This window comes from Streptomyces sp. NPDC050732, from assembly GCF_040654255.1.
GTDB lineage: Bacteria > Actinomycetota > Actinomycetes > Streptomycetales > Streptomycetaceae > Streptomyces.
The window spans coordinates 1-56,767 of record NZ_JBFAHP010000011.1 but is presented as its reverse complement, the minus strand read 5'-3'; the positions used below and the strand labels follow the sequence as shown (position 1 = coordinate 56,767).

Annotated in this window: 47 protein-coding genes and 1 pseudogene; 24 read left to right on the top strand and 24 right to left on the bottom strand. The window is 73.5% G+C overall.

The features are described 5' to 3' along the window. Window positions 1–61: 61 nt before the first annotated feature. Genes AB0H82_RS12360 through AB0H82_RS12350 form a run of 3 tightly spaced genes read left to right on the top strand, consistent with a single transcriptional unit; the run spans window position 62 to window position 3,134 of the window. Window positions 62–1,711: an AMP-binding protein gene (locus tag AB0H82_RS12360; RefSeq protein ID WP_362991639.1), complete on the top strand. Its 1,650-nt coding sequence runs from the start codon at window positions 62–64 to the stop codon at window positions 1,709–1,711. Between the two features lie 9 nt (window positions 1,712–1,720). Beyond that, window positions 1,721–2,536, top strand: coding sequence for a PaaX family transcriptional regulator C-terminal domain-containing protein (locus tag AB0H82_RS12355; protein ID WP_362991637.1), 816 nt, complete (start codon window positions 1,721–1,723; stop codon window positions 2,534–2,536). A 22-nt stretch (window positions 2,537–2,558) separates the two neighbouring features. Continuing rightward, window positions 2,559–3,134, top strand: coding sequence for a HutD family protein (locus AB0H82_RS12350; RefSeq protein ID WP_362991635.1), 576 nt, complete (start codon window positions 2,559–2,561; stop codon window positions 3,132–3,134). Window positions 3,135–3,167: 33 nt separating this feature from the next. Here the strand turns inward: AB0H82_RS12350 and AB0H82_RS12345 are convergent, their stop codons facing one another. Then, the gene (locus AB0H82_RS12345; protein ID WP_362991885.1) at window positions 3,168–5,489 is read right to left on the bottom strand and encodes a bifunctional salicylyl-CoA 5-hydroxylase/oxidoreductase; all 2,322 of its coding nucleotides are present in this window, start codon (window positions 5,487–5,489) and stop codon (window positions 3,168–3,170) included. Window positions 5,490–5,869: 380 nt separating this feature from the next. Continuing rightward, entirely contained in the window at window positions 5,870–6,697 is an 828-nt protein-coding gene (locus tag AB0H82_RS12340) for an enoyl-CoA hydratase family protein (RefSeq protein WP_362991633.1), read from the bottom strand. 251 nt (window positions 6,698–6,948) lie between these two features. Between AB0H82_RS12340 and AB0H82_RS12335 the strand changes: the two genes are divergently transcribed. Continuing rightward, window positions 6,949–7,398, top strand: a complete 450-nt coding sequence (locus AB0H82_RS12335; RefSeq protein ID WP_362991883.1) for an ATP-binding protein — start codon at window positions 6,949–6,951, stop codon at window positions 7,396–7,398. Here AB0H82_RS12335 and AB0H82_RS12330 read toward each other — a convergent pair. The 6 genes from AB0H82_RS12330 to AB0H82_RS12305 form a co-directional block, all read right to left on the bottom strand. Then, on the bottom strand, window positions 7,361–8,818 hold the full coding sequence (locus tag AB0H82_RS12330) for an amino acid permease (protein WP_362991631.1): 1,458 nt from the start codon (window positions 8,816–8,818) through the stop codon (window positions 7,361–7,363). The genes AB0H82_RS12335 and AB0H82_RS12330 overlap by 38 nt on opposite strands. Window positions 8,819–8,878: 60 nt before the next feature. Continuing rightward, on the bottom strand, window positions 8,879–9,877 hold the full coding sequence (gene argF, locus AB0H82_RS12325) for an ornithine carbamoyltransferase (RefSeq protein ID WP_362991629.1): 999 nt from the start codon (window positions 9,875–9,877) through the stop codon (window positions 8,879–8,881). A 108-nt stretch (window positions 9,878–9,985) separates the two neighbouring features. Continuing rightward, entirely contained in the window at window positions 9,986–11,218 is a 1,233-nt protein-coding gene (locus AB0H82_RS12320; RefSeq protein ID WP_362991627.1) for an arginine deiminase, read from the bottom strand. 66 nt (window positions 11,219–11,284) lie between these two features. Beyond that, window positions 11,285–13,873 carry a polynucleotide kinase-phosphatase gene (locus AB0H82_RS12315; RefSeq protein WP_362991625.1) on the bottom strand — a complete coding sequence of 863 codons (2,589 nt, stop codon included), beginning with the start codon at window positions 13,871–13,873 and terminating at the stop codon, window positions 11,285–11,287. Then, entirely contained in the window at window positions 13,870–15,357 is a 1,488-nt protein-coding gene (locus tag AB0H82_RS12310) for a 3' terminal RNA ribose 2'-O-methyltransferase Hen1 (RefSeq protein WP_362991623.1), read from the bottom strand. The genes AB0H82_RS12315 and AB0H82_RS12310 overlap by 4 nt, the downstream gene beginning before the upstream one ends. Before the next feature lie 113 nt (window positions 15,358–15,470). Next, entirely contained in the window at window positions 15,471–16,199 is a 729-nt protein-coding gene (locus AB0H82_RS12305; protein WP_362991621.1) for a DNA polymerase ligase N-terminal domain-containing protein, read from the bottom strand. Window positions 16,200–16,584: 385 nt separating this feature from the next. Between AB0H82_RS12305 and AB0H82_RS12300 the strand changes: the two genes are divergently transcribed. Beyond that, window positions 16,585–17,406: a hypothetical protein gene (locus AB0H82_RS12300; RefSeq protein WP_362991619.1), complete on the top strand. Its 822-nt coding sequence runs from the start codon at window positions 16,585–16,587 to the stop codon at window positions 17,404–17,406. 34 nt (window positions 17,407–17,440) lie between these two features. Here AB0H82_RS12300 and AB0H82_RS12295 read toward each other — a convergent pair whose 3' ends face one another. Next, entirely contained in the window at window positions 17,441–17,707 is a 267-nt protein-coding gene (locus AB0H82_RS12295) for a helix-turn-helix transcriptional regulator (RefSeq protein WP_362991617.1), read from the bottom strand. Window positions 17,708–18,157: 450 nt separating this feature from the next. On the opposite strand from AB0H82_RS12295, the gene AB0H82_RS12290 reads away from it, so the two are divergent. Genes AB0H82_RS12290 through AB0H82_RS12280 form a run of 3 tightly spaced genes read left to right on the top strand, consistent with a single transcriptional unit; the run spans window position 18,158 to window position 21,601 of the window. Beyond that, window positions 18,158–18,859, top strand: coding sequence for a response regulator transcription factor (locus AB0H82_RS12290; protein ID WP_362991615.1), 702 nt, complete (start codon window positions 18,158–18,160; stop codon window positions 18,857–18,859). A 52-nt stretch (window positions 18,860–18,911) separates the two neighbouring features. Next, window positions 18,912–19,559, top strand: a complete 648-nt coding sequence (locus AB0H82_RS12285; protein WP_362991613.1) for a DUF4255 domain-containing protein — start codon at window positions 18,912–18,914, stop codon at window positions 19,557–19,559. Then, a complete protein-coding gene (locus tag AB0H82_RS12280; RefSeq protein WP_362991611.1) occupies window positions 19,556–21,601 on the top strand; it encodes an ATP-binding protein in 2,046 nt (681 codons plus the stop codon). Before AB0H82_RS12285 ends, AB0H82_RS12280 begins: the two co-directional genes overlap by 4 nt. A 25-nt stretch (window positions 21,602–21,626) precedes the next feature. Here AB0H82_RS12280 and AB0H82_RS12275 read toward each other — a convergent pair whose 3' ends face one another. The 3 genes from AB0H82_RS12275 to AB0H82_RS12265 all read right to left on the bottom strand — a co-directional run bounded on the left by AB0H82_RS12275 (window position 21,627) and on the right by AB0H82_RS12265 (window position 28,318). Continuing rightward, window positions 21,627–23,006: an RICIN domain-containing protein gene (locus AB0H82_RS12275; protein WP_362991609.1), complete on the bottom strand. Its 1,380-nt coding sequence runs from the start codon at window positions 23,004–23,006 to the stop codon at window positions 21,627–21,629. Between the two features lie 5 nt (window positions 23,007–23,011). Then, complete coding sequence (locus AB0H82_RS12270; RefSeq protein WP_362991607.1) at window positions 23,012–24,637, bottom strand: peptidoglycan-binding domain-containing protein; 1,626 nt, start codon at window positions 24,635–24,637, stop codon at window positions 23,012–23,014. A 96-nt stretch (window positions 24,638–24,733) separates the two neighbouring features. Next, window positions 24,734–28,318, bottom strand: a complete 3,585-nt coding sequence (locus tag AB0H82_RS12265; RefSeq protein ID WP_362991605.1) for a BTAD domain-containing putative transcriptional regulator — start codon at window positions 28,316–28,318, stop codon at window positions 24,734–24,736. Between the two features lie 471 nt (window positions 28,319–28,789). Here AB0H82_RS12265 and AB0H82_RS12260 point away from each other — a divergent pair, with 471 nt between their 5' ends. From AB0H82_RS12260 to AB0H82_RS12245, 4 genes are all read left to right on the top strand, one after another. Continuing rightward, window positions 28,790–30,382 carry a phage tail sheath subtilisin-like domain-containing protein gene (locus tag AB0H82_RS12260; protein ID WP_362991603.1) on the top strand — a complete coding sequence of 531 codons (1,593 nt, stop codon included), beginning with the start codon at window positions 28,790–28,792 and terminating at the stop codon, window positions 30,380–30,382. A 63-nt stretch (window positions 30,383–30,445) separates the two neighbouring features. Then, a complete protein-coding gene (locus AB0H82_RS12255; protein ID WP_125515614.1) occupies window positions 30,446–30,889 on the top strand; it encodes a phage tail protein in 444 nt (147 codons plus the stop codon). Next, a complete protein-coding gene (locus AB0H82_RS12250) occupies window positions 30,889–31,311 on the top strand; it encodes a hypothetical protein (protein WP_362991601.1) in 423 nt (140 codons plus the stop codon). Before AB0H82_RS12255 ends, AB0H82_RS12250 begins: the two co-directional genes overlap by 1 nt. Further along, on the top strand, window positions 31,308–31,469 hold the full coding sequence (locus AB0H82_RS12245) for a DUF6760 family protein (protein ID WP_362991599.1): 162 nt from the start codon (window positions 31,308–31,310) through the stop codon (window positions 31,467–31,469). The genes AB0H82_RS12250 and AB0H82_RS12245 overlap by 4 nt, the downstream gene beginning before the upstream one ends. A 1,925-nt stretch (window positions 31,470–33,394) precedes the next feature. On the opposite strand, the gene AB0H82_RS12240 is transcribed toward AB0H82_RS12245, so the two are convergent. Continuing rightward, window positions 33,395–33,883, bottom strand: a complete 489-nt coding sequence (locus AB0H82_RS12240) for a hypothetical protein (RefSeq protein ID WP_362991598.1) — start codon at window positions 33,881–33,883, stop codon at window positions 33,395–33,397. A gap of 703 nt (window positions 33,884–34,586) precedes the next feature. Here AB0H82_RS12240 and AB0H82_RS12235 point away from each other — a divergent pair. The 8 genes from AB0H82_RS12235 to AB0H82_RS12200 all read left to right on the top strand — a co-directional run bounded on the left by AB0H82_RS12235 (window position 34,587) and on the right by AB0H82_RS12200 (window position 42,433). After that, entirely contained in the window at window positions 34,587–35,051 is a 465-nt protein-coding gene (locus tag AB0H82_RS12235; protein WP_362991596.1) for a hypothetical protein, read from the top strand. An 84-nt stretch (window positions 35,052–35,135) separates the two neighbouring features. After that, window positions 35,136–35,573, top strand: coding sequence for a phage tail protein (locus tag AB0H82_RS12230; protein WP_362991594.1), 438 nt, complete (start codon window positions 35,136–35,138; stop codon window positions 35,571–35,573). Between the two features lies 1 nt (window position 35,574). Beyond that, a complete protein-coding gene (locus tag AB0H82_RS12225; protein ID WP_362991592.1) occupies window positions 35,575–36,339 on the top strand; it encodes a LysM peptidoglycan-binding domain-containing protein in 765 nt (254 codons plus the stop codon). Next, window positions 36,336–38,255 (top strand): VgrG-related protein, encoded by a 1,920-nt coding sequence (locus AB0H82_RS12220; protein WP_362991590.1) that lies wholly within the window; start codon window positions 36,336–36,338, stop codon window positions 38,253–38,255. Before AB0H82_RS12225 ends, AB0H82_RS12220 begins: the two co-directional genes overlap by 4 nt. 13 nt (window positions 38,256–38,268) lie before the next feature. After that, window positions 38,269–38,682: a GPW/gp25 family protein gene (locus tag AB0H82_RS12215; RefSeq protein WP_362991588.1), complete on the top strand. Its 414-nt coding sequence runs from the start codon at window positions 38,269–38,271 to the stop codon at window positions 38,680–38,682. 6 nt (window positions 38,683–38,688) lie between these two features. Continuing rightward, a complete protein-coding gene (locus AB0H82_RS12210; RefSeq protein WP_362991586.1) occupies window positions 38,689–40,650 on the top strand; it encodes a putative baseplate assembly protein in 1,962 nt (653 codons plus the stop codon). After that, window positions 40,647–41,243 (top strand): phage tail protein, encoded by a 597-nt coding sequence (locus tag AB0H82_RS12205; protein ID WP_362991584.1) that lies wholly within the window; start codon window positions 40,647–40,649, stop codon window positions 41,241–41,243. Before AB0H82_RS12210 ends, AB0H82_RS12205 begins: the two co-directional genes overlap by 4 nt. Window positions 41,244–41,245: 2 nt before the next feature. Further along, complete coding sequence (locus AB0H82_RS12200) at window positions 41,246–42,433, top strand: discoidin domain-containing protein (RefSeq protein ID WP_362991582.1); 1,188 nt, start codon at window positions 41,246–41,248, stop codon at window positions 42,431–42,433. Between the two features lie 64 nt (window positions 42,434–42,497). On the opposite strand, the gene AB0H82_RS12195 is transcribed toward AB0H82_RS12200, so the two are convergent. From AB0H82_RS12195 to AB0H82_RS12180, 4 genes and pseudogenes are all read right to left on the bottom strand, one after another. Further along, window positions 42,498–43,376: a geranyl diphosphate 2-C-methyltransferase gene (locus AB0H82_RS12195; RefSeq protein ID WP_362991581.1), complete on the bottom strand. Its 879-nt coding sequence runs from the start codon at window positions 43,374–43,376 to the stop codon at window positions 42,498–42,500. Between the two features lie 15 nt (window positions 43,377–43,391). Continuing rightward, a pseudogene (locus AB0H82_RS12190) lies at window positions 43,392–44,540 on the bottom strand (family 2 encapsulin nanocompartment cargo protein terpene cyclase); the annotation flags it as partial. 54 nt (window positions 44,541–44,594) lie between these two features. Next, window positions 44,595–46,022, bottom strand: a complete 1,428-nt coding sequence (locus AB0H82_RS12185) for a family 2B encapsulin nanocompartment shell protein (RefSeq protein ID WP_362991579.1) — start codon at window positions 46,020–46,022, stop codon at window positions 44,595–44,597. Between the two features lie 239 nt (window positions 46,023–46,261). Further along, window positions 46,262–47,185, bottom strand: coding sequence for an LLM class F420-dependent oxidoreductase (locus tag AB0H82_RS12180; RefSeq protein WP_362991577.1), 924 nt, complete (start codon window positions 47,183–47,185; stop codon window positions 46,262–46,264). A gap of 247 nt (window positions 47,186–47,432) precedes the next feature. Here AB0H82_RS12180 and AB0H82_RS12175 point away from each other — a divergent pair, with 247 nt between their 5' ends. Beyond that, complete coding sequence (locus AB0H82_RS12175) at window positions 47,433–47,666, top strand: hypothetical protein (protein ID WP_362991575.1); 234 nt, start codon at window positions 47,433–47,435, stop codon at window positions 47,664–47,666. A gap of 71 nt (window positions 47,667–47,737) precedes the next feature. Here the strand turns inward: AB0H82_RS12175 and AB0H82_RS12170 are convergent, their stop codons facing one another. From AB0H82_RS12170 to tsaD, 6 genes are all read right to left on the bottom strand, one after another. Then, window positions 47,738–48,238 carry a DUF6099 family protein gene (locus tag AB0H82_RS12170; protein ID WP_362991574.1) on the bottom strand — a complete coding sequence of 167 codons (501 nt, stop codon included), beginning with the start codon at window positions 48,236–48,238 and terminating at the stop codon, window positions 47,738–47,740. 162 nt (window positions 48,239–48,400) lie between these two features. After that, window positions 48,401–48,778, bottom strand: a complete 378-nt coding sequence (locus AB0H82_RS12165) for a nucleotide pyrophosphohydrolase (protein WP_362991572.1) — start codon at window positions 48,776–48,778, stop codon at window positions 48,401–48,403. A gap of 30 nt (window positions 48,779–48,808) precedes the next feature. Beyond that, window positions 48,809–49,975: an ATP-binding protein gene (locus tag AB0H82_RS12160; RefSeq protein ID WP_362991570.1), complete on the bottom strand. Its 1,167-nt coding sequence runs from the start codon at window positions 49,973–49,975 to the stop codon at window positions 48,809–48,811. 131 nt (window positions 49,976–50,106) lie between these two features. Continuing rightward, window positions 50,107–50,499 (bottom strand): cell division protein SepF, encoded by a 393-nt coding sequence (locus AB0H82_RS12155; RefSeq protein WP_362991568.1) that lies wholly within the window; start codon window positions 50,497–50,499, stop codon window positions 50,107–50,109. Between the two features lie 131 nt (window positions 50,500–50,630). Next, a complete protein-coding gene (locus AB0H82_RS12150) occupies window positions 50,631–51,410 on the bottom strand; it encodes a GNAT family N-acetyltransferase (protein ID WP_362991566.1) in 780 nt (259 codons plus the stop codon). Between the two features lie 26 nt (window positions 51,411–51,436). After that, window positions 51,437–52,531 carry a tRNA (adenosine(37)-N6)-threonylcarbamoyltransferase complex transferase subunit TsaD gene (gene tsaD, locus AB0H82_RS12145; RefSeq protein ID WP_362991881.1) on the bottom strand — a complete coding sequence of 365 codons (1,095 nt, stop codon included), beginning with the start codon at window positions 52,529–52,531 and terminating at the stop codon, window positions 51,437–51,439. Between the two features lie 135 nt (window positions 52,532–52,666). Between tsaD and cbiE the strand changes: the two genes are divergently transcribed. Continuing rightward, entirely contained in the window at window positions 52,667–53,923 is a 1,257-nt protein-coding gene (gene cbiE, locus AB0H82_RS12140) for a precorrin-6y C5,15-methyltransferase (decarboxylating) subunit CbiE (RefSeq protein WP_362991564.1), read from the top strand. Further along, on the top strand, window positions 53,920–54,669 hold the full coding sequence (gene cobM / locus AB0H82_RS12135; protein ID WP_362991562.1) for a precorrin-4 C(11)-methyltransferase: 750 nt from the start codon (window positions 53,920–53,922) through the stop codon (window positions 54,667–54,669). The genes cbiE and cobM overlap by 4 nt, the downstream gene beginning before the upstream one ends. Window positions 54,670–54,697: 28 nt before the next feature. Here cobM and AB0H82_RS12130 read toward each other — a convergent pair whose 3' ends face one another. Further along, window positions 54,698–55,831, bottom strand: coding sequence for a cobalt-precorrin-5B (C(1))-methyltransferase (locus AB0H82_RS12130; RefSeq protein ID WP_362991560.1), 1,134 nt, complete (start codon window positions 55,829–55,831; stop codon window positions 54,698–54,700). A gap of 54 nt (window positions 55,832–55,885) precedes the next feature. Here AB0H82_RS12130 and AB0H82_RS12125 point away from each other — a divergent pair, with 54 nt between their 5' ends. After that, window positions 55,886–56,644 (top strand): cobalt-precorrin-6A reductase, encoded by a 759-nt coding sequence (locus AB0H82_RS12125; protein WP_362991558.1) that lies wholly within the window; start codon window positions 55,886–55,888, stop codon window positions 56,642–56,644. Window positions 56,645–56,767: the final 123 nt, after the last annotated feature.

Here is a 56,767-nt window from a genome sequence, read left to right as displayed (position 1 = left end):
ATACGCTCATGGAGCGAGCCCACCACAGCGCCCGACCGGCAGGCAAGGGGGCAGAGCCGCCATGGAACCCACCGGCAATCCGGCCGATCCGGGGCTGACACCGTCCGGCCACGTCGACACGTTCACCCGGGACCACCTCCCGCAGCGCGAGCGGTGGCCCGCGCTGGTCCACGACCGGCCCGAGCTGCACTACCCCGCCCGCCTCAACTGCGGTGCGGAGCTCCTGGACCGGACCGTCGAGCGGTTCGGCGCCGAGCGTCCCGCCTTCCACACCGCGTCCGGCGAGACCTGGACGTACGGCCTGCTGCGGCAGCACGTCGACCGGATCGCGCGCGTGCTGACCGACGAGCTCGACGTACGGCCCGGCCGGCGCGTCCTGCTGCGCGGGCCCACCACGCCGTGGCTCGCGGCCTGCTGGCTCGCCGTGATGAAGGCGGGCGCGGTCGCCGTGACCGTCCTCGCCCAGCAGCGGTCGCAGGAGCTCGCCACCATGTGCGGGATCGCCGAGGTGCGGCACGCGCTCTGCGACGTCCGGTCGGTGGACGACCTGATCAAGGCCGGGGTGCCGGGGCTGAGCGTCACCACGTACGGAGGTGAGGGACCCGACGACCTTCTCGTGCGTGCGGGCAGGCAGCCCGCGGAGTACGAGGCGGTCGACACGGCCGCCGACGACGTCGCGCTCATCGCCTTCACCTCCGGTACGACGGGGCGGCCCAAAGGGTGCATGCACTTCCACCGCGACGTGCTCGCCATCGCCGACACCTTCGCGCGGCACGTCCTCAAGCCGGTGCCCGACGACGTCTTCGCGGGCAGCCCGCCGCTCGGCTTCACCTTCGGGCTCGGCGGTCTCGTCATCTTCCCGCTGCGCTTCGGCGCATCGTCCGTGCTGCTCGAACAGGCCGGTCCCAAGCAGCTGTTGCCCGCCATCGGGCGCCACGGGATCTCGGTGCTCTTCACCGCGCCGACCGCGTACCGCACGATGCTGGACCGGCTCGAAGGGCAGGACGTCTCCTCGCTGCGCCGCTGCGTCTCGGCCGGGGAGAACCTGCCCGCGGCCACCTGGCAGGCCTGGCACCGGCGCACCGGCCACCGCATCATCAACGGCATCGGCGCGACGGAGCTGCTGCACATCTTCATCTCCGCCGCCGACGACGACATCAGGCCCGGCACGACGGGACGCCCCGTGCCGGGGTGGCACGCGCGCGTGGTCGACGATTCCGGTGCCCCGGTGCCGGACGGCGAGCCCGGACTGCTCGCCGTGCGCGGCCCGGTGGGCTGCCGCTACCTCGCCGACGACCGCCAGCTCCAGTACGTACGGCACGGCTGGAACATCACCGGCGACACCTACGTCCGCGACCCCGACGGCTACTTCCGCTACGTCGCCCGCGCCGACGACATGATCATCTCGGCCGGGTACAACATCGCCGGCCCCGAGGTCGAGGAGGCCCTGCTCCGCCACCCCGACGTCGCCGAGACCGCGGTCGTGGGGCGCCCCGACGAGCTGCGCGGCCAGGTCGTCGTGGCCCACGTGGTCCTGCGCGAGGGGGCGACGCCCGACGCCGACCGGCTCCGCGAGTTCGTCAAGGGCGAGCTCGTGCCGTACAAGTGCCCGCGCGAGATCGTCTTCCTGGACGCCCTGCCGAGGACGGCGACGGGGAAGCTGCAGCGGTTCCGGCTGCGCGCCGGGCCCCCGGCGGAACCGGGCCCGTAGAGTGATCACGTGTCCGAGCAGCACACCCCACGGTCCCTGATCGTCACCTTCTACGGCGCCTACGGCCGCGCCGCGCCAGGACCCGTCCCGGTGGCCGAGCTGGTGCGCCTCCTCGCGCCGGTCGGCGTGGACGCGCCGTCGGTGCGGTCCTCCGTGTCCCGGCTCAAGCGGCGCGGCCTGCTCGTGCCCGCGCGCACCGCGGCGGGCGCCGCGGGCTACGCGCTCTCGCCCGACGCGCGCCAGCTCCTGGAGGACGGCGACCGCCGCATCTACGGCACCGAGGTCGCGCGGCGGGGAGGCGGCTGGGTCCTCGCCGTCTTCTCCGTGCCCGAGGCCGAGCGCCAGAAGCGGCACGTGCTGCGCTCCCGCCTCGCGGGCCTCGGCTTCGGCACGGCGGCGCCGGGCGTCTGGATCGCCCCCGCGCACCTCTACGAGGAGACCAGGCACACCCTGGAGCGCCTCCAACTCTCCCCGTACGTCGACCTGTTCCGCGGCGAGCACCTGGGCTTCGCGCCGACGGCGGAGGCGGTCGGGCGCTGGTGGGACCTCTCGTCCCTGGCCAAACAGCACGAGGCGTTCCTGGACCGGCACGAGCCGGTGCTGCGCTCCTGGGAGACCCGCAAGGGCGCTCCCCCGCCGCCCGAGGAGGCGTACCGCGACTATCTCCTCGCCCTCGACTCCTGGCGCCAACTCCCCTACGCCGACCCGGGCCTGCCCGCCGACCTGCTGCCCGCGGACTGGCCGGGGGACCGCTCCGCCGCGGTGTTCGCGGCGCTGGACGGCCGGCTGCGGGAGGCCGGGGCGCTGTTCGTGCGGCCCGCATAGACCGGAAGGCTGGAGGAGACGGGTGGGCGAGGACGTGTTGCGCTGGAGCGAGTACCGCGTCGTGCCGTGGAAGAACGGTGGCGGTACGACCAGAGAGGTCGCGGACGGCACCGGCTGGCGGGTGAGCGTCGCGGACGTGGACGGGGACGGCCCCTTCTCGTCCTTTCCCGGCATCGACCGTGTGATCACCCCGGTCGAGGGCGACGGCATGCTGCTGACCGTGGCCGGGGCCGCACCGCGGCCGGTGGAGCCGCTGCGCCCCTTCGCCTTTCCCGGTGACGCGGCGACGGACTGCCGACTGGTGGCGGGCGCCGTGCGCAATCTGAACGTGATGACCCGCAGGGGCTCCGCGACGGCCGACGTGCGGATCGTCGACGTCACCGCCGGGCGGGAGGCGGGGACGGTGTGCGCGGCGGGCCAGATCCTGCTGGTCATGGCCGTCACGGAAGGGGTCGCCGTCGGTGGGCAGGAAGGGCGGGGGACTCCGCTCGGCCGTCTCGACTGCGTACGCCGGGACGGCCCGGGCGCGCTCACGCTGCGCGGTGACGGCACGGTGGCCGAGGTCAGGATCAAGGCGAGGACCACCGCGCCGCGCTGACGCGGGCGCTCAGCCGCCCAGCCGCTCAGCCGCTCAGCCGCTCAGGGTCAGCCTCGGCTTGGGCGCGTCCGTGCGTCCCGTCTGGGGCCGTCGGCTGCCCGCGCGGTACTGCACGGGCCAGCTCACGCCCGGCCCCGCGTAGCCCTGTTCGGCGGCGGCGTGCAGGGTCCAGTGCGGGTCGTAGAGGTGCGGGCGGGCGAGGGCGCAGAGGTCCGCGCGGCCCGCGAGGAGCAGGGAGTTGACGTCGTCCCAGGAGGAGACGGCGCCGACCGTGATCACCGGGATGCCGGTCCGGTTGCGGATGCGGTCGGCGTACGGCGTCTGGTAGGAGCGGCCGAACGCGGGGCGCTCGTCGGAGACCACCTGGCCCGTCGACACGTCGATCGCGTCGGCCCCGTGCGCCGCGAACGCGCGGGCGATCTCGACGGCGTCGGCCGCCGTGGTGCCGCCGTCGGCCCAGTCGGTGGCGGAGATGCGGACCGTCATGGGCCTGCCGTCCGGCCACACCTCCCGTACCGCGTCGAAGACTTCGAGGGGGAAGCGGAGGCGGGCCCGGAGGGAGCCGCCGTACGCGTCCGTGCGGCGGTTCGTGAGCGGCGAGAGGAAGCCGGAGAGCAAGTAGCCGTGGGCGCAGTGCAGTTCGAGGAGGTCGAATCCTGCGAGGTCGGCGCGCCGGGCCGCCGCGACGAACTGGTCGCGGATCTCGGCCAGTCCGGCGCGGGAGAGTTCGCGGGGGGTCTGACTGCCCGGCTTGTACGGGAGCGGTGAGGCGGCGTCGAGCGGCCAGTTGCCGTCGGGCAGCGGTTCGTCGATGCCCTCCCACATCAGGCGGGTGGAGCCCTTGCGGCCCGAGTGGCCGAGCTGGACGCCGATCGCCGTGCCGGGTGCCTGCGCGTGGACGAAGTCGGTGACACGCCGCCAGGCGTCGGCCTGTTCGGCGGTGTAGAGCCCGGCACAGCCCGGCGTGATGCGGCCGCGCTCGCTGACGCACACCATCTCGGTCATGACCAGGCCCGCGCCGCCGAGTGCCCGCGCGCCCAGGTGCACCAGGTGGAAGTCGCCGGGGACGCCGTCCACGGCGGAGTACATGTCCATCGGGGAGACGACGACGCGGTTGCGCAGGGTCAGGTCGCGCAGCCGGAAGGGCGTGAACATCGGCGGGGTGCCTTCGGGGCAGCCGAAGTCGCGCTCGACGGCGCGGGTGAACCCGGCGTCGCGCAGCCGGAGGTTGTCGTGGGTGACGCGCCGGCTGCGGGTGAGGAGGTTGAACGCGAACTGCCGGGGCGGCTGGCCCAGGTGGTCCGGCAGCCGCTCGAACCACTCCAGGCTGGCGCGGGCCGCACGCTGCGTGGAGGCGACGACGGGGCGGCGCTCGCTCTCGTACGCCGTGAGGGCGCTCGGGATGTCGGGCTGCTCCTGGAGGCAGGCGGCGAGGGCGAGGGCGTCCTCGACGGCGAGCTTGGTGCCGGAGCCGATGGAGAAGTGCGCGGTGTGGGCGGCGTCGCCGAGGAGCACCGTGTTGCCGTGGGACCAGCGGTCGTTGACGACCGTGCGGAAGTTGATCCAGGCGGATTTGTTGCCGCGCAGCGGGCGGCCGCCGAGCGCGTCGGCGAAGATCTTGGCGCAGCGTTCGGTGGACTCGCGCTCGTCGAGCTCGGCGAACCCGGCCTCCCTCCACACCTCCTCACGCATCTCGACGATGACGGTGGAGGCGTCGGGATCGCGGGAGTACGGATAGCCGTGCAGCTGCATCATGCCGTGCTCGGTCTCGGCGATCTCGAACCGGAACGCGTCGAAGGCGAAGTCCGCGGCCAGCCAGATGTAGCGGCAGCGGTGCGTCGTGAGGCTCGGCCGGAAGACGTCGGCGTGCGCCTCGCGGGTGAGGCTGTGCACACCGTCCGCGGCGACGACGAGGTCGTACGCCGTGGACAGCTCGGCGGCGGGCGGCGCCCCGGTGCGGAAGCGGAGCTCGACGCCGAGCCCGCGGCAGCGCTCGTGCAGGATCTCCAGGAGCCTGCGGCGCCCGAGCGCCGCGAAGCCGTGGCCGCCGGAGGTGTGCCGCCGGTCGCGGTGCACGATGTCGATGTCGTCCCAGCGCACGAACTCGGCCTGGAGCGCGGCGTACACGGCGGGGTCGGCGTGCTCGATGCCGCCGAGGGTCTCGTCGGAGAGGACGACACCGAAGCCGAAGGTGTCGTCGGGCGCGTTGCGCTCCCAGACGGTCACCTCGCGGGCGGGGTCGAGCCGCTTGAGCAGCGCGGCGGCGTAGAGCCCGCCGGGTCCGCCGCCGATGACGGCGATGCGGTGCGCCGCGGGCGGCGTGCGCACCCGGGTGAGCTCGGCCGCCTCGTCCACGGCGACCGCCTCGTCCGCCGCGGTCGCCTCGTCCGTCACCGGTGCCTCGTCCACGGCCGCCGCTTCGTCCGTCACGGGCGCCTCGTCCGCCGCGGGCGCCTCGTCCGTCACCGGTGCCTCGTCCGCCGCGGGCGCCTCGGCAGGGCGGAGCGAGGTCGGCCGACGGGGCGCCGGCCGGCCTGCCGCCACGCCTTCCTCGGCGGTCTCGCCCACCGCACCTGCCTCCGCAGGACGGCGCACAGCCGGCCCGAACGAGGACGGACAGGCACCTGTCGCGGGCGCCTCTGTAGGACGGCTCGCGGTCACCCCGGGTGGCCCGGTGGGCGCCGGTGCCGTCTCCGCCTTCGTCGCCCCCGTCCTCGTCCTCGTCGCCCCCGTCCTCATCGGCCCTGCCACTTCGGCGGGCGCTTCTCCGTGAAGGCCGCGTGGAACTCGGCGTAGTCCTCGCCGTTCATGAGGAGGGCCTGCGTGGCCGCGTCCAGTTCGACGGAGGCGGCGAGCGGCATGTCCAGTTCGGCGGTGAGCAGCGCCTTCGTCTGCGCGTACGCGAGGGCGGGGCCGTCGGCGAGGCGCCGCGCCAGGGTCCGCGCGGCCTCGGCGGCCCTGCCTTCCTCCGTCAGCTCGCTGATGAGGCCGATCCGTTCGGCCTCGGGGGCGCGCACCGGTTCGCCCAGCATGAGGAGCCGGGTGGCGTGGCCGAGGCCGACGACGCGCGGCAGCAGATAGGCGGCGCCCATGTCGCCGCCGGAGAGGCCGACCCGGGTGAAGAGGAAGGAGAAGCGGGCCGAGGGGTCCGCGACGCGGAAGTCCGCGGCGAGGGCGAGGACCGCGCCGGCGCCCGCCGCCACGCCGTGCACGGCGGCGACCACCGGGAAGGGGCACTCCCGGATCGCCCGGACGACCTGGCCGGTCATGCGGTTGAAGTCGAGGAGCTGGGCCGTGTCCATGGCAAGCGTGGCGCCGATGATCTCGTCGACGTCGCCGCCGGAGCAGAAGCCGTGGCCCTCGCCGCCGAGCACGAGGGCGCGCACGGACTTGTCGCGGGAGAGCTCGGCGAGCAGGTCGCGCAGGTCGGCGTAGGCGCCGAAGGTGAGGGCGTTGAGCTTGTCGGGGCGGGCGAGGGTGACCGTGGCGACCCCTTCGTCGACGGCGAGTCGCAGGTGCCGCCAGTCGGGGGTGCGGGTCGCGGAGCCGGTGAAGGGACTCATCTGGTGCGGCCTCCTCGGCCTGGGGGGCTGGAGTGCGCGGGTGTGGGGCGTCGTGGAGCACCGGTGGGGCGACGGAGAGTGCCACTCCCGAAGTTATCACCGTCCCGTGACTGTCGTCATGAGTGCGCGATATGACGGCCGTGCGACAGCGGAACGACACAGGGCCGTACGTCCCGGGAACGCCCGACCGTCGGCCCTGCCGCCACAGCGCTTAGGATTCGTACGGTTGAAAGCAGGACCGCTTGCCTGCCCTGAACGGACCCGCCTTGCACGAGCCCTCCTCCCCCGCCTCCTGGCGCATCGCGCTGCCGCACACCGCGGCCGCCGTGCCGGTCGCGCGCGCCCTGGTCCGTACGGCGCTCAACGACATCGAGACGTCCGCCGACACCGACACCGCCGAGCTCCTCACCGCCGAGCTGGTCGCGAACGCCGTCGAGCACACCGCGGGGCAGGACCCCATAGAGCTGGTGATCGAGCTGCTGCCGACCGGCTGCCAGGTCGAGGTGCACGACTCCAACCCGCTGCCGCCCGGTGACCTCACCGCCCCCGACCCGCCCGGCGAGCCGGACCCCTGGCAGGAGCACGGGCGCGGCCTGCTCCTGATCCGCACCCTCAGCTCGTCCTGCGGCCACCGCCCCACCGCGTCCGGCAAGGCGGTCTGGTTCACGCTTCCCGCGACTCCCCCGCGGCCCCGGCGCTGACCGGCGCCTCGCCCCGGCCGAGCCGCGAGTGGCCGCGGCCGTAGAGCGCGTAGACCACGGCGCCCGCCACGAGGAACACGGCGAACTGCAGCCACGTCGTCCAGCCCGTGCCCCAGATCAGATAGAGGCAGAAGCCCACACCGAGGACCGGGCTGACGGGGTACAGCGGCACGCGGAAGGTGCGGCGCAGGTCCGGGGCCGAGCGGCGCAGGGCGAGGACCGCGACGTTCACCACGGCCATGACCGTCAGGGTGCCGATGGTGGTGAGGCTGACGACGACGTCGAGCGACGAGAAGGCGGCGGGCACGGCGACGACCGCCGCGACGATCCAGGTGTTGGCGACCGGGGTCGCGGTCCTCGGCGAGACGCGTGCGAAGACGCGCGGCATAAGGCCGTCGCGGGACATCGACATCAGGATGCGGGTCTGGCCGTACATGACGGCGAGCACCACGGAGGCGATGGCGACGACCGCGCCGAAGGCGATGATGCCGCCGCCGACGGTCGAGTCGGTGACGTGGTCGACGACGAGCGAGAGGGCGGCGGGCTTGTCCGCGACGGCGTCGGAGCCGAGCGCGCCGATGGCCGCGAGCGCCACGGCGACGTAGAGCAGTGTGACGACGCCGATGCAGATCATGATGGCGAGGGGGATGTTGCGCCGCGGGTTCTTCACCTCCTCGCCGGCCGTGGTGACCGCGTCGAAGCCGATGAAGGAGAAGAAGGCGAGCGAGGCGCCCGCGGTGATGCCGGAGACGCCCGCGCCCGCGAAGGGCGTGAGGTTGCCGTCCTCGAACGCGGTGAACGCGACGGCCAGGAAGAGCAGCAGGATGCCGATCTTCAGCACCGCCATGGCCGCCGTGGCGCCGGCGCTCTCGCGGATGCCGCGCACCAGGAGGACGGCGGCGAGCAGGATGACGACGACGGCCGGCAGGTTGAGCACGCCGCCCTCGCCGGGTCCGGCGGAGAGCGCGGCGGGCAGCTCCCATCCGGTGAGGCTGTGCAGCAGTTCGTTCAGGTACTGGCTCCAGCCGACCGCGACCGCGGAGACCGAGACGCCGTACTCCAGGAGCAGACACCAGCCGACGAGGAACGCGGTGCGCTCGCCCAGTGAGGCGTACGCGAACGAGTACGAGCTGCCGGAGACCGGGATCGCGCCGCCCAGCTCCGCGAACGAGAACGCGGTGAAGATGCAGGTCACGGCCGCGAGGACGTAGGAGACCGCGACGGCGGGGCCGGCCTCGGCGACCGAGTCGGAGAGGCCGACGAAGATGCCGGTGCCGACGATGGCGCCGACACCGAAGCACACGAGCTGGAAGAGCCCCATGGTGCGCCGGAGGCCGTGGCCTTCGAGGTCCGCCCCCGATTCGGCGACGAGCTGGTCGGGGGACTTGATGCGAAGCCCATTGGTGCGTGTGGGGCTCATGGGGTGGTTCTCGTTTCCGGTGGTGCGTGGTGCGTGGAGCGTGGAGCGCGGTGCGGGGTGTCAGGTCAGTGTCGCGACCAGGACCGCCTTGATCGTGTGCATACGGTTCTCGGCCTCGTCGAAGACGACGGAGTGTGCCGACTCGAAGACCTCGTCGGTGACCTCCAGGGCCTCCAGGCCGTACGTCTCGTGGACCTCGCGTCCGACCTGGGTGCCCAGGTCGTGGAAGGCGGGCAGGCAGTGCAGGAACTTCACGTCGGCGTTGCCGGTGGCGCGCAGGACGTCCATCGTCACCGTGTAGGGCGCGAGGGCGGCTATGCGCTCGGCCCACACCTCCTTGGGCTCCCCCATCGACACCCAGACGTCGGTGCCGACGAAGTCGGCGCCCCGGACGCCTTCCTCGACGTCCTCGGTGAGCGTGAGGCGGGCGCCGCTGGCCGCGGCGAGCTCCCGGGCCCGCGCGACGATCTCCTCGGCGGGCCAGTAGGCGCGGGGCGCGACGATGCGTACGTCCATGCCGAGCAGGGCGCCGGTGACCAGGTACGAGTTGCCCATGTTGAAGCGGGCGTCCCCGAGGTAGGCGAAGGCGGTACCGGTGAGGGGCTTGGCGCTGTGCTCGGTCATGGTGAGCATGTCGGCGAGCATCTGGGTGGGGTGCCAGGAGTCGGTCAGGCCGTTGTAGACGGGCACGCCCGCGTGCGCGGCGAGCGTCTCGACCGTGTCCTGCGCGTCCCCGCGGAACTCGATGGCGTCGAACATCCGGCCGAGCACCCGGGCGGTGTCCTTCGACGACTCCTTCTTGCCGATGTGCGACCCGGACGGGTCGATGTACGTCGTGGCGGCGCCCTGGTCGGCGGCGGCCACCTCGAAGGCGCAGCGGGTCCTGGTCGAGCTCTTCTCGAAGATCAGCGCGATGTTCTTGCCCCGCAGCCGCCGCGTCTCGGCCCCGGCCTTCTTGGCCGCCTTCAGCTCGGCGGCCAGGTCGATCAGGCCGCGGAACTCGTCGGCGGTGAAGTCCAGCTCCTTGACGAAGTGGCGGCCGGTGAGGTCTGTGGCCATGAGGCGCTCCAGGAATGCGGAAAGGGGTGCGGGACACGGTGACCTTGGAACTATATACGATGCTCCACATTTATATACGGAGCCCCCGGGTTCACCGCCCGGCCGGGGTCACGCCCCCGGCACCGCGTCCCGCTGCACCGGGCAGCTCATGCACCGCGGGCCGCCCCGGCCGCGCCCCAGCTCGCTGCCGAGGATCTCGATCACCTCGATGCCCTGCTTGCGCAGGTGCGTGTTGGTCGTCGAGTTCCGCTCGTACGCGACGACGACGCCGGGCTCCACGGCGAGGACGTTGCAGCCGTCGTCCCACTGCTCGCGCTCGGCCGCGTGCACGTCCTGGGTGGCCGTGAGCACCCGGATGCCGTCGAGGCCGAGCGCCGCGGCGATCGCCCGGTGCATGTGCTCGGGCGGATGGTCGGTGACCTTCAGCTCCCGCTCCCCGACGCCCGGTTCGATGGTGTACGAGCGGAGCATGCCGAGGCCCGCGTACTGCGTGAAGGTGTCGCCGTCGACCATCGTCATGACCGTGTCGAGGTGCATGAAGGCGCGCCGCTTCGGCATGTCCAGGGCCACGATCGTCTGCGCGGAGCCCGCCGCGAACAGCTTGTGCGCGAGCATCTCGACGGCCTGCGGCGTGGTGCGCTCGCTCATGCCGATGAGCACCGCCCCCTTGCCGATCACGAGGACGTCGCCGCCCTCGATGGTCGAGGGGTAGTCGGCCTGCCCCTGCGACCAGATGTTGAAGTTCTCGCTCCGGAACAGCGGGTGGTGCTGGTAGATCGCCTCGAAGTGCACGGTCTCGCGCTGCCTGGCGGGCCAGCGCATCGCGTTGATGGAGACGCCGTCGTAGATCCAGGCGGAGGTGTCGCGGGTGAAGAGGTGGTTGGGCAGCGGACCGAGCAGGAAGTCGTCCAGGTCCATGCAGTGGAAGCGGACGGACGTCGGCTCGGCGTGCCGCTCCAGGAACTCCCGCTTCGTCATCCCGCCGACCAGCGCCTCGGCGAGCTCGGCCGACGGCAGCGTCGCGAAGACGGCCCGCAGGTGGTCGGTGGCCAGCGGTCCGTACTCCTTCTCGTCGAAGACGCGGTCCAGGACCATGAGGCGGGCCGCCGGCACGTCCAGGGTCTCGGTCAGCAGGTCGCCGAAGAGGTGGACGGCCACGCCCCGGTCGCGCAGCACGTCCGCGAAGCCGTCGTGCTCCTGGCGGGCCCTGCGCACCCACAGGACGTCGTCGAAGAGGAGGGTGTCCTTGTTGCTCGGAGTCAGCCGCTTGAGCTCCAGATCGGGGCGGTGCAGTATGACGCGGCGCAGCCGCCCGGCCTCGGAGTCGACATGGAATCCCATGGGGTCCATCTTTCCCCGGCCGGACGGCCGACGCTCATCGTTGGCCGAAGCCGTGCGGCTCAGCGGCTAGAGCCGCGGGTCCACCGGCTCCGACTCCAGGGCGAGGACCGCGAACACCGCCTCGTGCACGCGCCACAGCGGCTCGCCGTCCGCGAGGCGGTCCAGGGCCTCAAGGCCGAGCGCGTACTCGCGGGTGGCGAGTGAGCGCTTGTGGCCGAGTGAGCGCTCGCGCAGCTTCGCCAGGTTCTCCGGGCGCGTGTACTCCGGGCCGTAGACGATCCGCAGGTACTCGCGGCCGCGGCACTTGACGCCGGGCTGGACGAGCCGGCCCTGCCCGTTCCTGACCAGCGCCTCGACCGGCTTGACGACCATGCCCTCGCCGCCGCGGCTGGTCATCTCCAGCCACCAGTCGACGCCCGCGCGGACCGACTCGGGGTCGCCCGTGTCGACGTAGAGGCGGCGGGTGGTCTGCAGCAGGTCGGACTCCTGGCCGCTGTTGTCGTGCTCCACCATGCGGTCGATCAGGGCCAGCTGTTCGTCGTGCGGGAGCCCGGCGAGGCTGCGGCCCTGGACCGCCAGGATCTGGAACGGCGCGAGCCGCACGCCCTCCAGGCCCTCGGTCGGCCAGCAGTAGCGGCGGTAGGCGTCGGTGAACGCGGCGGCGTCCGCGGCGCGCTCCCGCTGCCGGGCGAGGAGCCCGCCCGCGTCGACACCGCGCGCCGTCGCCGCCTCCAGCGCGGCGAGCGCGCCGGGGAAGACGGCACCGGAGGCGGCGCCCACGGCGGCGTACTGGGTGCGGAGCAGGCCGGACGCCTTCAGCGACCACGGCATCAGCTCCGCGTCGAGCAGCAGCCAGTCCGTCCGCAGCTCCTCCCACAGGCCCGCCTCGGTGACGGCGTCGCGGACCCGGCCGAGCACCTCCTCGGTGACGGCCGCGTCGGCGAAGAAGGGGCGGCCGGTGCGGGTGCAGAGGGACCCCGTGGGGCCCTCGACACCGAAGCGCTCGCGGGCCGCGGCGGCGTCCCGGCAGACCAGGACCACCGCCCGGGAACCCATGTGCTTCTCCTCGCACACGACGCGCGCGACACCGTCCTGCGCGTACGAAGCGAAGGCCTCGGCCGGGTGCTCCAGATAGCCCTCGCGCCGCGACGTCGCGGTCGGCGCCATCGTCGGCGGCAGGTACGGCAGCAGGCGCGGGTCGACGGCGAAGCGGCTCATGACCTCCAGGGCCGCCGCCGCGTTCTCCTCGCGCACGGCGACGCGGCCGGCGTGCCGGGTCTCCACCACGCGGCGGCCGTGCACGTCGCCCAGGTCGAGCGGCCGCCCGTCGTGACCGCCGGGCGCCTCGGTGCGCAGCGGCCTGGCCGGCTCGTACCAGACGCGTTCCGCCGGTACGTCGACGAGTTCGCGCTCCGGCCAGCGCAGCGCGGTCAGCCTGCCGCCGAAGACGGCGCCGGTGTCCAGGCAGATGGTGTTGTTGAGCCAGGTCGCGGTGGGCACCGGGGTGTGGCCGTAGACGACGGCGGCGCGGCCCCGGTACTCCTCCGCCCACGGGTAGCGCACCGGCAGCCCGAACTCGTCGGTCTCGCCGGTCGTGTCGCCGTACAGGGCGTGCGAGCGCACCCGGCCGGACGTACGGCCGTGGTACTTCTCGGGCAGGCCCGCGTGGCAGACGACGAGCCGTCCCCCGTCGAGGACGTAGTGGGAGACGAGACCGTCGACGAACTCCCGTACCCGCGCCCGGAATTCCTCGCTCTCGCGCTCCAGCTGCTCGATGGTCTCGGCCAGTCCGTGGGTGTGCTGGACCTTGCGGCCCCTCAGGTGGCGGCCGAGCTTGTTCTCGTGGTTGCCGGGCACGCAGAGCGCGGTGCCGTCCGCGACCATCGCCATCACCCGGCGCAGCACGCCCGGGGTGTCCGGGCCGCGGTCGACGAGGTCGCCGACGAAGACGGCCGTGCGGCCCTCGGGGTGGACGCCGTCCGCATAGCCGAGCTTGTCGAGCAGGGTTTCCAGTTCGGCGGCGCAGCCGTGGATGTCGCCGATGATGTCGAAGGGGCCCGTGAGGTGGGAGAGGTCGTTGTAGCGCTTCTCGGTGACGACGGTGGCGCCCTCGATCTCGTCCACGCCGCGCAGGACGTGGACCTTCCTGAAGCCCTCGCGCTCCAGGTGCTTCAGGGAGCGGCGCAGTTCGCGCTGGTGGCGCTGGATGACGCGGCGCGGCAGCCCCGCACGGTCCTCGCGCGCGGCGTTGCGTGCGGCGCAGACCTCTTCGGGCACGTCGAGCACGATGGCGATGGGCAGCACGTCGTACTGCCTGGCCAGCTCGATCAGCTGCTTGCGGCTGTCGCTCTGCACGCTGGTCGCGTCGACGACCGTGCGGCGGCCCGCGGCGAGGCGCTTGCCCGCGATGTAGTGCAGCACGTCGAAGGCGTCGCGGCTGGCGCTCTGGTCGTTCTCGTCGTCGGCGACGAGCCCTCGGCAGAAGTCGCTGGAGATGACCTCGGTGGCCTTGAAGTGCCGGTGCGCGAAGGTCGACTTGCCGGAGCCGGTGGCGCCGATCAGGACGACGAGGGACAGGTCGGTGACGGGCAGCACGCGGCGCGGTCCCGCGGCTTCGGTGACGGAACCGCTGTCGCTGGTGGTGTCGTTCGTCATGCGGCCCGCACCTCCTCTCTGGCGGCCTGCGTGAACACGGCCATCTGGGTGGGCGGCCCCACCTCGGGGTCGTCGTCGCCCACGGGCACGAACTCCACGTCGTACGCGTGCCGCTCGGCCACCGCGCGGGCCCAGGCGCGGAACTCCTCCCGCGTCCACTCGAAGCGGTGGTCACCGTGGCGCACGTGCCCGGCCGGGAGGGTTTCCCACCGGACGTTGTACTCGACGTTCGGCGTCGTGACGAGGACGGTGCGGGGGCGCGCGGAGCCGAACACCGCGTACTCCAGGGCGGGCAGGCGCTCCACGTCGAGGTGCTCGATGACCTCGCTGAGCACCGCCGCGTCGTACCCCTTGAGCCGCTTGTCGGTGTAGGCGAGCGAGCCCTGGAGGAGCGTGACGCGCTCCGCCAGGCGCTCGCCCATCCGGTCGAGCCGCAGCCGCCGCGCCGCGACGGTCAGCGCGCGCACGGACACGTCGAGCCCGACGATCTCGGTGAACCGCGCGTCCTTGAGCAACGCCTGCACCAACTGCCCCTGCCCGCACCCGAGATCGAGGACGTGGGCCGCCCCGGCCGCGGTGAGCGCCGCGAGGATCGCCTCGCGGCGGCGCAGGGCGAGCGGCACGGGCCTCTCCTCCGTGTCGAAGGTGTCGGACTCGTCTTCAGCGACGGCGTTGTCCAGCTCCTCGACGTCCGTGTCGTCGGCGTCGGCGAGCCGTACCAGTTCGAGCCGCTCCGTCGCCTCACGGGTCAGGGACCGGCGCCGCGCGAGGTAGCGGCTGGTGATGAGCTCCCGCTCCGGGTGGTCCGCGAGCCAGCCGTCACCGGCCCGCAGCAGCTTGTCGACCTCGTCCGGCGAGACCCAGTAGTGCTTGGCGTCGTCGAGGACGGGAAGCAGCACGTACAGGTGGCGGAGCGCCTCGCCCAGGGTCAGCCGGCCGTCGGGCACGTCGAGGACGAGCTGTACGTACCGCGAGTCCCCCCAGGCGGGGAACCGCACGTCCAGCGGGACGGGCGTCGCCGTCACCGTCCAGCCGAGCGGCTCGAACAGCGCCCGCACCAGGCCGGCGCCGCCGCTCGCGGGCAGGGCGGGCACCTCGACGCGCAGCGGCAGCGGCCGCGCGGCCCGCTCGGGGCGGGCGTTGCACACGCCGCGCAGCGCGCTGGAGAAGACCGCGCTCAGCGCCACGGCGAGCAGCGAGGAGGCCGCGTACGGCCGGTCGTTCACGTACTGCGCGAGCGCCGCGTCGGGTGCGCCGCCGCGCCCCTTGCCCTTCCCCTTGCCACGCCGCACGAGCGCGACGGGGTCGACCTCCAGGAGCAGCGCGGCGGTGCAGCGCTCGGGGGTCGCCTCGGGGTAGAAGACGTGGGCGGTGCCGTGGGAAGTGGCGAACGCCTGCGTCCTGTCAGGATGCTTGTGCAGCAGGAATCCCAGGTCGGTCGCCGGGTTCCGCGCGTCGCCGGAGGTCGAGATCGTCAAGAACACATGGTCGAGTATCGTCGCGCCGGGCGGCGAGGGCCACGGAATTTGCACTCGCCGGTCAGGAGTCCGTACGCGGCGGCCGGGACTCCGCACACACGCCGGTCAGGGCAGACCGGTCACCCCTTCTCACCGCCGTCCGGCTCCCATCTGGGGGCGTCCGGCGCCTCGGCGACCTGGCGCAGGGTGCGGCCGCTGCGCACGGAGCGGGCGCGCCGCGGGTCGGGGGTGCCGCCGCCCTTGCCCGCGCCCTTCCCCTCACCTGTGCTCTTCCCCTCCCCTGTGCTCTTCCCCTCCCCTGTGGCCTTCCGCACGAGCAGCCAGGTCGGTTTGGCGGAGCCGCCGCTCCGCTCCTCGCGGCCGTGGAACCGGGTGAGCGCGTACTGTCCGCGCAGCTTCTCGCCGTGCAGCTCGAACGTGGCGTGGCCGTTCTCCAGGGCCTGGCCGAACGGCACGGGCCGCTTCTTCTTGTCGTGGCTCATCGGCCGGTAGGTGCCCCGGTCCCAGACGATGACGGTCCCGCCGCCGTACTCGCCCTCGGGGATCACGCCCTCGAAGTCCCGGTACGCCATGGGGTGGTCCTCGGTGGGGAGGGCGAGCCTCTTGTCGTGCGGGTCGGTGGAGGGCCCCTTGGGGACGGACCAGGACTTGAGCACGCCGTCGACCTCCAGTCGGAAGTCGAAGTGCATGGTGCTCGCGTCGTGGATCTGCACGACGAAGACCGGTTCGTCGCCGGGGGCCGGTGCGGCCGCGTCCTGCCGTCGCGTCGCCTGCTCGCCGCTCGGCTCGCGCGTCCTGTCGAAGTGCCGCTTCCCGCGATAGGTCCGCAGCTTGTCCTCCTCGGTCACAGAGGCCCCTTTCCGTCGGGTCGCTGATCCGTCCGGGCCGCCGGGTACCCCGTGATCGCCACCGGGACGCACTGGCGCACGCCGGGCGCTCGCCCTACCTCCGACGGTACGGGAGAGCACGGCGGTCGGCACGGCACCGGCTGGGGCACCCGCCGCCGATGCGGGGCGCATAGCCCGATCGAATATGGCGGGATGTCGTCCGTGCCTGCCGAATCCGGTTCCGTTTGCGCCTCGACGCGCCTGCCCCGGTGGGACCATCCTGCTGTGACCGCGGCGGGACACTGCGTGACAACTGGGCAGCTCGGGGCGGGAGTTGGCTGGAGTTGGCGGGAGTTTTCCGGAGTCCGTGGTCCGCCGCACAGGGGGACGGGAACGAGGGGGCGTCATGACGGGTGAAGAATGGTGGCTGCCGATCGCCGTGTGCGTGGGGGTCGCGTGGCTGGCACTCCTGGTCCGCTTCTGGAATCAGGGCCGGCTCCTGGGGAGCAGGACGTCCGGGTGGTGCGCCTTGGTCTTCGCCGTGTGGACGGCAGGAGTGGCGGGGCTGGCGAGCTCACTGCTCATGCCGCACGCCTCGCGCGTACCGCCGGTACTGGTCGGCGCGGTCGCCGCCTGGGCGCTGGTCTCCCTGGTCGGCCGGGAGGAGGAGAGGCAGCTGCAGTCCGTTCCCCTGCTGAAGCTGTTCACCTTGTACGGTTCCGTCCTGCTGGAGCGGCTGTCCGAGCAGGTGCGGTACGACGAATCGCAGTGGTGCCGGAACCTGGCCCAGGGCTTCTGCAACGGCCTGGAGCTGCAACGCTTCAACAACGGCGTCCACTACGTCCTGGAGCTCCGGGTGGACGTGCCGGGCCGGCCGGCCGCGCGTCGCACCCAGCTGCAGCAGGACATCACCGAACTCCACCGGGAGGCGCAGGCCGCCGTGGACAAATGGCTGAAGCAGGAACGGGCGCTGGAGAAGCACGTCGGGGACCTGGACGAGCACGCCGTGGCGGCGGCCGAGGGCAGGTACCGCGACGCCCGCGCCCAGGCCGAGCAGCGTTGCTGCTTCTTGCTGGCCATCGCCTACAAGTCGGGGCGGCGCTCGACCGACCGCCAGATCCTCGAAGTCAAGCAGGGCATCGCGCATGACGGCCTGGACCACACAGGCATATCCGACGTCATGCCGGGCCGGGTCCCGGGGCCACGGAGCACGCACCACCAGCCCTGAGAGCCTGTGTCATAACGGGCGCGCCGGCTCGCGGCTACGACTGCGCGGGGGCGTACGGGCGGATCGGCCCGCCCTCCACCCTGGCCTGCGGAATCGCCTGCTCCGCCTGGGGCGGCGCACCGAAGCAGACCTCGACGTCCACCTCCAGGGATGCGGCTATGGTCGCCAGCGAACGCAGTGTGAGGTTCTCGTCGCCCGAGAGGATCTGGCTGACGCGGCCGGCGGATACACCCATGCGGTCGGCCAGCTGCGTGCGGCTGATCTCCCGCTCGGCCAGCAGGCCCGATATGGATGCCGTCACCTGGCGGGCGAGCCGCCTTCCGGCTAACGCCTCCGAGTGCCTCCTGTCGGTGTCCGCACTCCAGCCCATAACTACCCCCAGTGATCGCGGCATCACTCAAACGCCTATGGAGAGCATCCCACGTTTAGCCAGACCTAAAAGGCCTTCGCCGACAAAGATTTGACGGCCCGTCAGCCCCGGGCGATCGAGCCTTGCGTGACCAGCGACAACACCACGACCGTCGATATCCGGCCATTTACGCGAGGGAATTACCCATCGGGACGACGCACATCGGGGGTGCACCCACACCACATACGCCGCTCAGGACACAGTCCTAAGCGCTCGCGACCGAGGGGGGTTCCCCCTCCGTACGCCGTTAAACGTCCGCGTTGATTCGTTGGCAATCGTTTATTGATTGACGTCGATCACCCTGTGTCCGTCGCTATTCGGGGGAAGACAGGAAAACGTCAGTTGTCGGATACACGTATATCGGTGGCCGTGCACGCCACCGACCCCCTCAGCCGCGCCGGAGTCATCAGCCATCTCCGGCACCAGCCCACCGTCGAACTGGTGGACCGTGCCGGGGACGGCACGCAGACGCCCCCGCACGGACCGGCGACCCCGCCCGCCCCGGCGACCGCACCCGCCCCGGAACGCGTCGCCGTCATGCTCGTGGACCGGCTCGACGACCTGGCCGGCAGCGAACTGCGCCGGCTGACCAGGTCCACCGAGCAGCGCGTCGTCCTGATCGCCAGCGAACTGCGCGAGCCGGAACTGCTCGCCGTCGTCGAGTACGGCGTACGGGCCATCCTGTGGCGGCACCAGGCGACCCCGCAGAAGCTGCTGCGCGCCGTGCACAGCGCGGCGCGCGGCGAGGGCGAGCTGCCGCCCGACCTCATCAACCGGCTCATGACGCAGCTGGGCCGCCTCCGGCTCTCGGCGCTCGACGGGTCGCCGTCCGCCGCCACCCTCGTACCGACGCTGGGCATGGCACCCCGCGAGGTGGACGTGGTGCGGCTGATCGCGGAGGGCCTGGACACCAAGCAGATCTCCGAGAAGCTCGCCTACTCCGAACGCACCGTCAAGAACGTCCTGCACGCGCTCATGACGCGCCTGCAGCTGCAGAACCGCGCGCATGCCGTCGCGTACGCGCTGCGGGAGGGATACATCTAATGCGGCGTCCGAGCCCGAACCACTCCCCCGTTGCTGCCCGGGGAGTCCGACCGTGATCCACGAAGTCGACGAGGCGCTGCGCGCGCTGCTGCGCGGCGCGCTTCCCGAGGGGACCGGCGAGGTCGTCTTCGAGGCGCCGACCCGCGACTGGGCCGCGCGGCGCAACGCCCCCACCCTCAACTCGTACCTGTACGACATCCGCGAGGACGTCGCCCGGCGCGAACGCGGCGCGTACGCCGAACGCGGGCCGGACGGCACCGTGCTGCGCAGGCGGCAGCCGCCGCGCTGGTTCCGCCTCTCCTACCTGCTCACCGCCTGGACCAACCGGCCGGAGGACGAGCACCGGCTGCTCTCCGCGGCCCTCGGCACCCTGCTCGCGCACGAGCTGCTGCCGCCCGACGCCCTGCCGGCCGCACTCGCCGCGCTGCGGGCCCCGCTGCCGCTGACCGTCGCGGTGCCGCCCACCGAGTCCCGGTCCATCGCGGACGTGTGGTCGGCGCTCGGCGGTGAACTCAAGCCGTCCCTGGACGTCGTGATCACCGTGCCGTTCCCGGTGTCGCCGACGTACCCCGTGGCGCCGCCGGTCACCGAGGGCGCGGTCGTGGGCGTCCGCGGCATCGACGGCGAGCCCGGCGACTCGCGGCCCCGGATGCTGCGGAAACAGCGGGACACCGCGGACGACGGGGCAGGTGCGCGATGAGCTCCCGCGACGCAACGGACGCGACAGACAGGACTGAGGCGCCGCACGACGCGATACCGGCGCGGCTGGAGGCGCTGCGCGGACGCGTGGCCGAACTCGTCGCGCGGCGCGGCGCGGACGACCCGACGGCGGCCGATCCGCTGCGCGGGCTGTACGTGACACCGGAGACCGCCCACCGGCTGGCCACGGCACCCCCACCGGAGCCCGCCCCCGCCCCGACGGACGACGGTCCCGAACCGGCCGGCTCTCTGGGCGAGTTGGCGCGATCCTTCGGCCTCGGCGCGCTCGACCGGCACATCCTGCTCGCCGCCCTCGCCCCCGACGTGGACCGCCGCTTCGAGCCGCTGTACGGCTACCTCAACGACGACGTCGGACGCCGCAGGGCCACGGTCGCGCTCGCCCTCGACCTCGCGGGCACCGGACCGCACGACCCGCTCGCCCGCGCCCGCTTCCACCCCCTCGCTCCGCTGCGCGCCGGCGGCCTGATCGCCGTGGAGGACGAGGACCGGCCCCTGCCGGGGCGGGCCCTGCGCGTACCGGAGCGCGTGGTGTCGCACCTGCTCGGCGACAACGCGCTCGACCCCGAACTCATCTACCGTGGCGTCGAGTTGCTGCCGGACGGTGCGACGGCTCCGGGTCAGCCCCTCGCCGGCCGGATCGCCGCCCTCGCCGCCGAGCGGCCGCTCGCCGTCCATCTGCGCGAGCGCAGGGAGGGCACCGCCGCCGGGCCCGTGGCCGACGCGCTGCGGGCAGCCGGTCTGCCCGTGCTGCTCCACAGGCCCCCGCACCGGGCGGGGGACGACACCGCCGCGGTGGCCGTCGCGCTCGTCCGCGAGGCACGGCTGCGGCGGGCCGCGCTCGTCGTGGGCCCGCTGCCGCCCGAACCCAGCGCCCTCGTACGGGCGTTGGCGACGGGCGACGTGCCGGTGGTGTTCTTCGGGAGCGAGCCGTACGACCCCGGCTGGGCGCCGGACGCCGGACTGCTCGCGCTCGACGCGCCGCAGGACGGCATCGACACGACCCTCACCTGGCACACCGAACTGGCCCTGCACACCCCCGCGTACGAGCCGGACTTCGACCTCGGCGAGGCCGTCGCGCCGTACCGGCTGAGCGAGCCGCAGATCCGCCGCGCGGCACGGGACGCCACCGGCCTCGCCGCGTTCGACGGCACCCCGCCGACCGCCGCACACCTGCAGCACAGCGCCCGGCTGCAGTCCGCGCCGCTGCTCGACAAGCACGCCAGGCGGATCCGGCCCGAGGTCCGCTTCGACGACCTGGTCCTGCCGGACGAACCCCTGTCCATGCTGCGGGAGCTGACGATGCGCGCCCGGCACCGCGACAAGGTGCTCGGTGAGTGGCGGCTGCGCACCGGCGGCGGGCGCGGGCGCGGCGTGGTCGCGCTGTTCGCCGGGGACTCCGGCACCGGCAAGACGCTGTCGGCCGAGGTGGTGGCCGGCGAACTCGGCCTGGACCTGTATGTGGTGGACCTGTCGGCGGTCGTCGACAAGTACATCGGCGAGACGGAGAAGAACCTGGAGCGGATCTTCGCCGAGGCGGACCGCACGGACGCGGTGCTGCTCTTCGACGAGGCCGACGCCGTCTTCGGCAAGCGCTCGGAGGTCAAGAGCTCGCACGACCGGTACGCGAACCTGGAGAGCGCGTACCTGCTGCAGCGCCTTGAGGCGTTCGACGGGATCGCCGTGCTGACCACGAACCTGCGGGCCAACATCGACGACGCGTTCACGCGCCGCCTCGACCTGGTGGTGGACTTCCCGTTCCCGGACGTCGAGCAGCGCCTCACGCTGTGGCGGAGCTGCCTGGCGGGCACTCCGTGCGCTCCGGACCTCGACGCCGAACTGGCCGTCTGCGCCAAGGAGTTCGAGCTGGCGGGCGGCGGCATCCGGTCGGCCGCCGTGACCGCCGCCTATCTGGCGGCGGGGCACGGCGGCCCGGTGTCGGGCGAGGACGTGCGGGCGGGGGCGCGGCGCGAGTACCGCAAGATGGGCCGCCTTGAGCCGGGGACGACGCTGCCCTGGCAGTAGGCGCGCCCCGGTCGGCCGGGGCGCGCTACTCCGGCCAGTCGGAGATCGTCCAGCCCATGCTCTTGCGGTCGTCGCACTTCCACGTGACCGCGCTCGTGTCGTTCTGCATGTCGACGAGGCACTCGCCGGAGCCGACGGCGACGATCCGCGTCAGCCCGTCGCCGCGCCTCTCCAGCTTCCACTTCTGGTTGTCGGGCAGCCGCCCGGTCTTGATGTTCTCCGGCGGCGCGTGGAAGATCTGCGCGATGTTCGTGTTCACCTTCTGGTCCAGGACGGTGCCGGGGGCGCTGGCCGGCTCCAGGGCGTAGGTGTCGGACTCCGGGTAGTGGTGCAGGATCCAGTTCTGGTTCTCGCCGAACTCGTCCGTGAGGGAGGGGTTCTGGCCGACGTAGGTGCCGTCGGCCTGTTCGCCCTTCTTGACCTCCAGGTACCAGCCGCTGCCCTCGCTGCTGCGGATGGTGTGCGTCTTGGGGCCCTTGGGCTCGTCGTCCTTCTTCTCGCCGCCGCCCGGCTTCGGCTTCGGAGCGTCGCCCTTGTCCTCCGGCGGCGGCGCGGGCTCCTCCTTCTCCTTCTCCTCGGGGTCGCTCGGCTTCGGGCTCGGCGCCTTCTTCATGCCGTCGGTCTGCGGGAGTTCCTGCTGCTTCCCCGGCTTCTCCCTGGCCTGGGTGGCCATGCTCGGCTTGTGCTGGAACCAGAGCACGGCGAAGGCGAGGCCCAGCGCGAACAGCACCGAGAACACCGCCATCGCCCAGCGCGGGATCACCGACGGCTGCACGTACGTGCCGCGCAGCTCCACCGGCTCGGGCACCCCGGCCCGCAGCACGGAGACGGTGAACGGATGCTTGGTGGTGCCGCCCACCCAGCTCACCGCGCCGGGCTTGAGCCGCAGCTCCGCGAAGCCGGCGCGGCCGGGGGCGACCTGCACGGAGCCCGGCTCGGCCTCGACCTCCAGCGCGTCGCCGTTCTCACGGCCGGAGAAGGAGGCCGTCAGCTGCTGGTTGCCGAGGTTGTCGACGGCCACCGACGCCTTGGCGCCCAGCCGGCCGCTCACCACCAACGGCAGGAGTTCCGTGCGCAGTTCGGCGAACGGGGTGACGGTGACCTGCCCCTCGGCCACGTCCGCCGCGTGGGCGGCCTCGCGGGGCTGCACCCGGACACCGAACGGCGTCGGGCCCGCCTGCGCGTCCGGGGTCCTCGGCGGTGCGAGCTCCACCTCTGCGGTGGCCTCCGCTCCCGGGTACAGGCGCAGTACGTCGGGTTGTACGCGGGCCCATCCCGCGGCGGCGCCTACCACCTGGAGGCGGTACTCCTCGACGGTGTCGCCGGTGTTGCGCACGCGCAGCCGTACGCTCGTGGTGGAGCCGGGTTCCACGGTGGTCGCGGAGGGTTCGAGTGCGGTCCACATGTGGCTCAACGCCCCTTCACGCCGGGGTTCTTGACGCTGCCGCCGACCATGGCCTGCAGGGTCCTGCTGTCCGCGACGCCGGTCGCCGGGAGGCCGACGGACGCCTGGTACTCCTTGATGTGGGCGGCCGTGCCGCTGTTGTACCTGGCCGTGACGGGCGCGCGGCGGCCGTTCTCGAAGTAGGCGACGCCGTGCTCGGCGTAGGCCCGGTCGCGGTCCAGGTCCCCGTCGCTGATGCCGGCCTGGGAGGCCCACCAGAACGCCGCCTGGACCTGCACGACCTCCCAGCCGTCCGCTCCGGAGCGGACGTGGTCGGGGCGGACGCCCTGCGCCCACAGCGAGGTGAGGGTGGCCCGGCCGAGCTCGCCCGGCTCGTCCGTCTCGAAGATCTGCGCGGTGTTCTTGCCGGAGGTCTGGCCGGAGCGGACCACCGCTTGCTGGTAACAGATCAACTTGTCCTCGGTCTTGGCGTCGATGACGCCGGGGGTGTAGGAGCCGGTGAGTGTGCACGGGTTCTTCGAGCCGAGGGCCGCGAGGCGGTGCTGGGCGTACTCGACGACCACGTCGGACTTGTAGCCGCGCTGCCACGGTGGGCCGCTGCGGGCGGCTCCGCGGTCCGTCACCGGCTTCTCGCCGCCGCCACGGTCCTTGCTGCCGCCACCTTCGTCACCGCCACCACCGCCGCCGGACGAGCCGCCGCCTCCGGACCCGGCGCCGGAGCCCGGGCCCGAGCCGCCGCTGCCGCCGCTTCCGCCGCCCGCACCGCCCACGTCACCGGCGCGCGCCTTCCCCTTCGGAGGCGGCGGGGCGTCCGCGAGCTTGTCCTTCTCACCGCCCTGCGGGACCGCGTCGGGGGCGGCGGCCGCCTGGTTCTCGCGCGCCGACCCGGCGAACTTGGGGGCGTACGAGAACCAGACCACCATGAAGGCGATGCCGAGGGCCGCGACCACGCCGCCGAGTGCGAGGAGCCAGCGGGGCAGGACCGGGCGCTGGTCGAAGCTGCCCGGCAGCTCGTGGGCCTGCTCGTCGCCGGAGCGGCGCACGGCGACGGTGAGCGGGTGCGCCTGCGCGGACCCCGTCCACAGCACCTGCTGCGGGCGTACGGTGAAGCGGGCGAACGCGGCGCGGCCCGGGGCCACTTGGATCGCCGTGGGCGTGACGTCGAAGGCCAGCCGGCCCGCGTCGTCGCGGACGGTGAGCGACGCGGTCAGCGGGGTGTTGCCGAGGTTGTCCACGGCGACCGAGGCCCGGCCGCGGAAGCGTCCGACGACGGTGGGCGGCAGGAGCTCGGCCCGTATCTCCGAGAAGGGCGTGACGGTGACCTGGCCCTCGACGACGTCGCGTGCCTCGGGGTGCTCGCGGGGCTCGACGCGGATGCCGAAGGGCGTGGGCCCGGCGTTCGTGTCGGATGAGCGGGGCGGCGCGAAGGACACTTCGGCCGTGCCCTCGCTGCCCGGGTAGAGCCGCAGCGCATCGGGTTCGACGCGGGCCCAGCCGGCGGGCGCGCCGACGATCCCCAGCCGGAACTCCTCGACCGTGTCTCCCGTATTGCGTACGCGAAGCCGTACGGTCGATCGGCCACCGGGGTCCACGGTCACCGCGGCCGGGTCAAGGGAGTTCCACCACGTCATACGGGCACGGTAGAGGGCACCCCGCCCGGTCGCCTTGTACGAAAGGGCGACGCCGAGGGCAGTGCCCCCTGCCCGAGCGACCGCCCCGGGAACACGTCAGCAGAAGGCCGAGAGCACGGACTTCGGGATCGCGGGACGCTGCCGGCGGGAGAGCAGGGCGGCGATCTCCGTGGCCTCCGCGGCGCCGCGGCGCTCCATGACGCGGTGGGCGATCCGGAGCGCGGCCCTCGCCCGGTCGGGGTCACCGAGGGCGAGGAGGGCCCGGCCGCGCGCGGCCATCGCGAGGGCGTGGCAGAACGCGTCGCCCAGCTCGCCCTCGACGGCCAGCGCCGCGTCGGCGCAGCGCAGCGCCTCGCCGGGCCGGTTCTCGTCGAGTTCGCAGTAGGCGAGGCGGGCCCAGCAGAGGGCCTCCCAGCGCGGGTCGCGGGTGCGGCCGTGCAGGCGCTGGGCCTCACGCAGCCGTTCCGCCGCCGCGGCCGCCCGGCCGTCCGTGAGCAGCGCACAGCCCGCCTGGTAGAGGACGTGCGCGAGCGTGGACGTACTGCCCGACCGCCGTGCCTGGCGCACCGATTCGACGAGCGCGGTGTCGGCCGCCGCGCGCCGGCCCAGGCTGACGTACGCCCGCGCCATGTGGGACAGGATGCGGACCCGGTCGTCGTGCCCGCCGAGCGCGCCGAACCTCGCGTACGCCAGCCGCAGTTGCTCCAGCGCCTCCTCGTACCGGCCCGTGCCCATCAGAACGATCCCCAGCTCGTGGCCGCCCTCGGCGCCGACCAGCAGATCACCGGTGACCGCGCCGAGGCGCAGCGCTTCCCGCAACGCCCGCTCGGCACGGCCGAAGGTCTCCGTGCCGTAGTGCGGCGCGCCGAGGAGCCGCAGCGCCCGAGCGGCGGACCGGTCGTCACCGTGCCTGCGCGCGATCCGCAGCGCCAACTCGGCGAGCGGCTCCAGATCCCGGTGACGCGCGGTACCGACCACGAGGTGGGACCAGGCGGTGAGCAGGTCGACGGTGGGGCGGAGGCCGGGAGGCCCACCGGGCACCGCGCCTGCCGGATGGCCGTCGGCATTCGGCGCCGGGACGTGCCGGGGGGCAGGTACTTGGCCGGCGTCGGGGTGGTGGCCGGCGTCGGGGTGGTGGCCGACGTGGGGCGCGTGGTCTGCGCCGGGCTGATGGCCCGCGTTGCCCGCGTGCACCGCGTCAGGTCGACGACCCGCATCGACCGCGTAACCCGCGGCAGGCGCGTCGTCCGCGTCCGCGTTCGGGTGGGGCGTCGCGGGCTCCGGGACGTGGCGCAGGGACTCCTCTGCGGCGGCGCACAGGCGGGAGTGGGCGACGACCAGCCAGTCGCGGGCGGCGGCCTCGTCGGGCAGGTTCTTGCCCGGGGAGGCGGGGCTGTGCAGCAGCCGTGGCAGCACGCTGTGCGGTTTCGTGCGGCGGATCGCGGTGATGACGGTGGCCACGACGTAGTCGAGGAAGCGGAGACGGGCGGCGGCGCGCTCCCGCGCGCTCTCGCGCAGCTCGCACTGCTGGCGCGCGAAGAGCCGCACCAGGTCGTGGAAGCGGTACCGGTCCTCGCCGTGCAGCTCCATGAGTCCGGCGTCGACGAGGCGCTCCACCGCCGCCTCCGCCTCCTCGTCGCTCACGTCGAGGAGCGCCCCCGCGGCACCGCGGCAGAAGGACGGCATGTAGCAGAGGGAGACCATGCGGAAGGCGCGGGCGAGCTCCGGTTCCAGGGCTTCGTAGCCGAGCCGGAAGGTGGCCTCCACACCCATGTCGTCCACCCGCAGCTCGTCCAGCCTGCGGCGTTCGTCACGCAGTCGCGCCGTGAGGTCGGCCACGGGACGGCCCGGCCTCGCGGCGAGCCGGGCGGCGGCGATGCGGACGGCGAGCGGCAGACCGCCGCAGATCGCGACGAGTTCGCGCGCGGCCTCCGGTTCGGCGGCCACCCGCCGGCCGCCGGCCGTCGCGGAGAGCAGGCCGAGCGCCTGCGGCTCGTCCATCGTCTCGACGTCGACGAGGCGCGCGCCGGGCAGGGTGATGGTCCGCCAGCGGCTGGTCACAAGGACCGCGCAGCCCGGCGTGCCGGGCAGCAGCGGCCGCACCTGGGCGGTGTCGCGCGCGTTGTCGAGGAGTACGAGAACGCGGCGCCCGGCGAGGAGCGAGCGGTAGAGGGCGGTCTGCTGGTCGAGTCCGTCGGGCACGGCGCTCTCGGGGATGCCGAGCGCGCGCAGGAATCCGGTGAGCGCGCTGCCGCTGTCGACGCCGGGCGCCGGGTCGGCGCCGCGCAGGTCCACGTACAGCTGCCCGTCGGGGAACTCCTCGCGTAAGGCGTGCGCGACGTGCACCGCGAGCGCGGTCTTGCCGACGCCGCCGAGGCCGGTGAGCGTGGCCACGGCCATCGTGCTGCCGGAGCTGGCGGTGCGCAGCGTCTCGGTGAGCAGCCGCGCCTCGGCCTCACGCCCCGCGAAGTCGGTGACGTCGGGGAGGAGTTGGGCGGGGATGAGGGGGGTGGGGGTGGGGGCGAGGGCGCGGGCCGGGGTCGGGGAGGCCCCGTTCAGGGGGAGGGGGCGGGTCGTGCGGTGGGCGCGGTCCGTGCGGGCTGCCGGGGGTGGTGGCGGGGGCGGGGCCGTGCTTCCGTAACCCTGCGCGTGCGCGTGCCCGTGCGGCCCCCACGCTTCGGTCTGCCCCTGCCCCTGTCCCCGCCTCTGCGTCAGCCCCCGTGCCCGTGCCTCTCCCCCACGACCATCCGGCCGTACGGACATGCCCTGCCGCTGCTCCCCGACGCGCGGCGCCTGCGCGTACGGCGAGGACAGAGGCGACGGCGGGACCGGCCACGGGACGGCGGCCGTGGGCAGCGGTGTGCCCCTCAGCAGGCCCTCGTGCAGCGAGGTGAGCTCCTTGCCGGGGTCGACGCCGAGCTCGGTGGCGAGCGTGCGGCGCGTCGTCTCGTACACGGCGAGGGCGTCCGCGCGCCGCCCGCCGCGATGCAGGGCGAGCATCAGCAGGGCCTGGGCGCGCTCGCGCAGCGGGTGTTCGGCGGCGAAGACACTGAGGGGGGCGGTCGTCTCGCTGTGGCAGCCCAGTTCGAGCGCGCAGGCGAAGAACTCCTCCTGCGCGGTGACGGACAGTTCGGTGAGCCGGTCCCGCTGGCGGCGGGCGTACGGGCCGGGCAGCCCGGCCAGCGGGGCACCGTCGGAGAGCGCGAGCGCCGCGGTCAACTCCGCGTAGGCCTCGGCGTGTTCCCCGGCGGCGCGCATCGCGCGCGCCGCGGCCACCCGGTCCTCAAGCTCGGACGCGTCGACGGCGCCGGGCGGCAGCCGCAGGGCGTACCCGTCGCCGGCCGACACCAGGATCCTGGCCGGTTCGCGGGCGCGCCGGTCGGGTTCGAGGAGGGAGCGGAGCCGCGAGACGTACGTGCGCAGCGTGCCGACCGCACGCGGCGGAGGCTCCTCGTCCCACAACGCGTCCACCAGCTCGGACGCGGACGCCGGATGCCCGCCGCGCAGCAGCAGGGCCGCCAGGGTCGCGCGCTGCTGCGGCGGGCCGAGCACGAGGGACTGCCCGGCACGCCAGGCCCGCACCGGCCCGAGGACCTGGAACCACAGCGCCCCGCCCGGATCGTCCGGGCCGGCTCTCCGTTCGCCGTCCCGGCCCGGCCGGCCGCCCGCGTCGCCCCGCATCGTCAGCCCCGCACCCCTTGCCCCGTGACGCACCCGGAAGTGCCCGTTCGCACCGGCCACGCATGACCGCACGCACCAAACGTTACGTCAGCCGCGTGGGCCGCCCGACACGCGCGAGGCACTCGCGCCACCTTGTTGACCTGGTATTGACGCTGTGGACGCCTGGAGCGGGGCATATGCGCCAACGACCACCGACATTCGGCCGGGGGCGGCGGGAGCCCCGGTCCGCGCGCCCCGCGGGGTGACCGGACGGGCAACCCGGCCCGTCCCGCCGCCCCCGCACCGCAGGCCGGCGCGAACGCGCAGGTCCGTGGCTGCCGTCCGACGGCTGAACGGGCAGCGGCATCTGCCCTCACTGACGTCCGTCCGTCTCTACGCACCGGCCCGCGCGTGGGACATCGTCGACACGGTACGAATCCGTGCCGGCTGTGCGCCGGTCCCGCACCTTCCCGAACCTTGGAGCACAGCAGCATGCCCAACTACCTGTCCCCCGGCGTCTACATCGAGGAAGTCGCCAGCGGTTCACGCCCCATCGAAGGGGTCGGCACGTCCGTTGCGGCCTTCGTCGGCCTGGCACCGCGGGGACCGCTCAACGAGCCCACGCTGGTGACCAACTGGTCGCAGTACGTGGCCGCGTTCGGCGAGTTCACGGACGGGTACTACCTGGCGCACTCCGTGTACGGGTTCTTCAACAACGGCGGTTCCGCCGCGTACGTCGTGCGGGTCGGCGGGTCCGACGCCGCCGACCCGCAGCAGCGGTCCGCGGCGTCCGCGCAGGCCCAGGCGCCCAAGGCGATCACCGCGGGCGAGCCCGTGGCGCTCGGCAACTTCTCGGTCTCCGCGATCGCCGCGGGCACCGCGAACGGCGGGGCCCTGACCGTCGAGGTGCAGGACGGCGAGGGCGAGGGCGCCGCCGACCGCTTCAAGCTGATCGTCAAGGACGGCGACAAGGTCGTCGAGAGCTTCGACGTCAGCGCGAAGAAGACCGCGCGGAACTACGTCGTCACCCAGGTCAAGCAGCGCTCCAAGACCATCGCCCTGGAGGAGGCCGCGGCGGGCGGCCAGCTCGCCAAGCCCGACGCGCAGACCGTGACCCTCGCGCCGCCCGCCCCCGCCACGCCCGCCGTGCCCGCGTCCAACGGTGCCGTCGACCGCGTCGAGACCGCCCAGTTCATCGGCGACTCCGCGGACCGCACCGGCTTCGGCGGCCTGGAGGCCCTGGACGAGGTCAACATGGTGGCGGTGCCCGACCTGATGGCCGCCTACCAGCAGGGCCTGATCGACGAGGAGCAGGTCAAGGCGGTCCAGCTCGGCCTCATCGCGCACTGCGAGCTGATGGGCGACCGGATGGCGATCATCGACCCGCCGCCGTCGCTCAACGCCCGCCAGGTCCGCCAGTGGCGGCAGGAGCTGGCCGGTTACGACTCGCGCTACGCCGCGCTCTACTACCCCTGGATCAAGTCCTTCGACCCGGCGTCCGGCCAGTCGGTGGTCGTGCCGCCGTCCGGCCACATGGCCGGCATCTGGGCGCGCAACGACGCCGAGCGCGGTGTGCACAAGGCGCCCGCCAACGAGATCGTGCGCGGCGCCGTGGACCTGGAGCTGCAGATCACCCGCGGCGAGCAGGACCTGCTCAACCCGGTCGGCGTGAACTGCATCCGCGCGTTCCCCGGCCGCGGCATCCGCGTGTGGGGCGCGCGCACGATGGCGTCGGACCCGGCCTGGCGCTACCTGAACGTGCGCCGCTACTTCAACTACCTCGAAGAGTCGATCCTCATCGGCACCCAGTGGGTCGTCTTCGAGCCGAACGACCACGCCCTGTGGGCGCGCATCCGCCGCAACGTCTCGGCGTTCCTCGTCAACGAGTGGCGCTCCGGCGCGCTGTTCGGCTCGCGCCCCGAGGACGCGTTCTACGTCAAGTGTGACGAGGAGACCAACCCCGCCGAGTCGGTCGACCTCGGCCGGGTCGTCTGCGAGATCGGCATCGCGCCGGTCAAGCCCGCCGAGTTCGTGGTGTTCCGGCTCGCGCAGTTCTCCGGCGGGGGCGGCGAACTGGAGGAGTAGTCCGCGTGCGCGTACGCGCCCCTCAGGGTCCCCCGAGAACCATCACAACAGGAGTGAAACCCCTTGTCTCTGCAGCCCGGTGACGCCCTCACCACACACAATTTCGGCCTCCAGATCGACGGCGTCATGGTCGAGTACCTCCAGGAGGTCAGCGGCCTCTCCATGGAGCAGGACGTCATCGAGTACCAGCAGGTGTCGGCCGACGGCAAGCCCGTCGTGAAGAAGATGCCCGGCGTGAAGAAGGCCGGTGAGTGCACGGTCACGCGCGGCATGACGCAGAGCCCCGTCTTCAGCGAGTGGATCAACAAGTCCATCGCGGGCGACATGGGTTCGGCGCGCAAGAACGCCACGATCATGATGATGGACTACCAGAACAACCCGGTGAAGCGGTACAACCTGCGCAACGCCTGGTGCAGCAAGGTGGAGACCAGCGGGGTCAAGGCGGGCGACGCCGCCGCGCTGACCGAGCAGGTCACCATCGTCTTCGAAGAGCTGGTCATCGAGTAATGCGGCGCGAAGGCCCGGCGGGGGTGAACGCGGGGGCGGACGTACGTGAACCGCTGCGCACGGAGTTCGAGTTCGAGCTGCCGCGCGGCTTCGTGGACGAGTCGGGCACCGTACACCGCAACGGCGCGATGCGGCTCGCGACGGCGCGCGACGAACTGGTGCCGCTGCGGGACGTCCGCGTGCGCGAGAACCCCGCCTACCTGTCCGTGGTGCTGCTCGGCCGGGTCATCACCCGGCTCGGCACGCTCGGCTCCGTCCACGACGGCACGGTGGAGAACATGTTCGCCTCCGACCTGGCCTTCCTCCAGGACTTCTACCGGCAGATCAACGCGGAGGGCCACACCCGCGCGGCCGTGGCCTGCCCGCACTGCTCGGAGTCCTTCGAGGTGGAGCTGGCCGGGAGCCGCCTGGGGGAATCGTGACGTACGCGGCCGACCGCATCGAGGAGGAAGTCGCGTACCTCGCCTACCACTTCCACTGGGGCATGGACGACATCCTCGACCTCGAACACGCGGACCGGCGCGCGTACGTGGCGCGGACCGGAAAGCTGGTGGAACAGGCGGAGGCCGCCAGGCAGTGACGGTGCGGGGGCGGTGGGCGGTGAGGTGATTCGGTGGCCGGTGAGTCGAGGTAAGTGATGGGCTTGTTCAGGTGGCGGCGGGGGGCGCGGGGCCACGCGGTGGCGTCGGGCGCGGGCGTTTCGGGTGCGGACGTTTCGGGTTCGGGTGACGCGGCGGCCGGTGCGGGTGCTGGTGCGGTTGCCGACCCGGGTGCTGGTGCTCGTGCCGGTGACGGTGGCTGGGCTGCCCTTCCGCCGGTCCAGCGTGTGCTCGGGGCGCCGCGTACGGTCGCGGAGCAGGGCTTCGGCGCGATGCTCGCCACGCACCAGAACCCGTCCTTCGGAGGCGAGTTGGGCCACGCCGTGCGGGCCTCGGCCCCCGGGGGCCTGCTGCGCGACGTCCTCACACCGGTCGCCGGCCGCCCCGGCGACCTCGACCTGCCGTCGCTGCGGCTGCCGGTGCGGGGCCTGCCGGAGGCGGAGCGCCCTTACGAGCCGGGTGAGCCCGGTGAGCCGGGTGAGCCGGGTGCACCCGCTCCCGCCGGTCGTACCGTCCAGCGGGCGGGTACGCGTGCGCCGACGGATGTCCCGTCGCGCGCCGCGAAGGACGCGGTGCGGGGCGACGGCCGTACGGCAGCCGGGAAGCGTACCGCCGGGGCGGAGTCCCCCGGCGCCGAGGCCCACCGCCCGGTCCAGCGTCGCGCTACCACGTCGCCGAGCGGCGAGCACGCAACGCCGAGCACGAGCCGTACGACACCGCCCGCCTCCCCCGGCACCGATTCGGACCGTCCCGTCCAGCGCCGGGCCGCCACCCCGGCGAACCCCAAGTCCGAAGCGCGTCACACCGACGGTACGACCACGCCTGCACCCGGAGCACAGCCTTCCCGTACCAGGCCACCCGGCACCGTCCAGCGCCGGACCGCCACCCCGGCGCCCCCTGAGACGGCGGCATCGCGCGACAGCGGCACGGCTACGCCCCTGCGGGGACAGGCCACACCGCACGCCGGCGACGCACACACGTCTGTACCCGAAGCGCGGCCCTCCCGGACCGCCTCTCCCGGCACCGACCGGGACCGTCCCGTCCAGCGCCGCGCCACCACCCCGGCGAGCTCCAAGGCGGAAGCGCCACGCGACAGGAGGACGACCACACCTGGTCCGGCAGCAGCCACCCCCGCTCCAGGGCCGCAACCTCCCCGGACCACGCCCCCCGGCACCGACAGCCCCGTCCAGCGCCGGTCAGCCACCCCCGCGAGCCCCAGGACGGCAACACCGCACACCAGCAGCACGTACACGCCTGCCGCAGCACAACCCGCCTCCTCCCCCGCCCAACGCCGGTCAGCCACCCCGGCGACCCCCAAGGCCGAAGCACCACGCGACAGCGGTACGACCACACCTGATCCCGGAGCGGTTACTCCAGCTCCCGGAGCACAGGGCCCCAAGACGCCGGTACCGCACGCCGACAACGCGCGCACCCCTGCACCCGAAGCACGGGCCTCCCGGTCCGCCTCCTCCCCCGGAGCCGACACGGGCCGCCCCGTGCAACGCCGGGCCGCCACCCCCGCGAGCCCCCAGGCCGAAGCAGCACGCACCAGCGGTACGACCGTGCCCGCACCCGGGGCGGCAACTCCTGCCTCTGCCCCCGGAACACAGGCTCCCCGCACCACCACGTCGCCGAGCCGTGAGCCCGAAACGCCGCGCGCCGGCCGTACCAACACGCCTGCGCCGGCAACAGCGACCCCCAGCGCCACCAACTCCAACACCACACCCCAGCGCCCCACCGACGCACCCGCGACCAAGCCCCTCCTCGGGGACGCGGGCCTGCCCGTCCAGCGCCAGGCCGCGACCCCGACGGGCCCCGCGCACGAGGCGACGCCCGGCAGCCGCACGGACCTGCCCACCGGTGCGCCCCCGCGCGGAGCAGTGCCGCCCGCCCCCGGAGCGCAGGCTCACGACCCCGCCGCGGGGCGCCCCGTCCAGCGACAGGCTTCAAGCCCCCGCACGCAGACACCCCCGGCCTCCAACCCGACCCCCACCGCAGCGCCCGCCGCCGCACCTGCCCAGCAGCCGAGGCGCGACGCACACAGCGACGGGAACGGAAGCAGCCGCGGGGCTGCCGTGCCGAGCGTCGGCGTGCCCTCGCCCGGCACACCACCGGCGGCAGCCGCACCCACCTCGGACCGCCCCACAGCCGCGCAGCGAACCGCCACCACCACGACCACCTCCGGCACCGCCCCGCTGACCAGCGCCCGGGCCATTCCCGCGCCGGGCGCGAGCGGCACCCCGAGCCCGCGTCCCGTGCCCGTGGTGCAGCGGTCGCGGACACCGCGTTCCCCGCTCGTGTCCGCCGCGCCCGCCGTCGTGCCGCAGCGGCAGATCTTCCCGGTCGGAACCCGTCGTACGACCGCGCCCGTGGACGCTCTGTCCGCCGACGGCAAGTCCCCCGCGCCTTCAAGCCCTCCCCCGCCGGACGCCGCCACCCCCGTCCGGCCCTCCGACGTCCCCGGGCCGGTGCCCCCCACCGGCCCGGGGGCCCACGCCGCGTCCGCGGCCACGGACCCCGTCGCTGTGCGGGCGAATTCCCCCGTTCAGCCCGTACAGCGACGGCCTCTTGTACGCCGGGTCCGGCGTGCGCAGGAAGGCGGTGCCGCCGCGCCGACAGGTGCCCCGAGGCCCGGACTCGGCACGCCTTTGAACCAGGCACCCGCCACTGCCCAGTCACCGTCCCAGTCACCGTCCCCTGCACCGTCACCGGCCCCGGCACCGCAGGACCGCCCCCGCCGGACCGCGATCGGCGCCCCGGTCACCCCCGTGCAGAAGGCGGCGACCGGCAGGCCCACGCCCGCCCCCATACCTGCCCCCGCACCCGCACCCGCCGTCGGCAGCGCGCCCGAGCCCGCACCCGTGCCGCCCCCCTCACCGGCACCCGCGCCGAAGCAGCCCCTCCCCGTGGTCCCCGTCAACCGCCGCATCGCACCCGGCAGTTACCGGCCCGCCGAAACCCACACCACGCGTCTCCCCCTCTCCCCCTCCCGGGGTCTGACGACCCACGCCCCGGCGACGACGGGCAGGTCGGCAGCAAGCGGCCCCGGAGGTCCGGCCGTTGGGGCAGGGGCGGCGGGTGCGCGAGGGACCACCCCCGTGCCACTCCAGCAAGCCCCTCGCACCGGAGCCCAGCCCGGCGCCGCCGCCACCCCCGTCGTCGTACCGCTCGGAACCCGTACGCCCCGTCCCACCCCTCCTGCCACTCCGTCCCCGGTGCGCCCCAAGACCGTCCAGCGACGCGCACCCGCCCCCACGCCCACACCTGCACCGCCGACGCCCACGCCCGCTCCCGTCCAGCCCGCGCCAGCGCCGACTCCGCCCCGCCAGGCCCCCACTCCCGCGGCCGCACCTCCCGCCCAGCCCGACCGCACACCCACCGGCACCGGCACCGGAACCGGCGGCGCCACCCCTGCCGCCGAATCCGCTCCCACCGCCGAGTCCAGTCCCGCCGATCTGGACGACCTGGCCCGGCGTCTGCTCGCCCCGCTCTCACGGCTGCTCCGGGCGGAGCTCCGCAGTGACCGGGAGCGGGTCGGCCGGCTCCGTGACCACGGCCGCTAGCAGCACACCGGCACGCCAGCCGTAAACCCTGTCCCCCAGCCCAGCCCCGTAAGCCTTCCGCTTCCTCCACAGCAAAGAGAACCCATGCCCTCGACACTGGACCCAGGCTCGACCGTCTTCTTCAAGCTCACCATCGACGGCCAGGACCTCGGCCTGTTCAACGGGTGCGACGGGCTGTCCTCCGAGGTGGAGGTGGAGCAGCGGCAGGAGGGTGGCAACAACGGGTTCGTCTGGCAGTTGCCCACCCGGGTGACCTTCTCCACCATCCGGCTGACCCGGCCCCTGACCGCCGACACGTCCCGCGTGGCCGCCTGGATCTCGTCCATCGCGACGGGGATCTCGCGGCCCACGGCGCAGATCGCGGCGCTCCGCGCGGACGGTTCCGTCGTCGCGCAGTGGGGGCTCGTCGAGGTGCTGCCCGTGCGCTGGCAGGGGCCGAGCCTCAGCCCGGACAGCCCGTCCGTGGCGACGGAGACGCTGGAGATCGCGCATCACGGCTTCACCGACGCGGGGGGTGCCTGAGATGGCCGCGCCGACCGGCGGCCGGGCCGGTGCGAGCCTGGTGCGCGCCGCGCTCGCCATCCACCAGCCGCCCACCGACCTCGGCGGGTCGATGGGCGGGCGGATCGGTGAGGTGGAGTTCCAGTTCAATCCGACGCAGCTGCAGATGGGGCGGTCGGCGGAGTGGCGTACGCAGCGTGCCGTCGCCTATACGCGCGGCGCCCCGCCGAAGTTCACCGGCGCCGCCCCTGCCACCCTCAAGCTGGAGGTGTTCCTGGACTCGTCCGGCACGCCCAACGCGGGGAAGGTGCAGAAGCAGGTCGAGATGCTCCTGTCGTGTTGTGAGGTGACTCCGCAGAGCGTCACCTCGAAGCGGCCGTCGCCGCCGTGGGTGCGGTTCTCGTGGGGGTCGTTCAACACCGTGCAGTTCGTGGCGTACGTGACCGACGTCAGTGCCACGTACACCCTGTTCAATCCGACCGGTGAGCCGATCCGCGCCACCTGTTCGCTCTCGCTGACCGAGGTCGCGATGCCCACCAAGGGGCAGAACCCGACCTCGGGCGCGCTCTCCGCGCGCCGGGTGCACCGCACCGTCGCCGGTGACTCGCTGGCGTCGCTGGCCTGGCGGGAGTACGGGGACGCCACCCGCTGGCGGCTGATCGCGGAGGCCAACGACATCGACGACCCGATGCGGCTGCGGCCCGGCACCGAGCTGCTGCTGCCCGCCGCCGACGAGGCCCGCCCCGGCGGCCCCGCGGCCGTCCCCACGCCGATGGAGTCCGCATGAGTGAGAAGACGTACACGAGCGTCCTGCACGCCGAGCTCGGCGGGTCCGTCCTGCCCGACAAGCTCGCCGTGCTGCTCGTCGAGGGCTGGGTGGACTCCAGCGTGAACGTGCCGTCCGCCTTCCAGCTGACCTTCGCCGACACGGGCGGGGACATCCTGGAGAAGTTCCCGCAGATCAAAGTGGGGGCGAAGGCGGTGCTCAGCCCGTTCACGGACGGGGTGCGGGGCAAGCCCATGCTGACCGGTGAGGTCACCGCCCTGGAGGTGGACGCGGACGGGGGCGGCAAGTCCCTCGTCGTCCGCGGCTACGACCCGGGGCACCGGCTGCTGCGCAACCGCCGCGTGCAGGGCTATCCGAACATGACGGCGTCGGACATCGTGCGCCGCGTCGCCGGCCTCAACAAGCTCAAGCTCGGCAGGATCGAGTCGACGCCGACGGTCTACGAACTGGCCACGCAGCCGAACATCACCGACTGGGACTTCCTCTCCCGGCTCGCCCAGGAGAACGACACCCACCTGTCCTTCGACCAGGACGGGAAGCTCTGCTTCGCGAAGCTCAATCCGGCGGCGGGCGCGCCGTCCGACACGACGCCGGCCGCGCAGAGCCCGTACGTCCTGGAGTTCGGGCACAACGCGCTGCACAGCCGGGTCGCGGTGACCGCCGCCGGGCAGGTCGCCACGGCCGGGGTGCGCGGCTGGGACATGCGGGCCAAGCGCGCGCTGTCCGCGCAGTCCCCGGCCGTCCGCAGCAAGGACATCGTCGCCGACATCACTCCCGCGCAGCTCTCGCAGCCGTTCGGCAGGGCCGAGCTGACGGAGACGGGGACGCCGTACACCGCGCAGGCGCAGGTGACTCATGCCGCGCAGTCGTTGGCCGATGACGTGGCGGGCTCTTTCGCGGAGGTCGAGGTCGCGGTCACCGGCAATCCCGAGCTGCGGCCGGGGCAGCCCGTGGCGCTGAAGGGTGCCGGGTTCCCGTTCGAGGGGAAGTACACGGCGACCGGAGTGCGGCATCTCTTCGAGTCCGGGCGGCAGTTCACGACGTGGCTGACCGTGTCGGGGCGGCAGTTCCGGTCCCTGTACGGGCTCGCCTCCGGTGGCGTGGACGCCGCGCCACCGATGCCGGGCGTCGCGATGGCGCTGGTCAGCAACGCCAAGGACCCGCTCCGGCTGAACCGCGTGAAGCTGCGCTTCCCGTGGCTGTCGGACACGTACGAGAGCGACTGGTGCCGCATCGCGCAACTGGGCGGGGTGCGGGGCGGTGGTCTGATGCTGCCCGAGGTGGGCGACGAGGTGCTCGTCGCCTTCGACCGGGGCTCGCTGGAGCATCCGTACGTCCTTGCCGGGCTGTACAACGGCATCGACAAGCCGACACCCAACACGGACGGCCTGCAGCCGATCGACCCGACCAGCGGGCGGGTCAACTGGCGCTCCATGGCCTCGCGCAGCGGCCACACCGTGGAGCTCGTGGACGCCAAGTCCCGTATGAAGAGCGGGATTCGGCTGCAGACCGGGAACGGCCGGCTCACCGTCCACATGGACGAGGCGCGGACCAGCGTCACCATCCGCAGCGACGGCTCCGTGTCGATCCAGGGGACCCGCAACGTCAGCATCCGGGCGGGCGGCAACCTGTCGCTGACCGCGGGCGGTTCGCTGACGATGAGCGCGGGCGGGGCGGTCGACATCAAGGCGGGCGCGAAGTTCGGCGTCAACGCGGGCGGCATGGCGGACATCAACGCGACCGGCGCCGTCAGTCTCAAGTCGGCGGGCGCGGTCGCCGTGAACGCGGTCGGCGCGGTCTCCGTCACCGCCGCGGGCGCGGTCGCCGTCAACGCGGGCGCCGCGGCCGCCATCACCTCGCCGGCGACCGTCGCGCTGACCGCGCCGGCCGTCCTGCGCAACGGCATTCCGTTCTAAGGGGGGGGCAGAGATGAGTGAGCAGTTCGTCGGTGCGGGCTGGACGTTCCCGTTGCGCACGGACGCCGGTGGCGGCATCGCGCTGGCGCGCCGCGAGCGCGAGATCGAGGAGGCGATCCGGCTGGTGCTCGCCACCGCGCCGGGCGAGCGTCCGATGCGACCGGAATTCGGCTGCGCCGTCCACGACATGGTGTTCGCGCCGGTCAACGAAGCGACGGCGGGCCGCATCCGGTACGAGGTGCGGTCCTCGCTCGACCGCTGGGAGCCGCGCATCGAGGTCTTGGACGTCGAGGTCAGCCCGGCCCCCGACGAGCCGTCCGTCCTGTTCATCGACGTGAGCTACACCGTGCGCGGCACCAACAACCCGCGCAGTCTCGTCTTCCCCTTCTACGTGATCCCGTCCACGGAATCAGAGAGCGGAGTCTGAAGTCCGATGGCCCTGCCCGCACCCCACCTCGACGACCGGCGCTTCCAGCAGTTCGTCGACGACGCCAAGCGCTACATCCAGCAGCGCTGCCCGGAGTGGACCGATCACAACGTCTCCGACCCGGGTGTCACCCTCGTCGAGGCGGTCGCGCACATGGCCGACCAGATCGTCTACCGCCTCAACCGCGTGCCGGAGAAGAACCACCTGGCCTTCCTCGACCTGCTCGGCGTCACCCTCTTCCCGCCCTCCGCGGCCCGCGCCGACGTCACGTTCTGGCTGTCGGCGCCGCAGGCCGAGCCGGTGGTGCTGCCCGCGGGCACGGAGGTGGCGACCGGCCGCACCGAGACGGAGGAGGCGGTGGCCTTCGCGACCGAGGCGGACCTGACCGTGGTGCCCTGCGAACTGTCGGCCGTACTGCGGCAGGAGGAGGGCGGCACGCCCCAGGACGTCGGGCAGGACGTCTTCGGCGGCCGCGACGTGGCGGCCTTCGCGGCCGCGCCGCGCCCCGGTGACACGCTGCTGTTCGGGCTGAGCGCCGCGGTGCCGCGCTGCGCGGCCGTGCTCCAGCTGGACAGCCGCGTGGACGGCGTCGGCGTCGACCCGCGCCAGCCGCCACTGGTGTGGGAGGCGTGGACGGCGGAGGGCTGGACGGAGTGCGAGGTCGACGAGGACTCCACCGGCGGCCTCAACAAGCCCGGCGAGGTCGTCCTGCACGTCCCCGCAGGGCACATCGTCTCCCGCGTCGGGCGGCTCGACGCGGGCTGGGTGCGCTGCCGGGTGGTCGAGGCCGCCAAGGGCCAGCCGTTCTACAGCGCGTCGCCGACCGTGCGGTCCGCGTCCGCGTTCACCATCGGCGGCACGACCGTCGTCGCCCACGCGGACGTCGTACGCGACGAACTCCTCGGCGACTCCACGGGCGTCCCCGGACAGCGCGTCCGGCTCGCCCAGGCACCGGTCGTCGCCGACCGGCCGCCGCTGATCCTCGAAGTCTCCGACGGCGAGGGGGCGGGCTGGGCCGAGTGGCGGGTCGTCGACGACTTCGCCGCCTCGGGACCGTACGACCCCCACGTCACCCTGGACGCGACGACCGGCGAGATCGCCTTCGGTCCCGCCGTACGCGAACCGGACGGCTCCCTGCGGCAGTTCGGCGCGGTGCCCGCGAAGGGCGCGGCGATCCGCGCGACCCGCTACCGCACGGGCGGCGGCCGCACCGGCAACGTGGCCCGCGGCGCCATCCAGGTTCTGCGCAGCTCCATCCCGTACGTCGCCCGGGTGGAGAACCGGGAGGCGGCGCGCGGCGGCGTGGACGGCGAGACCGTGCAGGAGGCGAAGGTCCGCGCGCCGATCGCGCTGCGCGCCCAGGAGCGGGCGGTGACGGCGCGCGACTACGAGGAACTGGCGCGGCGGGCCGCCCCCGAGACGGCCCGCATCCACTGCCTGGCCGCGGACTCCGCGGACGTCGGGGAGAACGCGGTCCGCGTCCTCGTCGTCCCCCAGGCCGTGCCCGACCGGGGCGGCAGACTCCGCTTCGAGCAGTTGGTGCCCGGCGAGGAACTCCTCTCCCGCGTCACCCACTTCCTCGACGACCGCCGCCCGCTCGGCACCCGCCTCTCCGTCGGACCGCCCTTCTACCAGGGCGTCACCGTCGTCGCCACGCTGCACTCCTTCCGCGCCGCGCAGGCCGAGCGGGTGCGGACCGAGGCGCTCGACGCGCTGTACGCCTACCTCGACCCGCTGACCGGCGGCGCGCACGGCGAGGGCTGGCCGTTCGGCCGTCCGCTGCGCGCCGGCGAGATCTTCGCCGCACTGCAGCGGGTGCCCGGCGTGGAGCTGGTCGACGAGGTCCTGCTGCACCCCGCCGACCCCCTCACGGGCCGCCGCGGCGACTCCACGGACCGCATCGACCTGGCTCCGTCCGCCCTCCTCTTCCCCTTCGACCACCGCGTCCGCGTGATCGAGGCCCGATGACGAGCCTGGAGAAGGGCGCCGCGTCGGCGCAGGGCTTCCGGGGCGCGCTGCCGGAGGTGCGGTCCGCGCATCCCCTCGGGGAGCAGCTGCCCGCCGTGTTCGCCGACGACGACTTCGCGCTGCGGTTCGTCTCCGGCCTGGACGTCGTGCTCGCGCCCGTCTTCACCGTCCTCGACAGCCTGGAGGCGTACTTCACGCCGTCGCTGGCGCCCGAGGACTTCCTCGGCTGGCTGACGGACTGGGTCGGCACGGAGCTCGACGGCACCGAACCGCTGCGCACGCGCAGGCACGCCGTCGCCTCCGCCGTCGACCTGCACCGCGTCCGCGGCACTCGCCGCGGCCTGTCCGCCGCCGTCGAACTCGCCTTCGGCGTACGCCCGGAGATCGTGGAGAGCGGCGGCGCGACGTGGTCCGCACGCCCGCTGGGCGCGTTCCCCGGCACCCCGCGCCCCGCGCTGCACGTCACGCTGCGCGTGCACGACGCGGCATCGGTGGACCCGCACCGGCTGCGGTCCGTCGTCGCGGCGGCCCGCCCCGCACACCTCCCCTTCACGGCCGAGGTGACGTCCACGCCTGCCCCCGAAGGGACCTGAAGATGTCCGCCAACCCCGAACAGCCACCGTCGACCAACCAGCCCGGGACGAACGAGATGCCGAACTCCTCCGCCACCATGCGCCCGTGCCCCGAGTGCGGCACCCCGGCCCGTCAGCACGGCCAGTCCTTCTGCGACTCCTGCGGCGCCTTCCTGCGCTGGGACTCCCCGGCCGGCGTCGCGGGCTCCGCACCCGCTTCAGCACCCGCACCCGCACCCGCACCCGACGGTCCGGACGCGTCGTCCCCCGCCGCGGCCGGTGCCACGGACACCACCGTCCCCCTTCCGTCCACCGGCCCAACGGAGCCCGCGCCCGCCCCCACCCCCGCGCCGTCGTCCTCCTCCGACACGGCCATCCGGTCGCTGCTCGTGCCGGTGCCGGAGGGGGAGACGGTCGGGCCGCCGGAGACGCCGGGCAGTGTGCTGCCGGGCAGGCCCGAGGCGGCCCGGCCGCGCGTACGGCAGACCGCCGTGCCCGCGGAACCGGAGTCCGGCGCGCCGTGCCCGAGCTGCGGGACGCCCAACGCCCCGCGCCGGCACTTCTGCCGCAGCTGCGCGAACCCCCTCAAGGACTCCGCGACCCCGCCCGCCGAGGGCCCGTACGCCGGCCAGCGGCCCCGGCTGCACCGCGACCGCACCCGCTGGATCGCCCGCGCCGTGGGCATCGCGGTGGTCGTCGGCCTGGTGGCGGGCGGCATCTTCGGCGGGCCGCCGGCCGCCCGCGCCGTGCAGGACCACTTCGCCAAGCGGGTGCCCGTCCACCCGACGGACTCCAGCGCCTCGCACTCCGCCCCCAAGCAGGCGGCGAAGCTCGCCTTCGACGGCTACTCCAACACCTGGTGGGGCACCGGCTACTCGGGCGACTCGGCGGGCCAGTGGCTGCAGGCCGACTTCGGCCAGCCCACCGACCTGCTCAACCTCCTGATCACCCCGGGCACTTCGCCGCGCAGCGCGCAGGCCGCCGCGCAGGCGAGGCCGATGGAGTTCGACCTGGTGGTCAGCGACTCGGCGGGCAAGGAGCACACGATGCACCGCCGGATCAACGACGGCGGCGTGCAGAAGGTCGACGTCCGCGTGCGGGACGCGGTGAGTGCCCGGCTGATCCTGCGCTCCGCGTACGGCGCGGGCAAGGGCCGCCAAGTGGCCGTCGCGGAGCTGGAGTTCTTCGGCCGCTCCTCCACCGGCCAGTGACAGCGGGGCCGGGGCCGGTGAACACCACCGGCCCCGGCCCTGTCACTCCGCGCCGCCCGGCCGGTCAGACCCGGTCGGCCGCGATCAGCAGGTACTGGAACGAACCGTCCCTGTACGAGTTGATGAAGGCCTCCTCGATACCGGTGACCAGCGACGACGTCGCCCGCAGCTCCCAGTAGGGCAGCGTCGCCTCGGTCAGGTCGACGATGGCCGTCGGCACGAGCCGGTTGTCGGCCATGGCCTTCAGGTACTCCCTGCGGGAGTGGATGTTGCACTCGAAGTGCGCGTTGATCTGGGAGACCCACTTCGACGGCTGCCCGTACCGGGGGTTCCAGCAGCCGGTGATGGTCACGTAGCGGCCACCGGGCGCGAGGATGCGGGAGTGCTCGGCGAAGAGGTCGTCCAGGTCGACGTACATGCTCGACTCGTTGTTCCACGACGCCGTGGCCTGGCCCGTGTCGAAGGGCGTGGCGAGCATGTTGCACACGCGGGCGTGGACGTGGTCCTCGATCCCCAGCTCCCGGGCGCGCCGGTTGGCGAACTCGGCCTGCTTGGCCGACAGGGTGACGCCCTCGGCCTTGCAGCCGAAGCGCTGGTGGGCCATGACCATCGAGCCGCCCCGGCCGCAGCCCGCGTCCACGACGGTGTCGTCGCGCCCGACGGGGCCCAGCTGCTCCAGGAGGACCTCGGTCTGCGCCGACTCCAGCCGGTGGAGCTCGGCGATCAGCCTCTTCTCGTACCCGCTGTCGTCGACGTCCCCCAGGGCTTCGTGGTCGACGTCGCCGATGCCGTAGTGATGGTGGTAGAGCCCGTCGACGTCGCCGAGGCGCAGGTTCACCGGCCTGGCCTCGCCGTCCCAGTAGCGGGCGATGTCGCCCTGATAGGGGGACGCGGGGGCGGGGATGGAGAGGGGCGTGGCGTTGGCGAGTTCGGTGCTGGTCACAGTGGTGTCGGCTCCTTACCAGAAGTCGGGCAGGCGATAGCGGTAGGTGTTGGTCCGGTGCCAGTAGTGGTTGCCGTCGACCCAGACGGCCACGCCCCGGAGGAAACGCAGCACGCTCGGGACGGGGCAGGCGGCCGCCAGGTCGGCGGCCTCGGCTTCGAAGTCGTGCATGAGGTCGTTGTGGACCTCGACCGCCTTCAGATAGGCGTCCCGGTCGGAGACGCCCTCCCGTTCGGCGATCACCACGGGCAGATTCAGGTGGCGGCCGGGGCTGTCGAGCTCCTTGGTGTAGGAGTACAGGTCGTTCACGATGGTGGTGGCGTTGCCCGCGAGAGCGATGACCCGCTGCATGGCGTGCTGGGCGTGCAGGTCGGCGGGGAGTTCGTAGCCACCGACGGTGTCGGTGATCGTGGGGCAGGGGCGGAAGTTGTTGAACTGGCGCATCGCCAGGTACTCCCACACCTCGGGCACGTGGTCCGTCTCGGCCCACGCGGCCTCGGCTAGGTAGCCGAGGTGCAGCCGCGCCATGTCGTGCCGGTACCGGTCGGCCTGCGATGCGGTGGCGTGCTGGAGGAAGTACGCCATGGCCGAGCGGTAGGCGCGCCGCGGCGCGTCCGAGTGGAGCGACTCCGTCCACTGCGGCTCGTACTCCTTCGTCGTGTGGAGCGGGTCGAGGGCCGTGTGGGCCAGCAGGAGGCGGCTGCCGAGGCCGACGGGTGAGCCGCCGTGGTCCTCGCAGTAGCAGTCGTCGACCGCGTTCTCCGCGACCATCAGCCGGGTGGCGATCATCAGGTGGTCGACGGTGGGTGCGTCCGGATGGCAGGCGACCATGTACCGGCCGACGGAGAAGCCGTCGAACTGGTCCTCCCACTCCGGTGGGAACGCCTGCACCTCGTCCACCGCCCACGCCTTGATCCGGCGGCTGACCTCCGCCACGCGTGCCTCGTCGGGCGGCGGCACGGGGTGGTGGTAGAGCCCCGGAATCACCTTGCCCTCGACCGGCTCGTCGAGCCCACCGGCCGCTTCGGCTACGGCGGCGGGTACTTCAGGTACGTCGGGCACTTCGGGCACGGCGGCCGCGTCGGGTACGACGGGTTCCTCGTGTCGGCTCAGGTACAGGCCCGCCGTGCCGAGGCCGCTCGGGCCGCGCAGGATTCTTTCCAGATCAGGCATCCGTGGCTCCTGGGTCACTGGGTGAGTGCCGGGTGGGGCGGCGGGCTAGGACACGCCCTGGCCGTGCCTGCGGGCGATCTGCACGTTCTCCAGGACGCCCAGCGCGTCGGGGAGCAGGACGGCGGCCGAGTAGTAGGCGGTGACGAGGTAGGAGATGATCGCCTGCTCGCTCATGCCCATGAAGCGCACGGACAGGCCCGGCTCGTACTCCTCGGGGAGGCCGGTCTGGTGCAGGCCGATGACGCCCTGGTTCTCCTCGCCCGTACGCATCGCCAGGATGGAGCTGGTGTTCTGCTCGGTGATGGGGATCTTGTTGCAGGGCAGGATCGGGACGCCGCGCCAGGCCGGGACCTGCTGGCCGCCGAGGTCGACGTTGTCCGGGTAGAGCCCGCAGGCGGTGAAGCCCCGGCCGATGGCCGCGATCGTCCGGGGGTGGGCGAGGAAGAACTTGGTGCCGCGGCGACGGCAGAGCAGGTCGTCGAGGTCGTCCGGGGTGGGCGGGCCCGAATGGGGCTGGATCCGCTGCTTGAAGGCGGCGTTGTGGAGGAGACCGAACTCCCGGTTGTTGATCAGCTCGTGCTCCTGGCGCTCGCGCAGCGCCTCGATGGTGAGCCTGAGCTGTTCCTCCGTCTGGTTCATCGGCCCGTTGTAGAGGTCGGCGACCCTCGTGTGGACCCGCAGAACGGTCTGGGCGACGGAGAGTTCGTACTCCCGCGGGTGCAGTTCGTAGTCGACGAAGGCGCCAGGGAGCGCGGCCTCGCCGGTGTGTCCGGCGGACATCGCGATCTCCGCCTCGCCGTGCCGGGTCTGCCGCGCCACGGACCGCGAGGTGAACTGCCGGAGGTGGGCCCGGAGACCCGGCGCCGTGGACAGGACGGCCTCGAAGTCGGCACGGGACAGGGTGAGCAGGGTGCCCGCGGTCTTCGCGGTGGCGGTGAAGTTCCACGTGGCGCCGGCGTCCCCCAGCAGGGCGTCCTCACCGAACCGGCCTCCGTCGGCAAGTACGGCGACGTCGACCTCGTCGCCGTACTTGCCGACGGAGGTCTGGCCGATCCGGCCGTGCGCGATCAGATGGAGCTGCTCGGCCGGTGTGCCGCGCGCGACGAGCACCTCACCGGCGCGGAAGTCGTGCTGCACGAACCGGTCGGCGAGCGCAATCAGCACCTCGTCGTCGTCGAAACCGCGCAGCAGGGCCAGCTCCCCGAGCTCGCGGGGCACCACCCGGACGTCGGCGCCGTCCTGCAGGAACTCGATGCACCCGTCGCCGACGGTGTAGGTCAGCCGGCGGTTCACCCGGTAGGTGCCGCCCTTGGTCTCCACCCACGGCAGCATCCGCAGCAGCCACCGCGAGGTGATCTCCTGCATCTGGGGCGCGGACTTGGTCGTCGTGGCGAGATTGCGGGCCGCCGCTGTGCTCAGGCTGGACTGCCGGGGCGGCTCCAGCCGCTCGTCCGGGCTGGTCTCAACGGTCATCAGGCGGGTTCTCCTTCGTGACGTATCCGTCCAGATGCACGGGAAAGCTAACGGCCGTCACGACCAACTCGCCTGGAAACGCTGTGCAGTTAATTCGATGCAGCGATCTTGCCGCGCATCAGGTTTATCCGGATGTCGGGTTTATCCGGCCACCGGGCCGGAAACCGACACCACACGAAGTGACCGCCGGGCACCGGAGGGGTGCGCCCGGCGGCCACGTACCGGAGGCGGCCGTCGGGTTACGACAGCTGCGACTGCACCTGCGAGGAGATGAGCTCCAGGTGGTCCAGGTCGGCCAGGTCCAGACACTGGAGGTAGATGCGGCTCGCGCCGATCGCCTCGTACCGCCCGATCTTGTCGACGACCTCGGCGGGCGACCCCGCCAGGCCGTTCGCCTTGAGCTCGTCGACCTCGCGGCCGATGGCCGCCGCGCGCCGGGCGACCTCCGCGTCGTCCTTGCCGACGCAGACCACCAGCGCGCTGGAGTACACCAGATCGCTGCCCTTGCGCCCGGCCTGCTCGGCGGCCGCCCGGACCCGCCCGAACTGCCGCTCGCTGTCCTCGATCGAGGCGAAGGGGATGTTGAACTCGTCGGCGAACTGCGCGGCGAGGCGCGGGGTGCGTGTCGCGCCGTGGCCGCCGATCAGGACCGGCACCTTGGGCTGCGCGGGCTTGGGCAGGGCCGGGGAATCCGTGAGCTGGTAGTGCTTGCCGTCGTGGTTGAAGGTCTTGCCGACCTCCGTCGCCCAGAGCCCGGTGACGATCTCCAGCTGCTCTTCGAGGCGGGCGAACTTCTCCTTCGGGAAGGGGATGCCGTACGCCTTGTGCTCGTCCTCGAACCAGCCAGCACCCAGCCCCAGTTCGACCCTGCCGCCCGACATCTGGTCGACCTGTGCCACCTGGATGGCGAGGACACCGGGCAACCTGAACGTGCCGGCCGTCATGAGGGTGCCGAGCCTGATCCGCTTGGTCTCGCGGGCGAGGCCGGCGAGCGTGATCCACGCGTCCGTGGGCCCCGGCAGGCCGTCGGCGGAACCCATGCGGAGGTAGTGGTCCGAGCGGAAGAAGGCGTCAAAGCCGAGGTCCTCGGCGGCCTTGGCGACGGTGAGCAGGGTGTCGTAGGTGGCCCCTTGCTGGGGCTCCGTGAAGATTCGAAGATCCATGGCTCCATCCTGCACGCTCGAACGCCTGGCGACCCCGCCGGTCCCGCCGATCCCCCGCCGCCCCGGTCGGGTGAAATACCGTCAACCCCACGGCGGCGCGGGCCCGGCCCAGTGACCATGCCCACCCGGTGATCGTTGGCTCGGGCGGAGCCGGACCGCCCGGCATCCGCGCCGGCGGTCGCAGCCGGCGCGTCGCCCGCGTCAGCCGCCTTCCCCGCACGGGAGGGCCAGGGCCGAGGAGGCCGCCATGTCCCAGGAAGCCGTGCCCGATCAGGAGGCCGCGCAGAAGGTGGCCGCGCAGGATCCGGCCGTGCCCGCACAGCAGGGCGCACCCAAGGGCCTGCTGCAGCAGATGGAGGAGTTGATGGCGGCGCTCAACGCGGATCTGACCCGGCTCGACGCCGATCTGCAGCAGTCCACGTCCGCCGGAGCCCCCGCGGGCGCCCACCAGCAGGGCGACGACGAGCCCGGCCGCCCCTGACCGCACCGGCGCGCCCCCGGGGCCTCCGCGACCCCGTTCCCTCTCCCCCGCGGGGTCGGCACGGAGCCACCTCATGACGGACCCGCCGCCCCCGCGGGCCCCGCCGCCGAATCGGCCCCGGGCAGGCTCTCCTCCCGGACCGCCAGCCTGCGCAGCATCTCAAGGACCCGGTCCCTCGACTCGTCGGCGGCGTCGATCGCTTCCATGCACTGCCAGTACACCCCCTCCTCCTCGGCGCCCATCGCGACGCCGACCAGCGCGATGCCGACCTCCCCGAGGAGTCTGCCGAGGCCGAGCAGGACCTGGTGCGCGTCGCCCGTCTCCGTCAGCCGGGCCGCCCGTATGTCCTCGGTGCCGAGGCGCGGGGCGTCGAGCACTCCGCAGGCTCTGCCGCCCACTTCGCTCAGGCCCAGCGCCTCGCCCCGTAACTCCGGCGGGCCCGCGACCGCGAGGTGGCTGCCGATCGCCTGCGCCAGCGCCTGCGACTGCCACACCTCCACGACGATGTCCGCGGGCTCCTGACTGCGCGCCAGGGCGCGACGGTTCGCCTCGATGAGCCGCATCGCATTCATGTCCGACCCCCTCCCTGTCCACTACCCAGAGTGATGCCCATCGGGTCGAAAAGCCAGGGGAAGCCGGAATTCTGTGGACAAGTAATCGAGTTTGGACAAGCCATCCACTCCGGAGAGTGACGAAAATACCGGAAGGATCAGCTCCGGTGTGCTGGGGAGGGCTCAGGGACCGTCCGCGGACGGACCTGAGGCCGAATCCTGGGCCGCATCCGGGGCCGGCACCGGAAAGCGCCGCTCGTTCCGCTCGATCTTCGCGGCGAGCGCCGCCAGCACGTCGATCCCCAGCACCTCGCAGAACTGCAGCAGATACGCGAGGACGTCGGCCACCTCGTCCGCCACCCGGGGCGCCCTGTCGGGGTCCGCCATCACGCGCGCGGACTCCTCGGGCGTCAGCCACTGGAAGATCTCCACCAGTTCCGACGCCTCCACGCTGAGCGCCGCGGCCAGGTTCTTCGGGGTGTGGTACCGCTCCCAGTCGCGCGCCGCCGCGAACTCGGCCAGCCTGCGCTGCAGTACCGCCACGTCAAGTCGTTCCGTCACGGCCTCAGGTCTACCACCGAGGTCGTTCCGTCACGGCCTCAGGTCCACCACCGAGGTCCCCGCGGCGTCGGCCGCCCAGGACGCGTCCCCCACCGCGCCCACCAGCCGGATGTGCCCGCGCTCGCAGGTGCGCGCCGCCAGTTCGCCGAGGGCCCGCGACTGCCGCGCGTCGAGGCGCCGGTCCAGGCCGTCGGCGAGGACCGTGAGCGTCTGGTACGCCTGCGGCACCTCGGCCACCGGGTCGACGGCGAGCACGCCGGGCCCGGTGAGCAGCACCAACGCCAGGGCGAGGTACCGCAACTCGCCGTCGCCGAGCCGCCCGAGGGGCGTACGCACCCCGCCGCCCCGGTCGATGAAGGCGTGCACCGCGCCGTCCTCCACCTCCTCGGCGAAGACGTCGGCGACCGGGCCCGCGCAGCCGGAGCGCACCGCGGAGACCAGCATCGCGTGGCGCGTCGCGCACTCCGAGCGGGTGCGCCACAGCACTTCGGCGAGGTTGTCGCAGCCGCCCAGGAGGCGGCCCGTGCCGATCAGGCCGGCCGGGACGGGGGCGCGCATGCGGCTGGGCCGCGGGTCGCAGGCGTACGCCGAGCGCAGCGCGACCACGACCTGTTCCGCCGCCGCCAGGACCAGCCGCTGCCCGTCGGTCTTCCCCGCCACGCGCAGCGGCACGAGCGCCGTGCCGAGCCGGTCGTCCGGCATCGGGGCCCGCGTCACGGGCGACGCGCCCGCGGTGTGCCAGGCCGCCTGGACCACGCGCCGGCCCGGATCGCGCAGCGCCGTCTCCAGGAGGACGAGTCCGTCGCGGGTCAGCCGCTCGCCCACGACGCGCAGTTCGGGCTCGGCCTGCACGGCGAGGTCGAGCCGGACGGTGCCCGCGGGGCCCTCGACGGTGCAGCCGATGCGGAAGCCGCGCCGCCGCTGGCCGTCGGCGCGGGCGCGTTCGGGTACGCACGCCACGGGGTCCGCGAAGACGTCGGGCAGCTCCGCGCCGGCGCAGAGCCGCGCCAGTGCCTCGTACGCGCCCAGGGCGCTGGACTTGCCGCTGCCGCTCGGTCCGGTGAGCAAGGTCATCGGGCCGAACGGGAGCACCGCGGCGCGGTGTCCGGCGAAGGCGGAGAGCCGCAGTTCGGTGACCTGCGGCCGGTTGTGGCCCGCTGGCGACTCCGTGACCGCGATCCTGGAATGCACCGTCATGCCCGGAAGGTAGGCGGCGGTCGTCCCGGTGAACCGTTACGCCCAACCGACCTTCCTACGATCGGGGGATTCGCGCCGGAGAAGGCCCGCCCCGGCCGTCGAGGGGCTACGGCCGGTGCGGTGCCCGGGCGTTACGGCTGCGCAACCGCTTCCACCAGGCCCTGGACCTCCGTGCCGGGCGGCGCGAGGAGGAAGACGTTCTTGTCGACCCGGTGCATGGCGCAGCCGAGGCCGAGGACCACGCCGCTGCTGAAGTCCAGGACGCGCTTGGCGACTTCGGTCTCGGCGCCCGTCAGGTCCAGCAGGACCGGGATCTGCGCCATCACTGTCTCGGCGACCTCGCGGGCGTCCGAGAAGACGTTGACCCGCATCACCACGAAGCGGCGGCGCGTCTCGGTCTCCGCGTCGGGCAGCGCGCGGTGTCCCGGCCACGAGGGCCATTCGTTGCGGCTGCGCAGCGGTACGACCTGGGCGAGCCCTTCCCACTGTTCATCGGTGACGTCGTGGCGCTGACTGCTGCTCACTTGCCCACCCCGTCCTGGCTCGCACTTGTTCTCTGCACCGGCCAATTCTTACGCCAAGTCACCCGTTCAGCCCAACAGCGACACGGTCGCCGCGGGCCGTCAAGGGGGCGGGTGCCCCTTCTTCCCGGCGTTCAACGCCGTGAGCTTCGCCACCTTCCCGCTTCGGCGCGGGCCGGGTGTTCCGGTCCGAGGAAGACCGCCACGTCCCGGCTGTCCGGGGCGGGGTGGGCGATCTGGTGCCAGCCGACGCGGCGGTAGAACCGGACCGCGTCGGTGGCGCGGGCCCCGGTCAGGAGCCAGCAACGGCCGTCGGGAGCGTCCCGCGTCACCGCCGCGAGCAGGGCGCGGCCGACGCCGAGGCCGTGGGCATCGGGCCGGACGGCGAGTTCGTCGACTTGGAGAGAGCCACCGAGCCAGTCGTGGGCGCGGGCCCCGAGGGCGGCGGTGACCAGAGGGTACGAGCGGGTGTCGGGGAGCGGGGTGGCGGTCGTCCAGGCGGTCGCGAAGCCGATGAGGCGCGACGGCCGGTCCGCACCGGACGCGGGCGCGCCGCCGCCGAGGGCGAGCGCCGCGGTGAGTTCGGGGCGCGACGCATCGTCCGCGATGAGATGCGACGGCCGGTCTGCACCCGGCGCATGCCCGCCGCCGTCCAGAGCGACCGCCGCCGTGAACCCGGGGCGTGCGGCGTCATCCCCGACGAAACGCGGTGACCGGCCCCCGCCCGGCGCATGCTCACCGCCGTCCAGGGCGACTGCCGCCGTGAACCCGGGGCGTGACGCGTCGTCCGCGAGGCGTTTCAGGTAGTGGTCCGCCTCGGCGGGGGCCTCGTTCCAGGGCGGCTGGGCGAAGGCCTCGGCGTAGACGGAACGTATGTCTTCGGTGTGGCGCGTGAGGAGTTCGGTACCGGTCACCCGTCGGATGACGGGGCGTCGCCCGGTCACGCCGCCCGCCCGAAGGCCGCGCCGACGGGGTGGAGCGAGGCGGTCTCCAGTGGTGCCGAGGGGTCGATCGACATGTTGAGGGGCGCGGGATCGGCGCCCGCGCGCACCAGCAGGTCGCCGACGGCCGCGATCATCGCGCCGTTGTCGGTGCAGAGCCGGGGCGGCGGGACGCGCAGCGCGATGCCCGCCGCCCGGCAGCGCTCCTCGGCGAGCGCGCGCACGCGGGAGTTGGCCGCGACGCCGCCGACCACGACGAGCGTGCGGACGCCGTGCTCGCGGCAGGCGGCGACCGCCTTGCGGGTGAGCACGTCGGCGACGGCCTCCTGGAGTGATGCCGCACCGTCGGCGACCGGGAGCGGCCGCCCCGCGTGGCCCTCGGCCCAGCGCGCGGCGGCCGTCTTCAGTCCGGAGAAGGAGAAGGAGGACGAGAAGGAGGACGGGAAGGAGTGGGTGTGGGCTGCGTCGCGCGGGGCGGTCAGCGGGCGCGGGAAAGGGACCGCGGCAGGGTCTCCGTCGCGGGCCGCCCGGTCGATGGCGGGGCCGCCCGGGTAGGGCAGGCCGAAGACCCGCGCGACCTTGTCGAAGCATTCGCCGGCCGCGTCGTCGAGGGTGTCGCTGAGGTGGACGATCGGGTCGCGCGCGAGGTCGCGTACGAGAAGGAGGGAGGTGTGGCCGCCGGAGACGACGAGGACCATGCAGGGGTCCGGGAGCGGTCCGTGCTCCAGGGTGTCGGCCGCGACGTGCCCGGCCAGGTGGTGCACGCCGTACAGCGGCACGTCCAGGGCGTACGCGAGGCTCTTCGCGCCGGCGAGGCCGACCTGGAGGGCGCCGGAGAGGCCGGGGCCCGTGGTGACGGCGACGGCGCCGACGTCGGACATCCGCAGACCCGCCTCGTCCAGCGCGCGGCGGACCACCGGGGTGAGCGCGTGGACGTGGGCGCGGGCGGCGATCTCGGGGACGACGCCTCCATAGCGTGCGTGTTCGTCCATGCTCGACGCCACCACGTGGCCGAGCAGCCGTCCTTCGCGGACGAGGCCCGCGCCCGTCTCGTCGCAGGACGACTCGATGCCGAGCACCACCGGAGAGCCCATCGCGCGTTGGCCTTTCTGCACCACTTCTACCCCACCAGTAATTGCAAGTAGTTCGCAATAAGGGTACGCCGCCGGGTCGGCAGTAGAGTGCGGAACTGCGCAGTCTCCCCCGAACCCCGAGGTCAGGTACCCGCAGTGACCCCCGCACCCCCCGCAGGAACACCGGCCGCCGCCGTCGCCGTCGTCGGGATCGGGGCCGACGGCTGGGACGGGCTCCCGGCCGCGTCACGGACCGCGCTCGCGGAGGCCGACGTACTCATCGGCGGAGCCCGCCAGCTGGAGCTGCTGCCCGCCGACCGGTGCCCCGGCGAGCGCGTCCGCTGGCCCTCGCCACTGCGGCCCGCCGTGCCCGGCCTGCTCGCCGCCCACGCGGGGCGCCGCGTCGCCGTGCTCGCCAGCGGGGACCCCATGTTCTACGGCATCGGACGCGCCCTGACCGAGGAACTCGGAGCCGCCGCGCTGCGCGTCCTCCCGCACCCGTCCGCCGTCTCCCTCGCCTGCGCGCGCCTCGGCTGGCCCGTCGAGGACACGGAGGTCGTCACGCTCGTCGGCCGCCCGGCCGCCCGCGTCGCCGCCTCGCTGCACGACGGGCGCCGCCTCCTCGTGCTCAGCGCGAACGCGGCCACGCCCGCCGAGGTCGCCGCCCTGCTGCGCGAGCACGGCTTCGGCCCGAGCCGGCTGCGCGTCCTCGAACAGCTCGGCGGGGAGAGGGAGTCGACGTACGAAGGTGTCGCCGACAGCTGGTCACACGAGCCCGGCGACGCGCTGAACGTCGTCGCGGTCGAGTGCCGCCGCTCCCCCGACGCGCTGCGCCTCGGCGTCGTGCCGGGGCTGCCCGACGCCGCGTACGACAACGACGGGCAGCTCACCAAGCGGTACGTCCGCGCCGCCACCCTCGCCGCACTCGCGCCCGCACCGGGCGAACTGCTCTGGGACGTGGGCGGCGGCTCCGGCTCGATCGCCGTGGAGTGGCTGCGGGCGCACCCGTCGTGCCGTGCCGTCACCATCGAGAAGAACCCCGTGCGCGCCGAGCGGATCACCCGGAACGCCGAGCGGCTCGGCGTGCCGGGGCTGCGCGTCGTCACCGGCGCCGCGCCCGCCGCGCTCGCCCAACTGCCCGCCCCCGACGCCGTGTTCATCGGCGGCGGCCTGACCGCGCCCGGTCTCCTCGACGCCGGCTGGGCCGCGCTGCCGCCCGGCGGACGGCTCGTCGCCAACACCGTCACGCTGGAGTCCGAGGCCCTCCTCACGGAGTGGTACCGGCGCCACGGCGGCGAGTTGGTGCGGCTCGCCGTCGCGCAGGCCGTCCCCGTGGGCGGCTTCACCGGGTGGCGGCAGGCCATGCCGGTCACCCAATGGTCCGTCACCAAGTCAGGAGAGCAAGAACGATGACCGTGTACTTCATCGGCGCGGGACCCGGCGCCGCCGACCTGATCACGGTCCGCGGCGCGCGACGGATCGCGAGCTGCCAGGTCTGCCTGTACGCGGGCAGCCTGGTGCCGCGCGAACTCCTCGCCGAATGCCCGGACGGTGCGCAGCTCGTCGACACCGCGCAGCTCAACCTGGACCAGATCACCGAGAAGCTGGTGCACGCGCACGAGCAGGGGCTCGACGTGGCGCGGCTGCACTCCGGCGACCCGTCCGTGTTCAGTGCGGTGGCCGAGCAGATGCGGCGGCTCGACGCGGCCGGGGTGCCCTACGAAGTGGTGCCGGGCGTCCCCGCGTTCGCCGCGGCGGCGGCCGCGCTGAAGCGGGAGCTGACCGTGCCGACCGTCGGCCAGACCGTCATCCTCACCCGCGTCGCCCAGCGCGCGACGGCCATGCCCGAGGGCGAGGACCTGGCCACGCTCGGCCGCAGCGGCGCGCTGCTCGTCCTGCACCTGGCCACGGGGTACGTCGACCGTGTCGTCGACGAGCTCCTGCCGCACTACGGCGCCGACTGCCCCGCCGCGGTGGTCGCCCTCGCCAGCCGGCCCGACGAGGTGGTCCTGCGGGGCACGCTGGAGTCCATCGCGGGGCAGGTGAAGGAGGCGGGCATCGTGCGGACCGCCGTCATCATGGTGGGGCGGACGCTGGGCGCCTCGCAGTTCCGCGACAGCCACCTGTACTCGGCGGAGCGCGACCGGCACGTCTGCTGACGCGTGGCCCGGCCCGTGGCCCGCGGCGCTACTTGAGCGCGCTGCGGCCCACGACCGTGCCGGCCCGGTCGATGCAGATGACGTCGACCCTGACCGGCGCGCCCCGCAGTACCGCGAGCGCCTCGTCGCGGGCCGTCTCGGCGACCAGGTCACCGAGCGGCACGCCCGCGGCCGCGCACAACTGCAGCGCCGCGAGGCCCGTGTTGGCGGCAGCGACCTGTTCCGCGAGGTCGGCGGAGGCACCGCCCCGGCGGGCCAGCTCCGCGAGGAAGCCCTTGTCGACCTGGGAGCGGGCCGAGTGCAGGTCGAGGTGGCCCGCCGCGAGCTTCGACAGCTTGGCGAAGCCGCCGCAGATGGTGAGGCGGTCGACGGGGTGGCGGCGTACGTACTTGAGGACCGCGCCCGCGAAATCACCCATGTCGAGAAGGGCGTCCTCGGGCAGCCCGTACTCGGCGACGACCGTCTTCTCCGACGTCGATCCTGTGCACCCGGCGACGTGCGTGCGCCCCGCCGCCCGCGCCACGTCCACGCCCCGCCGGATCGAGTCGATCCACGCCGAGCAGGAGTACGGCACGACGATGCCGGTCGTCCCCAGGATGGACAGGCCGCCGAGGATGCCGAGCCGCGGGTTCCACGTGGAGCGGGCGATCTCCTCGCCGTGGTCCACGGAGACGGTGATCTCGACGTCCGGCGCGGCCCCGGCCCGCTCCGCGACCAGCGTCACGTGGTCGCGCATCAGCTGCCGCGGCACGGGGTTGATCGCGGGCTCGCCCACGTCGAGCGGCAGCCCGGGGCGGGTGACGGTGCCCACGCCGGGCCCCGCCCTGAAGACGACGCCGGAGCCGGGCGGCAGCCGCCGCACCGTGGACCGCACGAGCGCGCCGTGCGTCACGTCCGGGTCGTCGCCCGCGTCCTTGACGATGCCCGCCATGGCGTACGCGTCCGTCAGCTCCTCGGCGGCGAGCGCGAAGGCCGGCGTCTGGCCCTTGGGCAGCGTGATGGTCACCGGGTCGGGAAAGTCGCCGGTGAGGAGCGCCGTGTACGCGGCCGTCGTGGCGGCGGTCGCACAGGCGCCGGTCGTCCAGCCGGGCCGCAGACCGGTGTGTTTGAGTTGGGCGGTGCGCCCGCCCTCGGCCTGGCCCGGCCCGCTCGCCTTACTCATGTGCCTTACTCACGGCCTTACTCGTGGCCTTACTCATGAAGGGAACCGAACTCCGTGCACGTACTGATTCTGGGGGGAACGACCGAAGCGCGCCGCCTGGCTGAGCTCCTCACGGGCGAGGCGGGACCACGGGGACTGCGCGTGACCAGCTCCCTCGCGGGACGGGTCGCGGCGCCGCGCATGCCGCCCGGCGAGGTCCGCGTGGGCGGCTTCGGCGGCGCCGAGGGGCTGGCGGCGTGGCTGACCGGACACCACGTGGACGCGCTCATCGACGCCACCCATCCTTTCGCAGGGACGATCTCGTTCAACGCGGCGCGGGCCGCCGCCACGGCCCATGTTCCCCTGCTCGCCCTGCGCCGCCCCGGCTGGGTCCCGGAGGACGGGGACGACTGGCATCCGGTCGACTCCCTGGAGCAGGCGGCACGGGTGCTGCCCGCCCTCGGCGAGCGCGTCTTCCTCACCACCGGGCGGATGGGCCTCGCCGCGTTCGCCGGGGACCCGGAGCTGGACGCCCGCTGGTTCCTCGTACGCTCCGTGGACGCGCCCGAGCCGCCGTTCCCCGCCCGCATGGAGGTGCTCCTCGACCGGGGCCCGTTCACCCTGGACGGGGAGCGCGAACTGCTCCGCACCCACGGGATCGACGTCCTGGTGACGAAGGACAGCGGGGGCGCGGCGACTGCGCCCAAGCTTGTCGCTGCGCGCGAGGCGGGAGTGCCGGTGGTGGTCGTCCGGCGCCCCGCCGGGCCGGAGGGGCTCACCGAGGTCGCCACGCCGCAAGCGGCCGCTGAGTGGGTCCTTGCCGCTGCGCGGTGAGGTGCGGGTGCGTCGTGGCCGGTCGCGCAGTTCCCCGCCGACGCAGACGACGACCACCTCGGCGGCGCGGACCGCCTGCCCGGGGGTGGCGGCGCGGACGGCGCCCCGGGCGACGAGGCCGTC

What these genes read in the sequence shown, in the direction of transcription:
- AB0H82_RS12160 (WP_362991570.1), bottom strand. Translation starts at nt 49,975, where the DNA reads ATGACGGTGCATTCCAGGATCGCGGTCACGGAGTCGCCAGCGGGCCAC.
- AB0H82_RS12270 (WP_362991607.1), bottom strand. Translation starts at nt 24,637, where the DNA reads ATGACGTGGTGGAACTCCCTTGACCCGGCCGCGGTGACCGTGGACCCC.
- AB0H82_RS12200 (WP_362991582.1), top strand. Translation starts at nt 41,246, where the DNA reads ATGTCCGCCAACCCCGAACAGCCACCGTCGACCAACCAGCCCGGGACG.
- AB0H82_RS12250 (WP_362991601.1), top strand. Translation starts at nt 30,889, where the DNA reads ATGCGGCGCGAAGGCCCGGCGGGGGTGAACGCGGGGGCGGACGTACGT.
- AB0H82_RS12180 (WP_362991577.1), bottom strand. Translation starts at nt 47,185, where the DNA reads ATGGATCTTCGAATCTTCACGGAGCCCCAGCAAGGGGCCACCTACGAC.
- AB0H82_RS12315 (WP_362991625.1), bottom strand. Translation starts at nt 13,873, where the DNA reads ATGACGAACGACACCACCAGCGACAGCGGTTCCGTCACCGAAGCCGCG.
- AB0H82_RS12220 (WP_362991590.1), top strand. Translation starts at nt 36,336, where the DNA reads ATGAGTGAGAAGACGTACACGAGCGTCCTGCACGCCGAGCTCGGCGGG.
- AB0H82_RS12205 (WP_362991584.1), top strand. Translation starts at nt 40,647, where the DNA reads ATGACGAGCCTGGAGAAGGGCGCCGCGTCGGCGCAGGGCTTCCGGGGC.
- tsaD (WP_362991881.1), bottom strand. Translation starts at nt 52,531, where the DNA reads ATGGGCTCTCCGGTGGTGCTCGGCATCGAGTCGTCCTGCGACGAGACG.
- AB0H82_RS12300 (WP_362991619.1), top strand. Translation starts at nt 16,585, where the DNA reads ATGACGGGTGAAGAATGGTGGCTGCCGATCGCCGTGTGCGTGGGGGTC.
- AB0H82_RS12330 (WP_362991631.1), bottom strand. Translation starts at nt 8,818, where the DNA reads ATGAGCCCCACACGCACCAATGGGCTTCGCATCAAGTCCCCCGACCAG.
- AB0H82_RS12170 (WP_362991574.1), bottom strand. Translation starts at nt 48,238, where the DNA reads ATGAATGCGATGCGGCTCATCGAGGCGAACCGTCGCGCCCTGGCGCGC.
- AB0H82_RS12185 (WP_362991579.1), bottom strand. Translation starts at nt 46,022, where the DNA reads ATGACCGTTGAGACCAGCCCGGACGAGCGGCTGGAGCCGCCCCGGCAG.
- AB0H82_RS12275 (WP_362991609.1), bottom strand. Translation starts at nt 23,006, where the DNA reads ATGTGGACCGCACTCGAACCCTCCGCGACCACCGTGGAACCCGGCTCC.
- AB0H82_RS12360 (WP_362991639.1), top strand. Translation starts at nt 62, where the DNA reads ATGGAACCCACCGGCAATCCGGCCGATCCGGGGCTGACACCGTCCGGC.
- AB0H82_RS12230 (WP_362991594.1), top strand. Translation starts at nt 35,136, where the DNA reads ATGCCCTCGACACTGGACCCAGGCTCGACCGTCTTCTTCAAGCTCACC.
- AB0H82_RS12265 (WP_362991605.1), bottom strand. Translation starts at nt 28,318, where the DNA reads ATGCGGGGCGACGCGGGCGGCCGGCCGGGCCGGGACGGCGAACGGAGA.
- AB0H82_RS12175 (WP_362991575.1), top strand. Translation starts at nt 47,433, where the DNA reads ATGTCCCAGGAAGCCGTGCCCGATCAGGAGGCCGCGCAGAAGGTGGCC.
- AB0H82_RS12280 (WP_362991611.1), top strand. Translation starts at nt 19,556, where the DNA reads ATGAGCTCCCGCGACGCAACGGACGCGACAGACAGGACTGAGGCGCCG.
- cobM (WP_362991562.1), top strand. Translation starts at nt 53,920, where the DNA reads ATGACCGTGTACTTCATCGGCGCGGGACCCGGCGCCGCCGACCTGATC.
- AB0H82_RS12130 (WP_362991560.1), bottom strand. Translation starts at nt 55,831, where the DNA reads ATGAGTAAGGCGAGCGGGCCGGGCCAGGCCGAGGGCGGGCGCACCGCC.
- AB0H82_RS12210 (WP_362991586.1), top strand. Translation starts at nt 38,689, where the DNA reads ATGGCCCTGCCCGCACCCCACCTCGACGACCGGCGCTTCCAGCAGTTC.
- AB0H82_RS12260 (WP_362991603.1), top strand. Translation starts at nt 28,790, where the DNA reads ATGCCCAACTACCTGTCCCCCGGCGTCTACATCGAGGAAGTCGCCAGC.
- AB0H82_RS12340 (WP_362991633.1), bottom strand. Translation starts at nt 6,697, where the DNA reads ATGAGTCCCTTCACCGGCTCCGCGACCCGCACCCCCGACTGGCGGCAC.
- AB0H82_RS12225 (WP_362991592.1), top strand. Translation starts at nt 35,575, where the DNA reads ATGGCCGCGCCGACCGGCGGCCGGGCCGGTGCGAGCCTGGTGCGCGCC.
- AB0H82_RS12320 (WP_362991627.1), bottom strand. Translation starts at nt 11,218, where the DNA reads ATGGGATTCCATGTCGACTCCGAGGCCGGGCGGCTGCGCCGCGTCATA.
- AB0H82_RS12215 (WP_362991588.1), top strand. Translation starts at nt 38,269, where the DNA reads ATGAGTGAGCAGTTCGTCGGTGCGGGCTGGACGTTCCCGTTGCGCACG.
- argF (WP_362991629.1), bottom strand. Translation starts at nt 9,877, where the DNA reads ATGGCCACAGACCTCACCGGCCGCCACTTCGTCAAGGAGCTGGACTTC.